This is a genomic window from Flavobacterium panici, from assembly GCF_024499525.1.
GTDB classification, from domain to species: domain Bacteria; phylum Bacteroidota; class Bacteroidia; order Flavobacteriales; family Flavobacteriaceae; genus Flavobacterium; species Flavobacterium panici.
This window is the reverse complement of sequence record NZ_CP100437.1, coordinates 3806318-3863988: the sequence shown is the minus strand read 5'-3', so window position 1 is coordinate 3863988 and position 57671 is coordinate 3806318. Positions and strand designations below refer to the sequence as shown.

53 protein-coding genes and 1 pseudogene (1 of these 54 cut by a window edge) are annotated in these 57671 nt (G+C 34.2%); 17 read left to right on the top strand and 37 right to left on the bottom strand.

Annotated elements, in window-relative coordinates:
- Positions 1 to 32: 32 nt before the first annotated feature.
- The 6 genes from NLJ00_RS16265 to NLJ00_RS16240 form a co-directional block, all read right to left on the bottom strand.
- Positions 33 to 749 carry a leucine-rich repeat domain-containing protein gene (locus NLJ00_RS16265; RefSeq protein WP_256634566.1) on the bottom strand — a complete coding sequence of 239 codons (717 nt, stop codon included), beginning with the start codon at positions 747 to 749 and terminating at the stop codon, positions 33 to 35.
- 104 nt (positions 750 to 853) lie between these two features.
- Positions 854 to 2851, bottom strand: coding sequence for a heavy metal translocating P-type ATPase (locus NLJ00_RS16260; protein WP_256634565.1), 1998 nt, complete (start codon positions 2849 to 2851; stop codon positions 854 to 856).
- A gap of 427 nt (positions 2852 to 3278) precedes the next feature.
- Complete coding sequence (locus NLJ00_RS16255; protein ID WP_256634564.1) at positions 3279 to 4508, bottom strand: efflux RND transporter periplasmic adaptor subunit; 1230 nt, start codon at positions 4506 to 4508, stop codon at positions 3279 to 3281.
- Positions 4509 to 4510: 2 nt separating this feature from the next.
- On the bottom strand, positions 4511 to 5749 hold the full coding sequence (locus NLJ00_RS16250; protein WP_256634563.1) for a TolC family protein: 1239 nt from the start codon (positions 5747 to 5749) through the stop codon (positions 4511 to 4513).
- A gap of 99 nt (positions 5750 to 5848) precedes the next feature.
- On the bottom strand, positions 5849 to 8968 hold the full coding sequence (locus tag NLJ00_RS16245) for an efflux RND transporter permease subunit (RefSeq protein ID WP_256634562.1): 3120 nt from the start codon (positions 8966 to 8968) through the stop codon (positions 5849 to 5851).
- Positions 8969 to 9063: 95 nt separating this feature from the next.
- Positions 9064 to 9387, bottom strand: a complete 324-nt coding sequence (locus NLJ00_RS16240; RefSeq protein ID WP_235992038.1) for a DUF6660 family protein — start codon at positions 9385 to 9387, stop codon at positions 9064 to 9066.
- A 277-nt stretch (positions 9388 to 9664) separates the two neighbouring features.
- Between NLJ00_RS16240 and NLJ00_RS16235 the strand changes: the two genes are divergently transcribed.
- Positions 9665 to 10786 (top strand): hypothetical protein, encoded by a 1122-nt coding sequence (locus NLJ00_RS16235; RefSeq protein WP_256634561.1) that lies wholly within the window; start codon positions 9665 to 9667, stop codon positions 10784 to 10786.
- 9 nt (positions 10787 to 10795) lie between these two features.
- Positions 10796 to 11563 (top strand): porin family protein, encoded by a 768-nt coding sequence (locus NLJ00_RS16230; RefSeq protein WP_256634560.1) that lies wholly within the window; start codon positions 10796 to 10798, stop codon positions 11561 to 11563.
- Here the strand turns inward: NLJ00_RS16230 and NLJ00_RS16225 are convergent, their stop codons facing one another.
- From NLJ00_RS16225 to NLJ00_RS16205, 5 genes are all read right to left on the bottom strand, one after another.
- The gene (locus tag NLJ00_RS16225; protein ID WP_256634559.1) at positions 11564 to 12148 is read right to left on the bottom strand and encodes a chemotaxis protein CheB; all 585 of its coding nucleotides are present in this window, start codon (positions 12146 to 12148) and stop codon (positions 11564 to 11566) included.
- On the bottom strand, positions 12130 to 12939 hold the full coding sequence (locus tag NLJ00_RS16220) for a CheR family methyltransferase (protein ID WP_053472250.1): 810 nt from the start codon (positions 12937 to 12939) through the stop codon (positions 12130 to 12132). The genes NLJ00_RS16225 and NLJ00_RS16220 overlap by 19 nt, the downstream gene beginning before the upstream one ends.
- A gap of 12 nt (positions 12940 to 12951) precedes the next feature.
- Positions 12952 to 13317 (bottom strand): response regulator, encoded by a 366-nt coding sequence (locus NLJ00_RS16215; protein WP_256634558.1) that lies wholly within the window; start codon positions 13315 to 13317, stop codon positions 12952 to 12954.
- A gap of 200 nt (positions 13318 to 13517) precedes the next feature.
- Positions 13518 to 17090, bottom strand: coding sequence for a response regulator (locus NLJ00_RS16210; protein WP_256634557.1), 3573 nt, complete (start codon positions 17088 to 17090; stop codon positions 13518 to 13520).
- Positions 17091 to 17106: 16 nt separating this feature from the next.
- A complete protein-coding gene (locus tag NLJ00_RS16205) occupies positions 17107 to 18321 on the bottom strand; it encodes a hybrid sensor histidine kinase/response regulator (protein WP_256634556.1) in 1215 nt (404 codons plus the stop codon).
- Positions 18322 to 18694: 373 nt separating this feature from the next.
- On the opposite strand from NLJ00_RS16205, the gene NLJ00_RS16200 reads away from it, so the two are divergent.
- Both NLJ00_RS16200 and NLJ00_RS16195 read left to right on the top strand, forming a co-directional pair.
- On the top strand, positions 18695 to 19543 hold the full coding sequence (locus NLJ00_RS16200; protein WP_256634555.1) for an SDR family oxidoreductase: 849 nt from the start codon (positions 18695 to 18697) through the stop codon (positions 19541 to 19543).
- A 220-nt stretch (positions 19544 to 19763) separates the two neighbouring features.
- The gene (locus tag NLJ00_RS16195) at positions 19764 to 20024 is read left to right on the top strand and encodes a SemiSWEET family sugar transporter (protein WP_053472245.1); all 261 of its coding nucleotides are present in this window, start codon (positions 19764 to 19766) and stop codon (positions 20022 to 20024) included.
- A 437-nt stretch (positions 20025 to 20461) separates the two neighbouring features.
- Here NLJ00_RS16195 and NLJ00_RS16190 read toward each other — a convergent pair whose 3' ends face one another.
- On the bottom strand, positions 20462 to 21256 hold the full coding sequence (locus NLJ00_RS16190; protein ID WP_053472244.1) for a hypothetical protein: 795 nt from the start codon (positions 21254 to 21256) through the stop codon (positions 20462 to 20464).
- Between the two features lie 382 nt (positions 21257 to 21638).
- On the bottom strand, positions 21639 to 21977 hold the full coding sequence (locus tag NLJ00_RS16185; protein ID WP_256634554.1) for a hypothetical protein: 339 nt from the start codon (positions 21975 to 21977) through the stop codon (positions 21639 to 21641).
- Between the two features lie 224 nt (positions 21978 to 22201).
- On the opposite strand from NLJ00_RS16185, the gene NLJ00_RS16180 reads away from it, so the two are divergent.
- Positions 22202 to 25408: a PAS domain-containing protein gene (locus NLJ00_RS16180; RefSeq protein ID WP_256634553.1), complete on the top strand. Its 3207-nt coding sequence runs from the start codon at positions 22202 to 22204 to the stop codon at positions 25406 to 25408.
- Positions 25409 to 25461: 53 nt separating this feature from the next.
- On the opposite strand, the gene NLJ00_RS16175 is transcribed toward NLJ00_RS16180, so the two are convergent.
- Positions 25462 to 25893 carry a response regulator gene (locus NLJ00_RS16175; protein WP_256634552.1) on the bottom strand — a complete coding sequence of 144 codons (432 nt, stop codon included), beginning with the start codon at positions 25891 to 25893 and terminating at the stop codon, positions 25462 to 25464.
- Positions 25894 to 26103: 210 nt separating this feature from the next.
- Between NLJ00_RS16175 and NLJ00_RS16170 the strand changes: the two genes are divergently transcribed.
- Entirely contained in the window at positions 26104 to 26604 is a 501-nt protein-coding gene (locus tag NLJ00_RS16170) for a pyridoxamine 5'-phosphate oxidase family protein (RefSeq protein WP_053472240.1), read from the top strand.
- Between the two features lie 185 nt (positions 26605 to 26789).
- Here the strand turns inward: NLJ00_RS16170 and NLJ00_RS16165 are convergent.
- From NLJ00_RS16165 to NLJ00_RS16150, 4 genes and pseudogenes are all read right to left on the bottom strand, one after another.
- Positions 26790 to 27060: pseudogene (locus NLJ00_RS16165) on the bottom strand (GIY-YIG nuclease family protein).
- Between the two features lie 217 nt (positions 27061 to 27277).
- Positions 27278 to 27994: a DUF72 domain-containing protein gene (locus tag NLJ00_RS16160; protein WP_256634551.1), complete on the bottom strand. Its 717-nt coding sequence runs from the start codon at positions 27992 to 27994 to the stop codon at positions 27278 to 27280.
- Positions 27991 to 28722 (bottom strand): DNA-formamidopyrimidine glycosylase family protein, encoded by a 732-nt coding sequence (locus tag NLJ00_RS16155; RefSeq protein ID WP_053472238.1) that lies wholly within the window; start codon positions 28720 to 28722, stop codon positions 27991 to 27993. The genes NLJ00_RS16160 and NLJ00_RS16155 overlap by 4 nt, the downstream gene beginning before the upstream one ends.
- 77 nt (positions 28723 to 28799) lie before the next feature.
- Positions 28800 to 29372: a YciE/YciF ferroxidase family protein gene (locus NLJ00_RS16150; protein WP_180857949.1), complete on the bottom strand. Its 573-nt coding sequence runs from the start codon at positions 29370 to 29372 to the stop codon at positions 28800 to 28802.
- 187 nt (positions 29373 to 29559) lie between these two features.
- On the opposite strand from NLJ00_RS16150, the gene NLJ00_RS16145 reads away from it, so the two are divergent.
- Positions 29560 to 30108: a hypothetical protein gene (locus tag NLJ00_RS16145; RefSeq protein WP_180857951.1), complete on the top strand. Its 549-nt coding sequence runs from the start codon at positions 29560 to 29562 to the stop codon at positions 30106 to 30108.
- 1185 nt (positions 30109 to 31293) lie between these two features.
- Here the strand turns inward: NLJ00_RS16145 and NLJ00_RS16140 are convergent.
- From NLJ00_RS16140 to NLJ00_RS16090, 11 genes are all read right to left on the bottom strand, one after another.
- Positions 31294 to 31704, bottom strand: a complete 411-nt coding sequence (locus NLJ00_RS16140; protein ID WP_256634550.1) for a helix-turn-helix transcriptional regulator — start codon at positions 31702 to 31704, stop codon at positions 31294 to 31296.
- Between the two features lie 204 nt (positions 31705 to 31908).
- Entirely contained in the window at positions 31909 to 32556 is a 648-nt protein-coding gene (locus tag NLJ00_RS16135; protein ID WP_256634549.1) for a DUF5661 family protein, read from the bottom strand.
- Between the two features lie 88 nt (positions 32557 to 32644).
- Positions 32645 to 32806: a DUF1328 family protein gene (locus tag NLJ00_RS16130; RefSeq protein WP_035644678.1), complete on the bottom strand. Its 162-nt coding sequence runs from the start codon at positions 32804 to 32806 to the stop codon at positions 32645 to 32647.
- Positions 32807 to 32892: 86 nt separating this feature from the next.
- Positions 32893 to 33948 (bottom strand): DNA topoisomerase IB, encoded by a 1056-nt coding sequence (locus NLJ00_RS16125; RefSeq protein ID WP_319800423.1) that lies wholly within the window; start codon positions 33946 to 33948, stop codon positions 32893 to 32895.
- 136 nt (positions 33949 to 34084) lie between these two features.
- On the bottom strand, positions 34085 to 34324 hold the full coding sequence (locus NLJ00_RS16120) for a DUF7218 family protein (RefSeq protein ID WP_256634547.1): 240 nt from the start codon (positions 34322 to 34324) through the stop codon (positions 34085 to 34087).
- A gap of 343 nt (positions 34325 to 34667) precedes the next feature.
- Complete coding sequence (locus NLJ00_RS16115) at positions 34668 to 35360, bottom strand: hypothetical protein (protein WP_256634546.1); 693 nt, start codon at positions 35358 to 35360, stop codon at positions 34668 to 34670.
- A gap of 46 nt (positions 35361 to 35406) precedes the next feature.
- Entirely contained in the window at positions 35407 to 35601 is a 195-nt protein-coding gene (locus NLJ00_RS16110) for a hypothetical protein (RefSeq protein WP_256634545.1), read from the bottom strand.
- A 3-nt stretch (positions 35602 to 35604) separates the two neighbouring features.
- The gene (locus NLJ00_RS16105; RefSeq protein WP_256634544.1) at positions 35605 to 36051 is read right to left on the bottom strand and encodes a hypothetical protein; all 447 of its coding nucleotides are present in this window, start codon (positions 36049 to 36051) and stop codon (positions 35605 to 35607) included.
- 50 nt (positions 36052 to 36101) lie between these two features.
- Positions 36102 to 36476, bottom strand: a complete 375-nt coding sequence (locus tag NLJ00_RS16100; RefSeq protein WP_256634543.1) for a hypothetical protein — start codon at positions 36474 to 36476, stop codon at positions 36102 to 36104.
- Between the two features lie 38 nt (positions 36477 to 36514).
- A complete protein-coding gene (locus NLJ00_RS16095) occupies positions 36515 to 36790 on the bottom strand; it encodes a hypothetical protein (protein WP_256634542.1) in 276 nt (91 codons plus the stop codon).
- A gap of 73 nt (positions 36791 to 36863) precedes the next feature.
- Positions 36864 to 37358 carry a hypothetical protein gene (locus NLJ00_RS16090; protein ID WP_256634541.1) on the bottom strand — a complete coding sequence of 165 codons (495 nt, stop codon included), beginning with the start codon at positions 37356 to 37358 and terminating at the stop codon, positions 36864 to 36866.
- Positions 37359 to 37604: 246 nt separating this feature from the next.
- Between NLJ00_RS16090 and NLJ00_RS16085 the strand changes: the two genes are divergently transcribed.
- Positions 37605 to 38192, top strand: coding sequence for a DUF4142 domain-containing protein (locus NLJ00_RS16085; RefSeq protein ID WP_256634540.1), 588 nt, complete (start codon positions 37605 to 37607; stop codon positions 38190 to 38192).
- Positions 38193 to 38344: 152 nt separating this feature from the next.
- Here NLJ00_RS16085 and NLJ00_RS16080 read toward each other — a convergent pair whose 3' ends face one another.
- From NLJ00_RS16080 to NLJ00_RS16070, 3 genes are all read right to left on the bottom strand, one after another.
- Positions 38345 to 39400 (bottom strand): NAD(P)-dependent alcohol dehydrogenase, encoded by a 1056-nt coding sequence (locus NLJ00_RS16080; RefSeq protein ID WP_256634539.1) that lies wholly within the window; start codon positions 39398 to 39400, stop codon positions 38345 to 38347.
- A 98-nt stretch (positions 39401 to 39498) separates the two neighbouring features.
- Positions 39499 to 39903: a cupin domain-containing protein gene (locus NLJ00_RS16075; protein WP_053472227.1), complete on the bottom strand. Its 405-nt coding sequence runs from the start codon at positions 39901 to 39903 to the stop codon at positions 39499 to 39501.
- A gap of 228 nt (positions 39904 to 40131) precedes the next feature.
- Positions 40132 to 41001, bottom strand: coding sequence for a helix-turn-helix domain-containing protein (locus NLJ00_RS16070; RefSeq protein WP_256634538.1), 870 nt, complete (start codon positions 40999 to 41001; stop codon positions 40132 to 40134).
- Between the two features lie 245 nt (positions 41002 to 41246).
- On the opposite strand from NLJ00_RS16070, the gene NLJ00_RS16065 reads away from it, so the two are divergent.
- Together NLJ00_RS16065 and NLJ00_RS16060 are read left to right on the top strand one after the other, a co-directional pair.
- A complete protein-coding gene (locus NLJ00_RS16065; protein WP_053472225.1) occupies positions 41247 to 41834 on the top strand; it encodes a Crp/Fnr family transcriptional regulator in 588 nt (195 codons plus the stop codon).
- A 101-nt stretch (positions 41835 to 41935) separates the two neighbouring features.
- On the top strand, positions 41936 to 42916 hold the full coding sequence (locus tag NLJ00_RS16060; RefSeq protein ID WP_256634537.1) for an SMP-30/gluconolactonase/LRE family protein: 981 nt from the start codon (positions 41936 to 41938) through the stop codon (positions 42914 to 42916).
- 152 nt (positions 42917 to 43068) lie between these two features.
- Here NLJ00_RS16060 and galA read toward each other — a convergent pair whose 3' ends face one another.
- The gene (gene galA / locus NLJ00_RS16055; protein WP_256634536.1) at positions 43069 to 45888 is read right to left on the bottom strand and encodes a beta-galactosidase GalA; all 2820 of its coding nucleotides are present in this window, start codon (positions 45886 to 45888) and stop codon (positions 43069 to 43071) included.
- Between the two features lie 210 nt (positions 45889 to 46098).
- Here galA and NLJ00_RS16050 point away from each other — a divergent pair, with 210 nt between their 5' ends.
- From NLJ00_RS16050 to lpdA, 4 genes are all read left to right on the top strand, one after another.
- Positions 46099 to 46482, top strand: a complete 384-nt coding sequence (locus tag NLJ00_RS16050; RefSeq protein ID WP_053472222.1) for a hypothetical protein — start codon at positions 46099 to 46101, stop codon at positions 46480 to 46482.
- 15 nt (positions 46483 to 46497) lie between these two features.
- Positions 46498 to 47364: a chromate resistance protein ChrB domain-containing protein gene (locus tag NLJ00_RS16045; protein ID WP_180859784.1), complete on the top strand. Its 867-nt coding sequence runs from the start codon at positions 46498 to 46500 to the stop codon at positions 47362 to 47364.
- Positions 47365 to 47423: 59 nt separating this feature from the next.
- Complete coding sequence (locus tag NLJ00_RS16040; RefSeq protein ID WP_256634535.1) at positions 47424 to 47924, top strand: hypothetical protein; 501 nt, start codon at positions 47424 to 47426, stop codon at positions 47922 to 47924.
- Between the two features lie 154 nt (positions 47925 to 48078).
- On the top strand, positions 48079 to 49485 hold the full coding sequence (lpdA, locus tag NLJ00_RS16035) for a dihydrolipoyl dehydrogenase (RefSeq protein ID WP_256634534.1): 1407 nt from the start codon (positions 48079 to 48081) through the stop codon (positions 49483 to 49485).
- Positions 49486 to 50061: 576 nt separating this feature from the next.
- On the opposite strand, the gene NLJ00_RS16030 is transcribed toward lpdA, so the two are convergent.
- Positions 50062 to 50556 (bottom strand): TlpA family protein disulfide reductase, encoded by a 495-nt coding sequence (locus NLJ00_RS16030; RefSeq protein WP_256634533.1) that lies wholly within the window; start codon positions 50554 to 50556, stop codon positions 50062 to 50064.
- Positions 50557 to 50949: 393 nt separating this feature from the next.
- Between NLJ00_RS16030 and NLJ00_RS16025 the strand changes: the two genes are divergently transcribed.
- The 3 genes from NLJ00_RS16025 to NLJ00_RS16015 all read left to right on the top strand — a co-directional run bounded on the left by NLJ00_RS16025 (position 50950) and on the right by NLJ00_RS16015 (position 53224).
- The gene (locus NLJ00_RS16025; RefSeq protein WP_256634532.1) at positions 50950 to 51552 is read left to right on the top strand and encodes a hypothetical protein; all 603 of its coding nucleotides are present in this window, start codon (positions 50950 to 50952) and stop codon (positions 51550 to 51552) included.
- A 255-nt stretch (positions 51553 to 51807) separates the two neighbouring features.
- Positions 51808 to 52110: an ArsR/SmtB family transcription factor gene (locus tag NLJ00_RS16020; RefSeq protein WP_035644774.1), complete on the top strand. Its 303-nt coding sequence runs from the start codon at positions 51808 to 51810 to the stop codon at positions 52108 to 52110.
- 7 nt (positions 52111 to 52117) lie between these two features.
- Entirely contained in the window at positions 52118 to 53224 is a 1107-nt protein-coding gene (locus tag NLJ00_RS16015; RefSeq protein WP_256634531.1) for an NADH:flavin oxidoreductase, read from the top strand.
- Positions 53225 to 53661: 437 nt separating this feature from the next.
- Here NLJ00_RS16015 and NLJ00_RS16010 read toward each other — a convergent pair whose 3' ends face one another.
- From NLJ00_RS16010 to NLJ00_RS16000, 3 genes are all read right to left on the bottom strand, one after another.
- A complete protein-coding gene (locus NLJ00_RS16010) occupies positions 53662 to 54789 on the bottom strand; it encodes an acyltransferase family protein (RefSeq protein ID WP_256634530.1) in 1128 nt (375 codons plus the stop codon).
- A gap of 106 nt (positions 54790 to 54895) precedes the next feature.
- Entirely contained in the window at positions 54896 to 55543 is a 648-nt protein-coding gene (locus NLJ00_RS16005) for a DUF1349 domain-containing protein (RefSeq protein ID WP_256634529.1), read from the bottom strand.
- 112 nt (positions 55544 to 55655) lie between these two features.
- Positions 55656 to 57671 carry the 3' portion of a glycoside hydrolase family 3 C-terminal domain-containing protein gene (locus NLJ00_RS16000; protein WP_256634528.1) on the bottom strand. Its footprint extends 201 nt past the window's final position, so the window shows 2016 of its 2217 coding nt (coding positions 202-2217); its start codon lies beyond the right edge, outside the window — the gene reads right to left on this strand; the stop codon is at positions 55656 to 55658.

The window sequence follows — 57671 nt, the reverse complement described above, 5'->3', positions numbered from 1 at the left end:
TTTATTTAATTTGGTGTAAATCATTTTAAAACCTATTTTATTAAAGGCAATTCATTTATTAAACTTTTCCATTTTTCAGTTTTTAAATATCTAGGAAGTATCGTAATTTTTTGAAGGTTTTTTAATCCATATAAAGATTTAAGATCAACACTTTCATCTTCTATTTTCACCGCCAATCTGAGATACTTTAATTGAGTTAATGATTTTAATGGACTTATGCTTTTTACAGCTTTTCCGGTACCATTCATCTTTCCATGCTCGATATCTAGTTCTTTTAAATTGATTAAAGTAGAAATTGGAGTTAAGTCATATAAATTATTCATTCCATAAATATAAAGGGTTTTTAAATTCTTCATATTTTTTAAGAAATCTAGATTTTGAATTTTTGTGACATTTGCAAGTATCAAAACCTCTACTGAATTTAAAGAATCTAAATTCGGAATTTCGTCCTGCTTGTTTGAACTTATTTGTAGATATTTTAAATTTGGTAATGCTGAAAAAACTGAAATACGTTCTTTATCAATGTCATTGACATAAATAGCTTCAATTTTTTCATTTACAATCAAAGAAGAAAAATTTGTATACGCTTTTTTAAATTTTTTAAGTGGAGTTGATAAGCTCAGAACTCGTGTATCATTATCTACTTTTGATAAATCATAGATTCCAGAAACATTTCCTTCTAAAACTCCTAAATGAGCTATTGCTCCATATGGTGCTTTTTCTTCTAATAAATAATTATCCCAATTCATAAATTATTAAATATATTTTCAGTTACAAAATCTCTCTATATAAAACAATTAGAATGTTCTATATCAGTTATTAATATATCAAAATAAGGCAGAATTTCATCAAACTAAAACCTCATCTTCTGAATTCGAACCGCATTTAAAATCGCCAACAACGCTACACCAACATCTGCAAAAACAGCTTCCCACATTGTGGCAAGTCCGCCTGCACCGAGAATAAGTACAAAAGCTTTTACAACGAAAGCTAAACCAATATTCTGCCAGACAATTTTTTTGGTTTGTTTTCCAATATTAATTGCCATTGCAATTTTACTCGGTTTATCATCCTGAATTACAACATCGGCGGTTTCGATAGCGGCATCGCTTCCTAAACCTCCCATTGCAATTCCTACGGTGCTTAATGCGATTACCGGAGCATCGTTTACGCCATCGCCCACAAAAGCTACCGTTTCGTTTTTGGCTTTGATTTCGTTTACTTTATTGACCTTATCTTCCGGAAGTAAATCTCCAAAAGCATTCTTTATTCCGAGTTTATCGGCCACAAACTCAACGACATTTGTTTTGTCTCCGCTTAACATCGTAACTTTTACGCCTAATGATTTTAGTTTTGAAACGGTTTCTTGCGCATCTGCTTTAATTTCATCGGCAATGGTTAAATAACCCGCAAACTTATTATTGTAAGCAATGGCAATTGTGGTGTAAACTACTGAACCTGGATCAATATCGTAAGAAATATTAAACTTATCCAGTAATTTGAAATTCCCAACATGCAGTTCTTTTCCGTTTACTTCAGCTTTTAATCCGTGTCCGGAAATTTCTTCAACGTTTTTTAATTCGATAGAAGAATCAATCACGCCAACATGATTATGAATTGCAGTCGCCACGGGATGTGTACTTTTACCTTCTAAAGCATTAACCACTTTCAGAATTTCTTCTTTATCAAAATCAGGTTTTATAATGACTTCCTGAACTTTAAAAACACCTTCGGTCATTGTTCCGGTTTTGTCCATAACCACATTCTGAATCTTCGAAATACTATCGAGATAATTACTTCCTTTAAACAGAATTCCGTTTTTACTCGCAGCGCCAATTCCGCCAAAATAACCAAGCGGAATACTGATAACCAAAGCACACGGACAAGAAATAACCAGAAAAACCAAAGCTCTGTACAACCAGTCGCTAAACACATAATTATCGACAAAAAGCATTGGCAGTAAACAAATTGCAATTGCTAAATACACTACAATTGGTGTATAAATTTTGGCAAACTTGCGGATAAATAATTCGGCAGGCGCTTTTTTTGTTGTCGCATTCTGCACCAATTCCAGAATTTTCGAAAGTTTACTATCGTTGTAAGCCGTTGTAACTCTTACTTGTGCAATTGTATTTCCGTTGATCATTCCGGCTAAAACCGTATCTCCTTTCTTTTTAGTATCTGGTTTACTTTCTCCCGTTAAAGCTGCGGTATTAAACGAAGCCGAATCTGATAATAATTCACCGTCTAAACCTAATTTTTCACCTGCTTTAAGCTGAATGGTATCGCCTATTTTAGCCTCTTTAGCTTTTATTTTTACGGCAATATTATTTTCTAAAATATTAACCTCATCCGGACGCTGATCCAGTAAACTTTTAATATTAGATTTTGCTTTACTGACCGCCATTCCCTGAAATGTTTCTCCAATGGTATAAAATAGCATAACGGCAACACCTTCGGGATATTCACCAATTGCAAAAGCTCCAATAGTGGCAATACACATTAGGAAAAACTCGGAAAAAACATCGCCTTTTACAATGCTTTCATAAGCTTCTTTCAAAACCGGAAGCCCAACCGGAAGATAAGCAATGACATACCAGGCGATTCGAACATATCCTGAAAACCAGTTTTGAGGAAAATAATGGTCAAATCCAATTCCTATAAGTAATAAAGCAAGAGATATAATAGATGGAAGGAATAATTTAAACAAACTGCCTTCGGCTCCATGTTGGTGATCGTGGCCGTGGTCATGTCCGTCATTATCTGAATGTACAGGTTCGTCGTGTGAACAACAGCAGGATGGTTTGGTTTTATTTTTAGTATTTTTTATTTCTTTATCTTGATGTATCATTTTTGGAGTTTCAAGTTTAATCCCGATAGCTATCGGGACAGGTTTTTTGTTCTGTAAACTTCGTTTAAATTATGCTCTAAATTTAGTCATTTTGTGGTAATTACTCTTAAGTGAAAATGTTTTTTAATCTCGCAAAGTCGCAGAGTCGCAAAGTTTTTGATTGGAGAATTAAGCGTACTATTTGTCATTTCGACGAAGGAGAAATCTTCGCGAGTAACTCCGTAACGAGAATCCAATCTTTGTCGAGCTTCTTGCGAAGATTTCTCCTTCGTCGAAATGACATAAAATGAGAAATAAACTTTGCGACTCTGCGACTTTGCGAGATTATTTCACACCTTCTTTAGAGAAACCTTCGCGACTTTGCGAGATTATTTTACACCAGCTTTAAAAAAAAACTTTGCGCCTTAGTGCCTTCGTGGCAAATAACCTAATGCTCATGCGCTCCCCCGCCCTTCATTGAAGAAAGCAAATAAAAAGCACCTTCTGTAACAATTTTAGCATCAGGCTCAATTCTGTCAACAAATTTAATTTCTGTAAAACCTAAATCTGTAGTACCGGGAATCACTTCAATTGCTTTAAAATGAATTTCTTTTTCTTTTGTTTTCTCGTTTTTATGCTCTTCTTCCTGCACAAAAACAAAATATTTATCGGCATTTCGAACAACGGCGTCTTTTGGTAAAGCCGGGACGGTGGCATTTACAATATTGATATTTGCCGAAACATACATTCCCGAAATCAAATCTTTAGCATCGGCGGGATCAATTTTGGCGTGAACTGCAACGGTTTTACTTTCGTTAGAAAATGATTTATTGATTCCGAAAATCTTTCCTTTAATTGATTTATTGGATTGATTTGTCAACACAAAATCGATTACCTGGCCAATTGAAATCGAGCCCAGATCTTTTTCATAAACATTTAAATCTAAATGCATCTGACTGTTATCTACAACCTCAAACAAAGAAACTCCGGTTTGTGCAAAAGCGCCTTTAGCAATACTGATTTTTCCAACATAACCGCTTATGGGCGCAACAATTGGCACTAAAGACGAACTTCCTTTTATACCAACATGCAAGGCTTCCAACTTATTTTTTGCAGCCTGCGCACGGGCTCTTTCTGCGGCTAATTTGGCTTTTACTTCCTGAAATGTTTTCCTCGGATTCACGTTTTCATCGCTTAATGTTTTCTGGCGGTTGTATTCTAATTGCAAATATTCAACATTGGCTGTAGCCGAATGATAATCTTCCTGCATTTCAATTACTTCCAGATTTTGAATGGTTGCCAAAACTTTCCCTTTGTTGACAAAAGTTCCTTCTAAAACATAAATATCTTTTACTGTTCCGCCAATTAAAGTCGAAACCTCAGCCGAATTTTGCGGTGGAACTGTGGTATAACCATTGGCTTTAATGATTTTATTCAGGTTTCTGTTTTCTACAAATCCGGTTTCAATGCCTACTGTTTTATATTGAGATTCTGTTAATGTGGCTTCTGTCTGCGATTTTTCTTCTTCATGGGTTTCTTCGGTCTTTTTTTCATTGCAGCTTAAGTTAACCGCAAAGAGCGCAAAGGATCCGCAAAGTACGCCAAGTTTTATTCCTTTGCGAAGTTCGCGTTTTTTCTTTGCGAACTTTGCGGTTAAATTTTTAGATATATCTTTCATGATTAATTGTTTTTGATGGTTGGGAATTGAAGTTCGATGGCACTTTGATTGAAACTGTGCGTTGCTTCGGCGAGTTGTTTTTTGATATCAATAGCCTGATTTAAAAAACTGATATACGACCAATAACTCATATCGCCGTTGGCATAACTTTTTTGTGCCGTATCAATAATCTGGTTGGCATATTGCAAACCTTCATTTTGATAATAATCCAGGTTTTTCTGCTGTTTTTGAAAGTTATTCTGCAATTCTTCTTTTTGCAGGTTCAGAATAATTTTGTTTTTATCGAATGCCAATTGCGACTGCGAAATGCTAATTTCTGCGACTTTGGCTTTAGCAGTATTTACGCCTCCAAAAATCGGAATTTGCAATCCCGCCGTGAAACCCTGAAACAACGATTCAGTATTAATAGTCTGTGCAAAATAGCCTAAACCTAATTTTGGTGTTCTGTTGGCTTTAAACGTTACTGCTTCTTTTTGGTAAACCGAAATCTGCTGCTGATAAAAATCTGTCAATAACGTTTCGGCTTTAGAATCTTTATTTTCAACAAAGGAATACTTTAATGAAGTCGTTTCATCTGGGATGATACTTTCATTCGTCTGCACAAAAAACTGAAGCTGTTTTTGGTAAATCGCCAAATCGTAATTTAATTGTTCTTTTTGGGTTTCGATTTCTTTCACTTTGGCTTTGGCACTGATCACTTCAATGTTTCCACTTTCTCCGGTTTTAAAACGGAGTTCGGCGTTCTTTAGGAATTTGGTGTAAATCTCGTTTAATTCTGAGTTTAACTTTTGAATCGAAATTCCGTATAAATATTGATAATAGGCCAAAGTGACGGCTTTTTCCAGTTCGTAAGAGGATAAAGCTTTTCGTTTTTCGGCCAGTTTTGCCAGTTCTTCCTGCAATTGTCTGTTTGCTTTTGTGACATTTCCTAATGGAAAGAATTGCTGTACCGAAACATTATGATCGAAATCTACGCTGTTAAATTGTCCGCCTTGATATTGAACCTGCAACGGATCTGGTTGAAAAGCAGTTTTCTTTAAAAGGGTTTGTTTTTCTATTTCTTTATCGGCGATTTTTAGGTCGATGTTGTTTGATTTGGCAAGTTCTATTGCTTTTTCTAAAGATATTTTGGCTTGCGCCGATGTTATTGTGCTTGCCAATAGGAATGCAATTAACCGCAATCCCGATAGCCATCGGTAGCAAAGTATTTTTGATTGATTTTTATATGTTGATTTTTTCATTTCATTTGTTTTTTTTTAACTCTCGCAGATTTTGGAGATTTAGCAGATTATTATAATCAAAAATTAAATCTGCCGAATCTGCAAAATCTGCGGGAGAAATCATTTTACTTTACGGTTAAACTTCTCTAACATTAAATACAAAATCGGTAACACGATTAACGTTAATAAGGTTGCCGAGATTAAGCCGCCAATAACTACCGTTGCTAAAGGTTTCTGTACTTCTGCCCCGCCGCTTGTGGATAATGCCATTGGTAAAAATCCTAAAGAAGCTACGGCTGCGGTCATTAAAACGGGACGTAATCTGGTTTTGGTTCCGATTATGACTCGTTGCAGCGGATCTAAAATTCCTTCTGATTTTAATTGATTGAAATACGAAATCAGAACAATTCCGTTTAGCACCGCAATTCCGAATAAGGCGATGAAACCAATTCCGGCAGAAATACTAAACGGCATTCCTCTCAGCGAAAGCGCAAATACCCCTCCAATAGCTGATAACGGAATGGCTGTAAAGATTAAAAGTGCTTGTTTATAGCTTTTAAACGTAAAATACAGCAAGATCAAAATCAAACCTAAAGCGATTGGCAATGCAACCGAAAGTCGTTTTGTGGCTTCGATTAAATTTTCAAATTGTCCGCCATACGTTACATAATAACCCGCAGGAAGTTTGAAATCTTTGTCGAGTTTCTGTTGAATTTCTTCTACAACGGTTTTAATATCTCTGCCACGAACATTTAAACCAACGGTAATTCTTCGTTTTCCGTCTTCGCGCGTAACCTGTACAGGACCTTGTTCATAATCTACACTCGCCACTTGCGAAAGCGGAACTTGCTGTCCGTTTGGTAACGGAATAAATAAATTACTCACATCGGTAATATCGGCGCGATTGTCCTGATCCATTCTTACTACAACATCAAAACGTTTACTTTCTTCGTAGATTTTTCCGGCACTTTCTCCCGCAAACGACGAACGAATAATTTGATTAATATCAGAAATATTCAATCCGTATAAAGCAATTTTATTGTAATCGTATTTTATTGTAATTTGAGGTAGTCCGGTTACTTTATCGGCTTTTAAGTCGCCAATTCCTTCAATGCTTTTTATTGTCGAAATTAATTCTGATGCTTTTGAATCTAAGATTTCCAGATCATCACCAAAAATTTTGATGGCGATATCGCTTCGGCTTCCGGTCATTAATTCGTTAAATCGCATTTGAATAGGCTGCGAAATTTCGATGTTAGCGCCCGGAATTACTTCCATTTCTTCTTTCATGGCGTTTGCCAGTTCTTCCCAATTATGGTATTTACCTTTCCATTCTTTTTTGTCTTTTAAAACAATAATCAAATCGCCGCTTTCAATGGGCATTGGATCGGTTGGGATTTCCCCGCTTCCTATTTTGGTTACGATGGTTTTGATTTCTGGGAATTTGGCTTTTAAAATTTGTTCGTATTTGGTTGTAGTTTCCACCATCTGCGTAAGCGAACTTCCTGTCATGATTGAAGCATTAATGGCTAAATCACCTTCTTCAATGGTTGGAATAAATTCACCGCCCATATTATTGAAAATGATTAATCCTAAAGAGAATAATCCGAGAGAGATTCCTAAAACTACTTTTTTGAATTTTAATGCTTTATTTAAAAATGGTGTGTATAAATTCTCAAACCAAAGCATCATTTTGTCGCTGAAGTTTTCTTTATGTTCGGTTTTCTTCGAAAGAAATAATGCACTCATCATTGGCACATAGGTCAGCGAAAGTATAAACGCGCCAATTACGGCAAAACCCACTGTCATGGCCATTGGTTTAAACATTTTTCCTTCGGTTCCTATTAAAGCGAGAATTGGCAGATACACGATTAGAATAATGATTTCTCCAAAAGCGGCACTATTCCTGATTTTTGATGCCGAATTGTAGATTTCAACATCCATTTCTTCCTGCGAAAGTTCTTTATTGCGTTTGAGTTTCTGCAGATGATGCATGGAAGCTTCTACAATAATAACAGCGCCGTCGACAATAATCCCAAAATCTATGGCACCTAAACTCATCAGGTTTCCGCTTACGCCAAAGGCATTCATTAAAATAATAGCAAATAACATCGCCAGCGGAATTACCGATGCAACGATCAATCCGGCACGAAGATTTCCTAAAAACAGGATCAGCACAAAAATGACAATTAAAGCTCCTTCGAGTAAGTTTTTGGTAACGGTTCCAATGGCGTTATCAACCAGTTTTCCTCTGTCAATAAAAGCTTCTGCAACGACACCTTCGGGCAGGCTTTTATTAATCTGGGCCATTCTTTCATGGATTCGGTTTACAACGGCGCTGGAGTTTTCGCCTTTCAGCATTAAAACTAAACCGGAAACTATTTCTCCTTTTCCATCTTTTGTTGAGGCGCCGTAACGTAATGCAACGCCTTCGCGAACCTGCGCTACATCGCGAACCAAAACTGGAGAACCGTTTCTGTTTTTAACAACGACGTTTCCAAGGTCTTTTACACCTTTTGCCATTCCTACACCGCGAATGAAATACGCGTATTGGTCTTTTTCAATATAAGCGCCTCCGGTGTTTTGATTGTTTTTTTCTAAGGCATCAAAAATTTCGGTAATCGTAACGCCCAGACTGTTTAGTGTATTTGGGTTTACGGCGATTTCGTATTGTTTTAGTTTTCCGCCCCAGGTACTTACATCGGCAACGCCTTTAATCCCCTGTAATTGCGGAATAATAATCCAATCCTGAATGGTTCTTAGTTTTACGGCGTCGTATTTGTTTTCGTAGCCTTTTTTGGCGTAAACATCATATTGGTAAATTTCTCCAAGACCTGTTGTAATTGGCGCTAATTCCGGTGAACCTGCATAAGCGGGAATATTTTCTTCGGCTTGTTTTAAGCGTTGAAATATTTGTTCGCGTGCCCAGTAAATATCAACATTGTCTTCAAAAACAACGGTTACGACAGATAACCCAAAACGGGAAATACTGCGGAGTTCTATAATATCGGGAACGGTTTTTACGGCTTGTTCCAGCGGATATGTTATTAACTGCTCGACTTCCTGACTTGCCAATGTGGGCGCAGTGGTAATAATCTGAACCTGATTATTGGTAACGTCCGGCAAGGCATCAAGCGGCAATTGTTTAAGCGAATAGCTTCCCCACACTATTAAAACGAGGGTAAATAATAGTATAACGAATTTGTTTCGTATACTAAACTGAATGATTTTATCTAGCATTTGAAATATATAATGACATGAGAATTGAGACAAAAGTTTGTCTGATACATTTGTGGAAAGTCCACAGTTCTCTAACCCGATTTATCGGGATATCATTATGCTATTTGAGGGGGCTGCCAAATACTTCCGTAGAAATTAGAAGTAAATACAGAATTGTAACTTGGTAAAGGAATTGAAATTTTTGTGTAAGCTGAAGGAAATTCGAAGTTTACAGCTATCTGGTAACTTAAAACCTGTGCTCCGCAGCAGTTGCAGGCACAAAATGGAGAACATAAATCGTTGTCTTTATCGTGGGAATGATTTTCTTCTGATGAAAACCGGGCTGTTTTATGCATAGCGCTGTTTACTTCCATATCTGCACAAGGCATATTTGAAAGTGCCATCAAATAAATTGACATAAGTATTGCTATCCATTTCATTACTGTAAAAATAATATAATATTCTGTTTGTAATTCTATCTGCTCTTAAAAAAGTCGTAATAGATTGATTTTTAAGCATATTTATTAAAAAATAGTTCTTCCTAAAAGAAATTTTAGTTAACTTTAACAATAATTAACTCATATTATTACATATAATCCCTCTCAATATCTCTATTTTACGCCTCTAAAAACAAAAGATAAGCCGAAATTCCCTCAGAATACATTAGTACATATTTATTTCAAGCAGTTTTATTTTAATCAACTAATACTCTAATCAATGAAATGTAAAAAACTAATATCAGCCGTTTTTTTATTATTTAGTGTTTCATTTTTCGGTCAGGTTTATACTGAGAAAATCGTAGGACAAAAAAACCAGGAGTTAAAAGACAGTCTTAAAGTTGCCGATTATCCTTATGCCCTTCCTATCTGGGGTGAAAAAGTAGCTCAAAAAGGATACAAACTTCCTTATTCAGCCGGGCTTTCCTTAAATTATTTCTGGCAGGATTCTGAAATTATCATCAGTAATCTTCAAGTGGGTTTTAATAACGGGCCTATGTATAATTTAGACGAAATTGTACGTTTTGATAAATCTTCTGTCGAAGCGGGAGCACTTACTATTCGTCCGGATATATGGCTGCTGCCTTTTTTAAATATCTATGGTATTTTTGGAAAATCAAATCCTTCAACAAAAATCAATGCGGGAATTTATATACCTGATGCTGATAATAATTGGACTGAAATTGCCAATTTTAGTACAAAAGCCAATTTTAGCGCTACCACATTTGGTTTTGGAATGACACCAACCATAGGAATTGGAGGCGGCTGGCTCGATCTTGATATGAATATGGCCTGGACAGATGTAAGTGCTTTAGATAAACCTGCTTTTTCGTATGTCTTTGGTCCTCGTTTAGGAAAAACATTTAAACTTCCTAAAGCAGATCAAAATATAGCGGTATGGGTTGGCGGCTTCAGGGTTCATATAGCCGGAAATACAAATGGAAATATTAATTTATCGGATGTAATCGATTTATCTACAGCCCAGGCAAAAGTCGACAATGGACTAACTAAGGTTTCTGAAAATCAGCAAAAGGTCGATACCTGGTGGGGCGGACTAACACCTGCCGAACAAAAAAATCCTGCTAATATTGCTAAACATAATACAGCAAACCGTGCGCTGGAAAGTGCCGGAAATCTTTTGTCAACTTTAGATGGTGCTTTAAGCACTGCCAGTTCTTCATCGGTTCAATATTCGCTTCAAAAAAGGCCAAAAGATATGTGGAATTTCATTGTAGGGACTCAATATCAATTTAATAAACATATTATGTTTAGGGTCGAAGCTGGTTTTCTGGGAACTCGTACGCAAGCTTTAGGAGGAATACAATATCGTTTTGGATTATAACCTATTTTTATGAAAAAAGGTTTATTATTACTCGTCACTTTTTTTTGTATGAATCAGGCGGAATCTCAGGTTTTGATTTCTCTGATTTTTGGTGATAAACTAAATTCTCCTTTTTTAGAGTTTGGTTTAGAAGGCGGTATCAATCTTTCAGATATTTCTAATATGGAGAGTTCTGGATTGAATCCCGGTTTTAATCTTGGTTTTTATTTTGATATAAAATCAAAGCAAAATCCGGCGTGGATGATTAACACGGGTGTGATTGTAAAATCTCCTATGGGCGCACGGCAGATTCCTCTTTATTCTTTAGAAGATGAAAATCTGGATAATACTTTTGCGGGCGGAACTGTTGATCGTGAGATTCGGTATTTTAATGTGCCTATTTTGATTAAATATCAGTTTAAAAATCAAATTTATCTTAAAACCGGGCCTCAGCTTGGGCTTTTGGCTTCGGCTTTTGATCAGTTTAAAAATAAGATTAATGATAATGATGTGGTTTACAAGAAAAAGATTCGGGATGAAATCAGGGTTATTGATGCCGGAATTGCTTTTGGTACGGGATATCACATGAATGTGGGCAATGGTTTAAATATCACGATTCAATACTATTATGGTTTAGTTCCTGTTATGAAAGGTGACGGACCTAATGTATATAACAGGTCTTTGTATTTTACTGCCGGAATACCTATTGGGAAAGGAAAAGCGGCTCAAAAACGTGCTGAAAAAGAAGCAGAACTGAACAAAGTTATTCTTCCGGAAGACGAAGCGCCTAAAAAATAATTAACTGTTTATGGAGTTGAGTAATGCTAATATTTCTTCGTTGTTTAAAACATAATCAGGTGTTGTAAACAATATCGCATTATTGGGCATAAAGGGCATATCTGCCGATAATGGATTTTGCACTACAATTTTTCCACCGTTTTCCTGAATGGCTTGTAATCCTAATGTTCCATCGGTATTGGATCCTGAAAACAGAATTCCAACCAAAGAACTTCCGTAGATTTCTGCTGCCGATTCAAAAGAAACATCGATACTTGGACGGCTGTAATTTATTTTTTCTGAGGTATCTAATGCGAGTGTATCGTCTTTTTCAAATAATAAATGATAATTAGACGGGGCTATATATATAAATCCGGGTATAAGAATTGTTTTGTCTTCGATTGGTTTTACGGGAACGCTTGATTTTAAAGTAATTAATTCTTCCAGAGTCTGATCGTCTGTACTTTTGCGATGTACAACAATTACGATCGCATAATTACGCAGTGCTGTTAATTCAGGTAAAATCTGCATTAAAGCATTTAAACTTCCTGCTGATCCTCCTATTATTACTAATCTGCAGTTTGATATTATTTTATTTTCCTCCATATTTTCTCTTTTTCAAACTGTTTGTATTTGCCGGGAGAAATAGAATATTTTATTGTTTCTTTTGTGCCTAAGGCCAGAAAACCTAAAACAGCTAAGCTTTCATCAAATAAATTAATGACTCTTTTTTGAAGGTCACTATCAAAATAAATTAAAACATTACGGCATAATATAATATCAAATTCATTGAATGAAGTGTCTGATACTAAATTGTGCTGTGAATATACCATTTTTTGAGACAGCTCTTCGTTGAATTTTGCAATGCCGTAATTAGCGGTATAATAACTCGAAAAGTCTTCCTGCCCGCCTGCATCACGATAGTTTTGCGAATACTCTTTCATCATTCTAAGCGGGAAAATTCCTTTTTTGGCCGTTTCTAAAACCGTGGCATTAATATCTGTAGCATAAATTAGGGATTTATGCAGTAAACCTGCTTCTTTAAGCATTATAGCCATAGAATAGACTTCTTCGCCTGTAGAACAGCCGGCGTGCCATAACCTGATAAAAGGTTTTGTGCCTAATAATGGTAAAATTTCTTTTCTTAAAATGCCGTAAAATGTTGGGTCACGAAACATTTCTGTAACATTGACCGTGATCTCGTCGATCATTTGTTTGTAATACTCAGGATCAGAGCGAACTTTTGAGAGAAATTCATGAAAATGACCAAATCCGCCTAACTGATATACCCGGTATACACGTCTTTTTAAGGATGCTCTTGAATAACTTCCAAAATCAAAACCGTAGTATTCGTAAACTTCGTTGATAAGTGTTTCTAATTCGATATCTTCAATCATAATTTACCCCATTCAAATTTTGCTTAATACAAGCAGTAACTTATCAACATCTACCGGTTTTGAGATGTAGCCATCTGCTCCGGCTTCTAAACATTTTTCTTTGTCGCCTGTCATAGCTTGCGCAGTAACCGCTACAACAAAAATAGATTTTCTTGACGGAATGGCTTTTATTAACGGAATGGCTTCATATCCATCCATTTCGGGCATCATCATATCCAGCAAAACTGCGTCGATATTTTCGTCAGATTTCAATAATTTTATTGCATCTTCGGCACTGTTGCAAGACAAACAATCGTATGATTTAACACGTAAGGTATGTGTTAATGCGAAAATGTTTCTAGGATCGTCATCTACAATTAAAAGTCGTTTTTTACTCATAAACTTTTATATTTTTTTTGCCACAGATTAAAAGGATTAAAAAGATTTTTTTTTATAATCTGTGAAAATTCCTTAATCTGTGGCTAAAATATTTTTTACTTTATTTTTTTGCCACGAATTTCACGAATTTCACGAATTTTTTAAATACTAAATCACCTATCTGATTTGTGTAAATTCGTGAAATTCGTGGCATTTTATTTTTATACTTTATCATACAGCCATACTCGCAATAACGATAATAACTGGTCAACATCTACTGGTTTTGTAATATAATCTGATGCTCCGGCTTTTATACATTTTTCTCTGTCGCCTGTCATTGCTTTTGCGGTTACGGCAATTACAGGTAAATTTAAAAACTTAGGATTGGCACGTATTTTCTCGGCTGCTTCGTAACCGTCCATATGCGGCATCATCATATCTAATAAAACGACATCTGTATCTGGATTTTCGCTTAGGACTTTAATGGCATCATTTCCATCAAAAGCCGTAATAATCGTCATTTTAAATACTTCTAAGGCTTTTGTAAGCGAATAAATATTACGAACATCATCATCAACAATCAGTACTTTTTTATCGTGCAGAATGTTGTTTAGTAAATTTAGCTTTTTATGCCCTTCTTTTTTGTCTTTTCCTTCCTTTTTATCTTCTACTAAATGAAGAAAAAGTGAAACCTCATCTAACATTCTTTGGTACGAATGTGCGGTTTTTACAATAATAGAATCAGCATATTTCTTAATTTTTACTTCTTCTTTTAGCGATAAACTTTTTCCTGTAAACACAATTACCGGAAGTTTCTCCAAGCCCGGATTTTTCTTAATGCCATCCAGAATTTGATACGCTTGTTTATCCGGAATTCCCATGTCCAGAATTACACAATCAACTTCTGTTTTATTTAAAGCCTGAATTCCATCTGAAACTTCGCTTTTTATCTCCGAATTGATATTATACGTTTCTAAGAAATAAGATAATGCTTTGGCATGTTTTGGGTTATCTTCAATAATTAAAACCTTTTGCGCTTCTTTATTAATAATATGTTCAATTCTTAAAAACACATCCGGAATTTTATCAAATGCCACCGGTTTGTCTAAAAAGTCAACTGCACCTTTTAATAAACTTTCCTGTTTCAATTTATGTGATGACATAATATGAACGGGAATATGTTTGGTTTCGGCATGATTTTTTAATTCTTCCAGTACTTCCCATCCGCTTTTTACCGGAAGTTCAATATCTAATAAAACACCAACAGGTTTATACAGTAAAGTAAAGTTTAAGGCATGATCGCCTCTTACAGCTACAATTCCTTTATAACCTTTGTTTCGTGAAAAAGCCAAAAGTGATTTTGCAAAATGAATATCGTCTTCAACAATTAAAATTACTTTATCTCCTTCTCTTATTTCGTTTCTGTCGTCGTCTATTTCGTCTGGAATAGTTGAGCTGATATATTTTTTTGCGGGCGTTCCTGCTTCGTTTTCAGGTTCCAGTTCTACAAACGCTGTTGGCGGTATTTTCTCCACATTTGTTTTGTAAGGAACAGAACCATAAACCGGAAGACATAATGTAAAGGTACTTCCTTCATTAACTCTACTATGAAGGATAATTTCTCCTTTAAGCAATTTTGCCAATTCCCTGCTGATTGATAATCCTAAACCAGTTCCGCCGTATTTACGTTTTGTTGAACCATCGGCTTGTTGGAAGGCTTCAAAAACAAGCGGCTGTTTCTCTAACGGAATTCCTATTCCGGTATCTTTTACAATAAAGCAGATAATTTTGTCATCGTCTGTATTTATCTTGATTTCGAGTGTTACTTTTCCTTTTTCTGTAAATTTAATAGCGTTCGAAATCAGGTTTTTTAGAATTTGTTCTAAACGCATTTTGTCTGTTTTGATAACAATTGGCGCTTCTTTCGAAATAATTTCAAATTCAATTCCTTTTTCTTTAGCTACAAGATTAAAGAGATTCCAAAGTGTGTCTGTGATTTCTTTAGTCGAAATATCTAAAAATTCTAATTCCATTTTACCGGCTTCGATTTTAGATAAATCAAGAATTTCATCAATTAAACCTAATAAACTGTTTCCAGAACTCTGAATAACTTTAGCAAACTCAATTTCTTCATTGTTCATGCTTTTGTTATTGTTCTCTGATAATAAACGGCTTAAAAGCAAAATTGAATTAAGAGGCGTTCTTAATTCGTGCGACATATTAGCCAAAAACTCTGATTTGTAACGTGTTGTTAATTCTAAAGCTTCTGATTTCTTTTGAATTTCATTGTTTTTTTCTTCCAATAAAACACTTCTTTCAGAAAGTTCTTCGTTCGTTTGTTCCAACTCTTCCTGCTGCACACGCAATTCTTCTTCAGAAGCCTGCAGTTTTTCAGTCTGTGCTTCTAATTCGGCATTAATCGCTTCCAGTTCGCTGTGCTGTGTCTGAAGTTCTTCTGACTGCGATTTGGTTTCTTCCAGCAGTTCTAATACTCTTTTTCTGTTTTGAGTTGATTTTAAGGCAATTCCAATGTTATTGGCAACTGTTCGTAAAAACTCTAAATGCAACTCCGAAAAACCGTAAATACTCGCTAATTCAACCGCACCTTCAATTTTGTTATCCTGCAGCGGAACCGCCACAATATGCGTAGGTTTTACTTGTCCTAAAGCATAATTAATTTGAATATCATCTGCAGATAATGTCTTTAATTCTAATATTTTTCCAGATGAAATAGCCTGACCTATCAAACCTTCGCCTTTTCGAATGCGTTCGCGGCTTTTACTCGGTATATAGCTATATCCACCAGAAGATACTAATTCGTTTTCTTCAATAACATACAAAACTCCTGCGCTGCTATTGGTATATTGGCATAAAAACTCAATAATATCTTTAGAAAGCTTTTGTAGTGTTTTTTCGCCCAGCATCGCATTATTCAACTCTGCGACTCCAGTTTGAAGCCATTCTTTTTGAGAAAGAAGTTCAAATGAGTTTTTAAGGGAAACTCCCATTGTGTTCAACGATTCCCCTACACTTCCCAGTGCATCGGCTTTTGTATCGTCTACACGAATATCGTAGTTTCCTTTTGAAATGTTGGTTGCAATGCTGCTGATTGCTTCAATCCTTTGCGCTGTTTCAATATCTTTTTTCTCCAGTTCTTTTTGTAATGCTGAACGTTCGTTATAATCTTTTAGGATTCTGATCAGGAAAACAATCGAAATAATGAAAGCGATGAAAAAGGCGACTATAATTAAAATTAAACTATAATTACCATAACGCTCAGAATTTGAATTTCGTTCTTCCAGAAGCTTTTGTTCTGTATTTTCTATTTTTTTGATAACCGCTCGTATGTCGTTCATCATTATCCTGCCTTCATTCAAGTCAAAGACAAGTGTTTCCTTGTTTAAACGCTTTTTTACGATTTGATTATTCAGGTATTTAAAGAACCCGGAACGTTTAGATGCTAAGTCGGTTAACAGTTTTTGCTGTGGAGGATTATCTGCTGTAAGCTCTTCCAGCTTTTCAAAATAAGCATTTGATTTGGATTCAGATTCATTAAACCGGTCTACAAACTGTTCGTCACCAGTTAATAAATAGCCACGCATACTTGTTTGGGCTTCCGTAATGATGGCCGAACCTTCGTTTAAGTTATAAATAACATCCTGGGTATGGTTTACCCAGAAATTACTGTTTAACAAACTTTTGATGCTGATAAAGGAAGCAACAGAACTAATTGTTAACACTAATAATGAAACTAATGAACTGATTAGCAGATTTCTTTTAAAGTTACCATTCATGGTTTTAAAGTGTATTTTATTCGTATTTTAGGGGAAGAACTATAATAAAGCTGGCGCCTTTGCCTACTTCACTTTTTGCCGTTATTAATCCGTTGTGTTTTTCTATGATTTTTTTTGCGATTGCCAGACCAATTCCGGTTCCTTCATAAGTCTGTCGGTCGTTTAAACTCTGGAAAATAATAAAAATTCGGTCCAGATAAATTTCATCAAAACCAATTCCGTTATCTTTTACCACAATTCTGCAATACTTTCCTTCTGGCGCAGTTGGACTGTCAAACGATTTATCGGCAATTAATTCAGCCGTAATTTCAATTAATGGAGGTTCATCACCGCCTGAGAATTTAAGGGCGTTTCCAATTAAATTTTGAAATACCTGCCTTAACTGGCTCGGAATACTGTCTATTGTGGGGAGTTCTGTAGCTTTTACAGTCGCATTTTTTCTTTCAATCAAATAATCAAAATCCGAAAGAACTTCCTGTAAAACCACATTAAGATCTGTAACTTCCGGTTTAACCTGTGCTGATAATCTGGAATAGGCAAGAAGATCTGTAATAAGGGTCTGCATTCTTTCGGCAGATTTTATGGTTCTGTCGACATAATCAATTCCTTTTTCATCTTCTTTTAAGTAAAGTTCCTTGATTATTTTAATAAAAATCTGGATTTTCCTTATAGGTTCATTTAAATCGTGCGATACTACCCAGGCAAACTGCTGTAATTCGTGGTTTTTCATCTCTAATTCTTCGTTTTTCAAAACCAGTTCTTTGGTTCTTTCCGCGATTTTGATTTCGAGATTATCCTGCGCTTCTTTTCTAATTTTGATTTCTTTCGAAAGAAGGTCTTTTATGCCTTTTAGTTCATTTTGCTGTTCATAGATTTTAATGAAAGTTTTTACCTTCAGCATCAATAAATCCGTATCAACAGGTTTTGTAATGTATTCTACCGCGCCGCTTTCATATCCTTTAAAGATGTATTTTTTTTCGATGTTTAATGCCGAAAGAAAAATTACGGGAATGTCTTTGGTTCGTTTATTTCCAGAAAGAATTTTAACTACTTCGAAGCCGTCAAGTCCAGGCATCTGAACGTCCATAATGATAAGACAGTAGTTTGTTTTTAAGATTTTCTTTAAGGCTTCTTCACCAGATTCGGCAGTATCTACGTCGATATTGTGCAGTTCTAATGTTTTCTTTAAGGCAATAATATTTGCCTTGATATCATCAACAATTAATACCATGCTGTTATGGGGAATAAAGCGTTACTAGTTAAAAAATATTGAATCATTGGTTTGAAAAGGTTCTTATTTAAAATATCTGATCCTATTTTAAATATGGTTAGTCAAAACTTTCAAATTTAGAAAAAAAACAAGCATTCAGTTTTACATCGGTATTTAATTCGTTACATAATTCCCATGTTTTTATTCCTAATTAAATTGAATTTATGAAAGTCAGCTTATTAAAAATTTACCCATTTGAAAAAAATTAAAACAATTATAGCTTTTTTCTTTCTTTTTTAATTTATAGAGGTAATCAAAATTTTATTAGAGCCCTATTTTCATTGGTTAATCTGCTAATTTTAATCAATAGAATTTGTTTTTAAAAGTACATGTTATGAAAAAGCCTAAAACATTTCCGGAGCAAAAACAAGAGCTTCCCGGAAACGAACATAAAATGAATCCCGAACCGGAAATTATAAGAGAGAACTACACGGGAAGCGGAAAACTTCTTGGTAAAACTGCTTTTATAACCGGCGGTGACAGCGGAATAGGCCGAAGCGCTGCCGTACATTTTGCGCGTGAAGGTGCCAATATTGCCATTGTATATTTAAAAGAAGATAAAGATGCGAAGGAAACAAAAGCAATTGTTGAAAAAGAAGGTCAGCAATGTCTGCTGATAAGCGGTGACTTAAAGGATGAGAAATTCTGTAAAGAAGCTATTAAAAAGTGCATTACAACTTTTAAAACCATAAATGTTTTAGTGAACAATGCGGCTATTCAATTTCCGCAAAATGAACTGGAAAAAATTACCGCTGCGCAATTGCATAAAACATTTGAAACTAATATTTATCCGTATTTCTATATTACTAAAGCGGCACTTCCCTATTTAAACGAAGGCGATACGATTATCAATACAAGTTCTGTAACTGCGTATCGCGGCAGCGAGCATTTAGTTGACTATTCGAGTACAAAAGGTGCTATTGTAAGTTTTACAAGATCATTATCGACCATGCTTGCCAAAAGAAAAATCAGGGTAAACGGCGTTGCGCCAGGACCAATATGGACGCCTTTGATCGTGGCAAGTTTCGACAAGATTTCAGATTTTGGAAAAGACAACCCAATGGAAAGAGCCGGACAGCCCTCTGAAGTGGGGCCTGCGTATGTGTTTTTAGCCTGCGAAGACAGCAGTTATATCACCGGACAGTTTATTCATATTAACGGCGGAGAATTAGTTGGTGGATGATAAGATTGCCCACAGATTTTACGGATTGAACAGGTTTACGCTGGTTATCTGTCATTTCGAGGAACGAGGAATCACACACGAGAGTCCGCAAAGTAAGGCTCTTCATCATTACTTCGCAGTATAACAAAAAAACAAATCTGTGTAAACCCGTTTAATCCGCAAAACCCGTAGGCAAAAACTTAGAATCTTAGCCTCTCAGCACCTTAGAACCTTAAAAAAAATGAACTACATAGACATCATAGGATTATTTGCCGGAGCCTGTATTACACTCTCCACAATTCCGCAGATTTTAAAGGTTTGGAAAACCAAGAAAGTAAAAGATATTTCCCTTAAAACTTTCAGCATTCTTACTTTCGGAATCGCAGTTTGGATTATTTACGGGATTCTAAAAGAGGATCTTCCCATAATAATCACAAACAGTGTTTCCTTATGTCTGAATCTCGTCATGGTTTATTTTATTATTTATTATGAGAAAGAGTAGTTTTTGAGATGCTAAGATTCTGAGATGCTAAGTTTTTGCCCACAGATTTCTACAGGTTGAACGGGTTTACGCTGAGTTATAATCTCGCAAAGTCGCAGAGTCGCAAAGTTTTTTTGTGTAGGCCACAGATTAAAAAGATTAAGAGGATTTTTTGAATTGCCTCCAGCTTTAGCTGGAGGTTTTAGAATAGAATTTCAAAAGGCTTTAGCCAAACTTTCCTAGTTTGGATAAAGCCTTTTATACATTAATTATTTTTTTTATCTAGCTAAAGCTGGACGCTATTAACTTAAAAAACTTTGCGTCTCTACGACTTTGCGAGATTAAAAACCTGCGCAACCTAGTTTAAATCAGTAAAACCCGTGGGCAAAAAAAATAAAAAAACAGCTTCTTTAGGAAAAGCTGTTTTTTTCGTAATAGTAGTTAATATATAATGCTTGTTAGCTAGCTAATTTTTGATTGTATGGTTTAAATGAAAAATGATATTTTGCTCTAAGATGTCTTGCCGCGGCCAGCATTTCAGAAAAATTCATGGTCGAAATTCGTTTAATTTCATTAATCGGTTTCATTGCCAGATTAACAACAGGATCAAATGTGCTCAGGTAGTTAAAACTGTGCTGCTCTACCTCTATTTCAACAATATTCTTTAAAATACTTTTTTTAAGCAGCGTTCCCACAAGTCCTTTTTGCGGCACTGTTTCGTATTCTTTTATTCTTTTTGAGATTCTTGAATTTTCTTTTCCTATGTAAATATAATTTCCAGAATCGTTTGTAAAATGCTGTTTAACCTGATTGGTCAATTCCACATTTTTGTTTTCAATTGTTGGCATTCCAAGTAATGTAAACTGAATACGTTTATGGCTTTCAAAATACAATACACTATTGATAACCGAAGAATTGCTTAAAACAGCCGATTGCTTTTTGCTTAAAACTTTCTTTTCTCCATTTGCGCCAAAACTATGGCTTACGTTTCCGTTTTCGCAGTAAACAAAAAACACAGGTGCGCTTTTAAAAGATTCGATACTCAAACTAACTTCTTCATTAAATTCAAGATCAAAATGCATAAACAGGACTTTATCATCAAATCTATTTCCTTTAATAGAGCCTTTTGTCCATTTTGATTTAATATCTAAATTATATTCATTGTTATTCGCTGTAAGCTGACCATTAAAACTATCTTTTAAGTCGTTAAAAACAGCATCAAATCCTCCGGTATTTATGTAAAGTTTTTTCATTTGCTTTGGTTTAAGAAAAGTAGTTTGTATTTATTTACGTACAAAAACAACTTTTGGTTTTTTACTCATTTTCTATAACCCAAATTTCGTACTTCTTGCAAATCAAATCCTTATACAATTTCAATCAGAAATTTCATAATTTTTAGCTGCGTAGCAACAAAGGTTCAAAGTGACAGAGAAACAAAGGTTTCCCTCTCAATACTTTAGAAAAGACGCACTGCAGTGCGTCTCTACAAAACCTCTGAACCTTTGAACCTCTGAACCTTTGAACCTCTGTCCCTTTGAACCTTTAGCGAAGCTTATAAAAAGAAAAAACAGCTGCTCCAGAATAAATCTGGAACAACTGCTCCTCAGCAAAATAAAAATACTTATCTATTTTATTTTATGTAAGTTCACTTATGTCTGCGTTTTTTGAATAATTTTTCTTCGGAATATCTTTAAAAAATTCGGCTTCTTCTAAATCTGCTGTTGGGCCGTATCCTAATAAATGAGTTCCTTTTTCCTGGTCTTTTGTTTCAATAATATATAAAATTGACATATCATCCGGATCGCTCATTCCTTCATAACGATGGTGCGCTACAATATATATTTCATCTGGCTTGTAAGCATATTTAGTTTCTGAATCGATTAAACAGCCATTGTCGAATAAATAATTCTTTGTATAGCCTTCATCCTGATATTTCTTTATATAGTCGGTTTCGTGTTTTTGTTCTCTTTTCATGATTTTGTAATTTAAGATTAGTTGATAATCTTTGTTAATTCAAATTTCATCATTAAAATCAATGAAAATTAACTCTATTAATTTTAATGTTAGCTCATTCAAAAAACGGAAAACAAATCAAAATTTATTTTTATAATTTTAGGTTTTAATCTGAAAAACTTTAGAAAACACTATATTAATTACACAAAATTTATTGTTTGAATCAAAACAAAAACAAATTTTTAATGAACAATACAAACCAAGATTTCATGGCAAAAGGAGGCGAAATGGGTGCATTAACCCGTGCCAAAGACTGGAGCAAAACTCCTGTTGGTGCTGTCGACACATGGCCGCAGAGTCTTCGTACTACTTTAGGAATTCTGCTGAACTCAAAATTCCCCATGTTTTTGTTTTGGGGACCGGAACATATTTGTTTTTATAATGATGCCTATCGTCCAAGTCTTGGAAACGATGGAAAGCATCCCGCTATATTAGGTCAAAAAGGTGCTGAATATTGGCCGGAAATCTGGGATTTTATTGGTCCGCTGATTGATCAGGTTTTAACAGAAGGCGAAGCAACATGGCATGAAGATTTATTACTGCCTATTTACCGAAACGGAAAAATGGAAGATGTTTACTGGACTTTCAGCTACAGTCCGGTTACAAATGATGATGGTAAAATTGACGGCGTTTTGGTGATCTGCAATGAAACTACAGATAAGGTAAACATTCACAAAAATTTAGAAGAAAGCAATAAACGCTACAGAAACAATATTCTTCAGGCACCAAATGCAATGTGCATTTTTAGAGGAAAAGATTATGTTGTTGAAATTGCAAATGAGCCTATGCTGGAATTTTGGGAACGTAAAGAAGATGAAGTTCTCAACAAGCCTATTTTTGAATCAATTCCTGAAGCTGCGGGACAGGGTTTAGAAGATATTCTTTTGAATGTTTATAATACCGGTGAAAGATTTACAGCTAATGAACTTCCGGTAAAACTAACCAGAAACGGCAAAATTGTAGATACTTTTGTAAATGTTGTTTACGAAGCTTTAAAAGAACCCGACGGATCGATCTCTGGAATTGTTGCCATTGCAAACGATGTAACACTTCAGGTTACGGCACGCAATACAATTGAAGAAAGTGAAAAACGGTTTAAGAATATTGTGAGACAAGTTCCGCTTGGAATCGCCATTCTGAAAGGCAAGGATTTACTGGTCGAAATGGCTAATGAAACATACTTGCAAATTGTAGATAAAACCGAAGAACAAACGCTTAATAAATCGGCATTTGAATATCTTCCGGAAGCTAAAGAAACCGTTCAGCCTTTGCTTTTGCAGGTTTATGAGACCGGAATCCCCTATTTTTCAAATGAATTACTGGTTACTTTAAACCGATACGGAAAACAGGAAGATTGTTATTTCAATTTGGTTTTTCATCCTTTAAGAGAAGAAAACAATGCTATAACAGGCGTTATTGTTGTGGGTTATGAAGTTACAGAATCAATAAAAGCACGTTATTATCTGGCTGAAAGTGAAAAAGCGTTTAGGAACCTGGTAATGCAGTCGCCTATTGCAATGACTATTTTTAAGGGAAAAGACCATATTATTGAGATGGCCAATACAACCCTGCATAATGATATTTGGCAGAAAGACCCAAGTGAAACTCTTGGTAAACCTTTATTAGAGGTGTTTCCTGAGCTCTTAGATCAAAAATATCCTCAATTACTTGACGAAGTACTATACGATGGAAAAACGATTCGTGAAAACGAATCTATTGCATATATTGATATTAAAGGCAAATTAGAGAAGTTTTATCTCGATTATCAATATACTCCTTTGTATGAAAAAAATGGAGAGATATCATCGATTATGGTTACCGTAAATGATGTTACAGAGAAAGTAGAAGCCAGGAAAAAGGTAGAAGACGCCGAAGAAAGAGCACGTTTAGCATCTGAAATTGCCGAAATCGTAACCTGGGATTTAAATATTCCAACGCAGGAATTGATTTATTCTGATAACCTGCCGGAGTTGTTTGGTATTCCAAAAAACTTAAAGATATCACGACCGCAAGTGCTCTCCCGAATTCTTCCGGAAGATTTTGACAACATTCAAAAAGCTTACGAAATTGCTTTGCAAACCAATATTTACAAATACGAAGCACGGGTTTTAAAACCAGATGACAGTATTGCCTGGATTCGTGTTCACGGAAAGATCTTTTTTGACGAATTAAAAAATCCTACCAAAATGCTGGGCACTGTAATGGACATTACGGAGGAAAAGAACAGACAGGAAATTTTAATGAAAAGTGAAAAAAAATTCCGTGTTCTTGCAGATTCTATGCCGCAGTTTGTCTGGACAAGTGACACAATGGGAAATCTGGATTATTTCAATCAGTCACTTTATGATTTTTGCGGCATCACAAAAGCCGATGTCGATCAAAATGGATGGCTGCAGGTGATACATCCTGATGATCGTGAAGAAAATATCAACATCTGGATGCAGTCTATAAAAACAGGAGAAGAATTTTTGTTTGAACATCGTTTTCGCCGTCATGATGGTATATACCGCTGGCAGTTTAGCCGCGCCATTCCGCAGAGAGATCCTGAAGGAAAGATTCAAATGTGGGTTGGTACCAGTTCTGATATTCAGGATCAAAAGGATTTTACAAATCAGCTTGAAAAGCAGGTTCACGATCGAACTGAAGAGCTGGAACTTAAAAACCGTGATCTGATTAACATGAATATTGAACTCCAGTCTTTTGCTTATATTTCAAGTCATGACTTACAGGAACCGCTTCGGAAAATCCAGACTTTTGCGAGTCGTTTAGCAGAGTTGGATGATCAGAATATTTCGGCGAAAGCCAAAACATATTTAGAGCGAATTGAGGTTTCGGCTAAAAGGATGCAGACATTAATTCAGGACCTTCTCACCTATTCCAGAACCAATTCTGCCGAAAGAATTTTTGTAAAAACTAATTTAGATGAAATCGTTGAAGAGGTTTTAATGGATTTTTCGGAACGTATTGAAGAAAAAAATGCTGTTATTGATCTACAGCCTTTGGGAGACGGAACTGTTATGCCTTTTCAGTTTCGACAGCTGCTGCATAATTTAATTGGAAACGCACTTAAATTTTCCCGAAAAGATATTCCACCGCATATTGAAATTAAAGCCCGCAGGGTTCCGGGAAGTGAACTAAATTTTAAAGTTAATTATCCTGAAAAAACATACTTCTGCCTGCGAATAAAAGATAACGGAATTGGCTTTGATAATGAATACAATGAACGAATTTTTGAAGTTTTCCAGCGATTAAATACTGAAAGCGAATTCTCAGGAACCGGAATTGGTCTGGCAATTGTAAAAAAAATTGTCGAAAACCATAAAGGAATTATAAAAGCAAAAAGCGAAAAAGGTCAAGGTGCAACTTTTAAAATTTTCCTGCCCGAGCTATAAAAAAACGCCAAACTCATTTTAAGTTTGGCGTTTTTTCTATGTTTTAAGTTTAACTACAATTTGTACACAAAAGTCTTTTTGTCCGGAACAAATTCTTTCCAGTTTATGGTAAGCGAATGTTCTATCGATTTTATGATATCTTTCATTAAAACCGGCTTTGTAATAAAATAATTTGCGCCCAGATTAAGACATTTTTCAATAATACCAGGTTCATTTGATGTTGAAAAGATAATCACAGGAATATCACTTTTTTCTTTAGAACCTTTCAGCTCGTTTAATACATCAAAACCGTTTTTTCCCGGCATATTCAAATCTAAGAAAATGACAGTGGGAGTTGGCGGCGGATTATAAACGGCATTTAAGAGCTTTTCTCCACCTGAGTAAGTCTGGAGGTTAATTTCTTGTGATAATGACTCTACAGCGTCTGTAAATATGCTTAAATCGTCTTCATCATCATCAGTGTAGAATATCGTCCATTCTTTCATATGTAATTTTGGGTAAATCTGTTTGTCCAAAGATAGTTAAAATTGGCGAAATAAAACAATTTGTTTAGAAATTCTCACAAAATCGGTTAATTGAAATATAATAATTTAAAAATATAATTCTGTAAGCCATTCCATGGCAAAAATCTCAATTTTGTTATACAGCGTTTTAACGCTTTGAATCAAAATATTAAATATAAAAATTATAGAGCCATGGGAGATCATAAAGACCTTACAGAAAATTTAGCTGCTGATAAAATCAAAGAATTAGCAGAAAACATAAAAACGTGCATGTTTTGCACTTACGACAGCTACAGACTGCAGTCACGACCAATGTCTGTTCAAAAAGTAGATGATTTGGGACGTCTTTGGTTTTTATCTGACCGAAACAGTACTCATAATGCAGAGATTACGATGAATCCGCAAGTTGAGTTATTCTTCTCTGAACCGCACGATAAATTCCTGACGATACATGGAACGGCAACTATTTCGTACGACAGGGAAACAATCAAAGAATTATACGATCCAATTGTGAAAGTATGGATGCCGGGCGGTGAAGATGATCCCAATTTAAGCGTGATTACCGTAACGCCGGAAGATGGTTATTACTGGAACAACAAAAACGGTAAAATTGTAGCTATTGCAAAAATGACCGCAGCTTTTGTTACCGGGAAAGTTATGGATGACGGTATTGAAGGGAATTTGAAGTTGTAAAAGAAATATTCTCATTTTATGTCATTTCGACGAAGGAGAAATCGCACTAGTACATCGACAAAGATTAAGACATAGTTTTGTCATTTCGACTGAAAGGAGAAATCGCACGAGTAATTCCTCATAGAAAGTCGCCAATCTTTACCGATACACTAGTGCGATTTCTCCTTTCAGTCGAAATGACAAACTTATACAAAATGATAATTAAGGAATTCAAAATTCGGATTAAACTCTTTAATCAATTCAAGTTTTTTATCTCTTCTCCATTTTTTCAATTCTTTCTCTCTTGCGATTGCTTCTTGAATCCAGGTAAATTTTTCGTAATAAACTAAGGATTCAATATAGTATTTTGCGGCAAAGGAATTCACTTTTGTTGGTTACTCCAATGTAGAAAGTCGAACGGTTTTGATTTGTAATTATATAAACATAATAGCAGTGAAAGCCAATTTTGGTATTCATTTTTTTTTAACGCGAATATACTTATTTTAATATTTAGTTTGTCATTTCGACGAAAGGAGAAATCGCACTAGTATATCCACATAGAAAGTCGCCAATCTTTGCCGATATACTAGTGCGATTTCTCCTTTCAGTCGAAATGACAAAACTATATCTAAATCTTTGTAGATATACTAGTGCGATTTCTCCTTTCAGTCGAAATGACAAAACTATGCGATTATCAAAACTGCATAATCCTCTTCATCTCTAAAGCATTCAAAATCCCTGCTTCGCTTGCTGTATTATTAAAATATATAAATCCTGATTTTAAATTATTTGCAGCTTTTATCTGAAGTAATTCTTCAACTGAATAACTGGAGTAAAACATATTAGGAACTCCGTGTAACCGAATGTAAACCAGCGGAAAATCTTTAAAAATAGTCTCTGGTAATTGCGGGTGACTTACACTGCAAAATGTGATATTATTTTCCATAAAAGCATCCCAAACCTCTTGATTCCACCAGGTTTTATGGCGAAATTCAATTACGTTTTTAAATTTTAAATCCAAATTACTGATAATTTGTTTCAATCTTTCTGAAGTAAAATAATAACTCGGCGGAAACTGAAAAAGCACACAAGCCAGCTTTTCTTTTAAACCATTTTCGCAGACATTATAAAATTCTGAAATTAGATTTTCACAATCTGAAAATTGTTTGATATGAGTAATTTCTTTGGGTGCTTTTACCGAAAAAAGAAAATTTTCCGGTGCTTTATTGTACCAGTTCGTGAGGATTCTAAGCGTTGGAAACTTATAAAAGCTTCCGTTGAACTCATACGTGCTAAAGTACTGGGAATAAAACTCAAACCATTTCGAGTATGTCAGATTGTCAGGGTAGAAAATTCCCTTCCAATAGCGATTATTGTAACTTGAGCATCCTATTAAAATTTCATTTTTCATTTGTGAAGCTGTTGGCAGTTATTGCAGTAAAAACTTCGACGGTTTTTCTTCCCTGTCGGTTCTTTTATGATGGGCAAATTGCATCTTTTGCATTCTTTTTGCGAATAAGCAAGCCAATGTTTTTTGAGTTCAAATTTCTTTTTCCAATACAAAAATTCAAAACTATAAATCGAACATTCGGCTATAAGTTCATCTAACTTTTCCGGCGGAATTTTTCCAACCAAAGATTCAGGATGAATAAAACATCGGTACAAAACTTCATTTTTGATAATATTCCCCACTCCCGAAAATATATTTTGATCTAAAACAGCATCGCAAATCATTTCATTTGGGATTTTATCCAGACTTCGTTTTGCTTTTTTTGGGTCCCAATTTTCATTTAAAACATCTGCGCTCCAATCGTAATATTGATTTATTTGTCCTTCTAAAATCTTTACTGAACAGGTATAAAAGTTGATTTCTCCGCTCGAAAAACCTAAATGCAACCTTGGTGCAGTATCTTTTTTTTCGTTGATTCTGTAGGTTCCAAACATCATTAAATGAATTTTAACGGTAAAATCTTCAAAACAAATCAGGAAATGTTTTCCCCAGGTTTTAAAAGATAATAGCGTTTTATCCCTTAAACGCTCCAGATCTATACTGGCGTTTCCAGAAACTTCAATTACTTTTTTTCCTGCAAATTGGTGCACTTCTTCTTTTAGAATCAATATTGACGGACCTTCGGGCATAACTTTAGTTTTAAATTTTTAATGAAAAAAAAGTGCAGTTTTTTAGAAACTGCACTTTTTATATACTATTTTAAACTTTATTCTGCTTCTGCAGCTTCAAGATTTACAGCATTTACAGCAACTTCTGTAAGTAGTTTATCAGCTCCTTTTTCTTCATCAAGTGTTTGCTCTAATAAAGCTGCGGCTTCTTCATAACCCAGCGTTTCGGCAAACTGTCTTAAAGTTCCGTAAGTGGCAATTTCATAATGTTCGATTTTTTGACTGGCAGCAATAATTCCGGCATCGCGAACCACACCAATTTCTGTTTCTTCAAGAATTCCTTTTCCTTCTTCGATTAAACCTTCCATTGCATCGCATTTTTTAGCAGTAGCTTTTTTACCAATTAGTTCAAAAACCTTTTCTAAACGCGTTACGTGTTCTTCTGTTTCGGTTAAATGGTTATTAATAGCGTCGATTAATTCTGCAGAAGTAGCATTTTTAGCCATTGTTGGCAATGCTTTGGTTAATGCTTTTTCTGCCCAGTAAATATCTTTTAAACTATCTTCAAATAATTCTGATAATCCTGCCGCAGCATTCGATTTTGGTTTTGTTACTCCTCTTTTTACTGTTTCTTTTGTTCCAGTACTTTTCTTATCATCCGTAGTTTTCATGGTAATAATTTTTATGATTAATAGTTTGATAAAATTACTTTCTTGATTACCAGTAAGGTTATATGATTCTTTAATTAAATTTCATTCTAAACATCTGTTAATTATGCAATTAGATTTAGTAATTCTATAAGAAAATCTTTATGATTGAGAATTAGATTTGTATATATAACTATTTAAAATTAACATCATGAACACTACAGATAATAGAAATGGTACTTTTCCGAAAGATCCGGGAAGTCCAGATTCAGATAGAAATACGGTTATGAATGAGGAACTTTATGATTTAAATACGAAAGAAACTCAAAACAGCCGCTCAGAAGACGCAGAACGTGGTTATACGGTTCGAAATGGCCATAACCCTAACAAACCTAATCCTGATGAGAGATCGGGCGTTTACGACGACGATTTGGATGATTTAGATGATGATTTCCATAAAGACAGAGATCTTGAAGACAACAATGATGATATTTATGAAGTTGTTTTAGAAGATGAAGATGATTTTGATGAGGAAGATGAGGATGAGTATATCGAAGAAGACTTAGATGAACAAGAACTTGATAAGGTCGAAAACGATGAATTTGATAATCCTGCTGATACTTTTGAAAACAACTTTAATGAAACCGAAGAGGATTTAGAGGACATTGACGACGATGAGGAAGAAGAAGACAGCGAATATATTGAAGACGATGTTCAGGAAGACGATGATTATACAGAAGAAGATAAAAGAAGATTGTAATTTTTTGGAAGATTGAAAGAAAAAAGAGCTGTTTCAAAAGTCGAAACAGCTCTTTTTGTATAAATTATTTTATTTGTTTTTAATGAAAATCATTTATTATTCCGTCCAGTTATCATTCCGTTAGGAATGTCTCATTTGGTAGAAAAAAATTGCAAAATCAAACGTTCCTACGGAACGTAAAAATGGATAACAAACTAATTTTCTACCAATGAAATGTTCCTACGGAACAAGTAATATATAAAAACAAAAATAGTTGCTTTTTCATATCCAGCTTTCATTCCGTTAGGAATGTCTCATTGGTAGAAAAAACATGAAATGAGTAGCATTTATGTTCCGTAGGAACATTTGAAATGTTAGATTATAAAAAAACGATGTCAAAATCAAACGTTCCTACGGAACGTAAACTATGATAACAATATTAATTTTTCTACCAACGAGATGTTCCTACGGAACAAAAAATATATAAAAACAAAAATTGTTGCTTTTTCATATCCAGCTATCATTCCGTTAGGAATGTTTCATCGGTAGAAAAAAAATAGAGTTCAGTAAGATTTACGTTCCGTAGGAACGTTGAAGCGTTGGATTATTAAAAATTATAGAAAATCAAACGTTCCTATGGAACGTAAACCATAATAAAATATAATTTTTCTACCGACGAAATGTTCCTTCGGAACAAGAAATATATAAAAACAAAAATTATTGCTTTTTGATATCCAGTTATCATTCCGTTAGGAATGTTTCATTGGTAGAAAAAAAATAGAGTTCTGCTATATTTACGTTCCGTAGGAACGTTTGAACCGCTGGATTATTAAAAATTATAGAAAAATCAAACGTTCCTACGGAACGTAAACTATGATAACAATATTAATTTTTCTACCAACGAGATGTTCCTACGGAACAAGAAATATAAAAACAAAAATTGTTGCTTTTTGATATCCAGCTATCATTCCGTTAGGAATGTTTCATTGGTAGAAGAAAAAGAGTTCTGCTATATTTACGTTCCGTAGGAACATTTGAAATGTTAGATTATAAAAAAACGATGTCAAAATCAAACGTTTCTACGGAACGTAAACTATGATAACAATATTAATTTTTCTACCAACGAGATGTTCCTACGGAACAAGAAATATATAAATAAAAAGGGCTGTTCAATTTTTGAAACAGCCCTTTTTTATGATTTAAATCTTATTTTGAATTCAATAATTTCTCTAAATAAGATATTTTTTCTCTTTCAGATTCTAATAAACGTTCATATAAACTTTTATTTTGTTCTACAGATTCCATTAATTTATCAAGCGGATTAAAATTGCACGTATTGTAATTTCCAACAGTTCCTTGACTATTATCGTAAAAAGTATTAAAATAAGTAAACACTGCTTCTTCAGAGAAATTTTTAATTGCTTCCACGCTCAAGCCCAAAACTTTTGCAATTTCAATCAATTTTTCTTCATCAACTGTTTCGCTGTTTTCAATTGCAGAAATCGTTTGCTGGCTGGTTCCTAAAGCTTGCGCAAGCGCTTCTTGTTTCATGTCTTTTAGTTCACGAAGACGGCTTATTTTTCGCCCTATATGGTTTGATCTTGTTTGTGTGCTCATAATTCAAAGATAATAATTTGAAGTAAAAAAATAAAAAATATGTATGATACTAGATTTTTCAAGTACGATACTGATAAAATGCTCCGTTTCCAGAATTGGGCAAATTTACATTATGAGCAAAAATACAATTTTTCAGACAAATTATTTTAAAATAAAAAAACCGTTAAGAATAAACTTAACGGCTTTTTTTATGTCTTTAAAATGCTAATCTCCTATTTTTTCCAGAACCGGAATATCATCCATTTTTTGTAAACGTTCTACAAGTCCTTCCTTTGCCTCTGCTAATTCCTGTTCGGCTTTGCCTAATTCTTTGTACCACTCTTCTTTTCCTGATTCTGAGCTTTCTATTTTACGCATAATCTCATAAATTTCGCCTTCGGCTTCCATCACCTTAAGGCGTTTATAATACGTCAGGCTTTCGGTCATGTGTGCCAATGCAATCATTGCCGTTAAAAAAGGATGATTGTTGGTTACGTTTACATCTCTGATTTTTCCGTGTTCGAGTTCGACTTTTAAAGCAAAAGCAAATTCTTCCATATTAAAATCAGCATGCTTGCTTTCTGGGTTCAAATAAGCCTTAATTGCTTCGACATTATCCATTGTCGAAAGATCAACATCGGTTTGTTTTCCGTCTAGTAAATCTTTGTAAACCACATTTGCCACGGCTCTTGCTTCGGCAATTGTTGGATCGTTTTCGGGATTTTCGAAATCACGTGTTGTCCAATCCCAGTTTTCCGGATGTACAGGTTTGATGTATTTTTCGCAAAAATCTGTTACATCGTTTTTCAAACTTACCATTTCGTCTTGTCGTTTAATGTAAACGTCCTGGTAAGCTCCGCTTTTAGTTCCCATAATTTGATATTTTTAAAAGATAAACGACACATTTACCGAGATATATGTGCCGTTTTTGATTTCGTTCTTATTTTACTGAATCCTAGTGTTAAACACTTCTTCTTCCGCTTATCAGCGAAATAATAAACAACACTAAGAATATGAAAAATAAAATTTTTGCTATACTAGCGGCTCCAGCGGCAATTCCACCAAAACCAAATATTCCCGCAATAATTGCCAGAATAATAAATATGACTGTCCATCGTAACATAATAATTGATTTTTAGTTAATACTGATTTTGTTTGTTTTTTAAACTTTATGCTTTTGAAAGAGGTGCATTAACTCTTAGATTTTAATTACAGTAAACTGACCTGATAATTCTCGATCAGTTCTGCAAAGGCACTTTCGCTTCTTGAAAAGTATTTTTTTGTGCTTCGGCTCTTTTTTACTTTATCAAAATAGGGCTGAATTGATCCGTCTTCGTAAGTTGTGACCAACAAGGGATGAACGTAATAATTCTTGCACACATTTCTTGTGTTTCCCAACGCTTCTGCTGTGGCATCATAAGCCTGAACAATGTTTTTTTTGATTTCTTTTTCGTCTGATGTAACGCCTAGTTCCATTAAACTTTCAAAGAATATAATTGAGGCGGCCCAGGTTCTAAAGTCTTTGGCACTGAAATATTCGCCCGAAATATTGTGCAGATATTCATTGACCATATGACTGTCTAAAACCTTTCTTTCGCCGTTTTTATCGTAATATTTAAAAACTTCCCAACCCGGAATTTCCTCACAGCGGCTTACCAATTTGATTAATTGTTTGTTTCTTGTGGTAATGGTGTGCTGTTTTCCTTTTTTTCCGATGAATTCAAATCGGAGGGAATTTTTATTGATGTTGATGTGTCTTTTTCGCAAAGTCGAAAGTCCGTACGATTTGTTGTCTTTCGCGTATTTTTCATTTCCAATTCGGATATGCGTTTCTTCCATTAACCGAATCACAAGTGCAATTACTTTTTCTTTCGACCATTCTTTTTGTTCTAAATCGATATCCACTTGTTTTCGTATAGAAGGAAGCTTTTGTCCGAATTCTGCAATTTTGTAAAACTTGGTTTGATTGCGAATTAAATTCCATTTTGGATGATATCGATATTGTTTTCTGTTTTTAACATCTAAGCCTACCGCTTGTAAATGCCCGTTTGATAAGTCGGATATTTTTACATTTACCCACGCCGGCGGTAAAACCAAGCTGTTAAAACGCTTTATTTCGCTTTTTTGCTTAATACAGCGTCCGTTTTTTTTATAAATAAAACCATCATCTCCCTGGCATCTTTCAATTGGTAAATTTTGATTGTTTACATAAACTAATTCTAATTTTTCTAACACCAAATGCGGTGTTTTAATTAGTTGTGTCATTAGTTTTTGGGTTCTGGCGGTATTCATGGTCGTTTTTCTTTTTTTGCCGCAGATTTCACAGATTCAAAGATTTTTCCTTTTTCATTCTTTTCATCTCCATAATCTGAGAGAATCTGCGAAATCTGCGGTATTTATTTTAATTAGTTCTGAGTGATTTAATCAAACTTTTTTTATTCATGTAAGAACGTCCGGAAACGCCTACTTTTCTGGCTTGTTGATAAAGTTCATCTTTTGTCCATTCTTCATAAGGCCTTGCTTTTCCGCCTTTTTCTCCTGCATCTGGCGTATTTGCTATACGCGCCGATTTCTCTTTACTGTATCCCTTATTTAAAAGAGCCTCGTATTGTGCTTCATTTTTAATTCTTGGATCTGGCATAACTTAAAAAATTAGGTTAGTAATTGTTGTATGGTTATATCAAAGTTCCCAAAAAGAAAGATTTTTCTGTTATACAATTATCGTTATAACTTTCATAATTAAGATTGTAGACTTTAGATTATTTTAGATTTTAGATTGCAGATTTTAGATTATTCGCAATCTTATGGTTTAGACGGAGGAGAATTCACACTATCCCGAAGTCTTGGGACGCAAAGAAAAAGCGCCAATCTTTGTCGATATACGAGTGCGATTTCTCCTCCGTCGAAATGACAAATAGTGTTGCGCTAAAAACAAAAAATCCCATTCTTTCGAATGGGATTTTGTTATTTAATATTCTTGTTGACTATATATCTTTCTCAACTATATATTTTTTCTTATTGCTTTTTGGATCCATGTAAGAAATACCAAAACCTTCTTTATCTGCATTTAAAGTTAATTTTGAGAGAATTTCTTTTTTAATCTTCTTTCCTTTAATATTAATATCAGTTGTAAAACTTCCTTTAAAGACAATTTCTAAGTTTGTCTTATCAATTTTGTATTCAATATCTGAGATTAAAAACTCTGCTTTAAAGTCTTTTAGAGTGGTCTTTTTTTGAAAATCAAATACTTTTACATCCGTTTCACTAAATAATATAGAAAGTCCTTTATTGTATAAATCGATTCTTCCGTTTCCGCTTTCTTTATCTTCATTTACAAATTCATTGAAAATAACATCAAATGATGGATATTTTTCTTTAGTATTTACATTGAATTTTAAAAATACACCACTATTTAAAAAATCATACTCCAAATCAGATCTGGGGATAACTTGAAAACTATAAAATGCGGCAGATCTCGAGGAAGATGTTTGCAAATCTTTAATGAATAACAATTTACTTGTTACTTTTAATCCATCTCTAAAATAATTGAGTTCTGGACTAAAAAGTGATTCATCTGTATTATTACCCAAAAATAAATCATCAAAACCCGGAAAATACGCTTGCGCGGAAACTGTAAGATTTACAAGGAATAATAAGGAAACGAGGAGTTTTTTCATTTTGTTCTAAGGTGATTTTTAGTAAGATTACAATAATGTTGATTCATTATTGTACCACTTCTTCATAAGAAATTTGAATTGAATCATCCTTTTTTGCTGCATCCCAATAAACAAATGGTTCTGCTTTTTTAATTCCGGCAAGATCTTTTTCAAAATTATTTTGATACTTAATAATTTCTTTAATGTCTTTAACATCATTTTTCAAAGCAACTTCATCAAATTGAATATTCCCAACATACAAAATCTATCCTTTGGTTACTTTAAAAGGAATTGAAAAACCATTGATGTTACCGTTTCTCTGAAGAACTGCAAAACCACTATTTGTAAAAAGCCTAATATTTGTAATTACATACTCTCCTTCAGGCTTTTCAACTGCAAAAAGATATGTCAATCCGCCATCTAAATCTCCTTTGTGTCTCATTCTTGTAATCTGTGCAGGAATAAAATGCTCTTCTTTTGAATATTTTCTGGATAACTTAGGATCAGTAGACTTGTAACTTATTAACATAAAATATCCATGAAATTTAGCTTTTTCAGCAGGAAAAGTAAGGGAACCGAAAATTAAGCCATTGTCTGTTTTCCTTGGATTAAAAGTCAAATTTTGTGCCGTTGAAGTTGACACAGCACAACAAAAAATAAAAGTGGATAAGAATAAAATACGAGCTAAAGATGTAATAGATTTAGTTTTCATTTAGGTATAATTTAAAAAATGTTTGTTTTTGATGATGTGAAAATATAAAATTAACTCCAACTCATATTAATATATACTGTATTTCCTTTTATTTTCACTCGGCCTCCATATGATTCCAGATCCTTTGGATGAATTTCATATATCTTAGTTCCATCTTTTATTTCTGGCTCAACACCTTTAAATCCTTTACTTTTTAAAATCCAGTTTTTTATTTCAGATTCAGAACTCGTAAATTCAATAATGAATTGTCTGGTAAAAATACTTCCTCGTTTTTCCATATGAGTGATATCTGCATCTTTAGGAAGCTTATCTAATTTTCCCCAGCTTAAAGCAGCCTCAATGGCTTCCTCTCTATCCCAAGGCATAACAAACGATGAAAAATAATTTAGGTAAATAAAAGAAAATCCTAAAAATAGTAAGATCAAAAATATTTTGATTATTCTCATATTAGTAAAGGCTTATATTATTTGGTTAAACCAATGTCATCAATAGTATCTTGCGGTAAAGCTTTTGTTTTTAAAAACTTAAAACCGTACTTGAAAATAAAGTAAATTATAATACCAAATATTACCATCATAATGAAAGTTCCGAAAAGAAATCCTATTCCTTCATAAGTAGATTTCCCCAATACTCCGATACTTTGCATTAATGCTTTTAATATACCCACAATCAAGGAAAGTGAAAGTAGTGCTCCTATTATAATTAAAAGAATACCGAGAATCTTTTTTACTGCTGTCATAAATATAATTTTCTATGTTTTTATTAGGCGAAAATACAATAGTTCAAACTTAATTTAATTTAAAAATTCGCTTTTATTCTGTTTCTACCTTTATATATGCATAAGAAATTTTGCCTGACCCATCATTAAAAATATTAATTTCATTTATGCCCTCTATATCTTTCCATCTTATTAGATCTTGTGGATTACTAAATTCTGGTGTAGTAACAGGAAGTCCGAATATCTCAATGTTATCTTCGGTCAAATCATATTCTGATAAATTATGAATTGTTATCCAATCAGCTTTTTCGTTGATAAATATAATTTCATATTTATCTTTTTTATAATAAGCCTTCTCACATGGAATATTTTTACAAGGTGTACTTCTTTCAGAAAATGGTTCCACCCTATCAAGTTTCCCAAGAACCTTGTCTACTTCTGTTTTCTTTTTTCCAGCGATTTGTTTAAGATTAACTACAATTTGTTTTTCTTGAACAGTGTCTTTTTCAACTATAGTCACATTATCACTTTTTTTGCTATTACAAGAAATGAACATTATGATAATTAGAGGGAATAAAATTTTCTTCATATTAATGTTTTAAAGTTTATAATAATTTAAAAGACAAATATTCAACTTTATAATTAACCTTATTTATGGAAATCCATAATAGCAAAATTAATGTAGCAAGTATACCAATAAATTAAAATCAAATAATACGTATAAATACTGGTTTATCATTCAGCATCCAAATCATATAACAATCTCTAAAAATCCTGTAAGACATTCCTGTAACTTCTCAATAATTTTACATCATAACATTTAAACTATTAAATCATGAAAAAGATATTATTAGCCAGTAAAGCAATTTTAGGAGCAGGACTTATTATTTTATTCCTTAACTCTTGTAAAAATGAAGTAAAACAAGAAGATCCAAAAGAAGTTGCAGAAGATGCTAATGAAGCCAAATTTGACTCTATTGACAGTAAAGAAGATGATTCTGAATTTTTAGTAGATCAGGCTGAAATTAACCTGGCTGAAATCGAAATAGGAAAATTGGCACAGCAAAAAAGTACCAATGCCGAAGTGAAAAAATTTGGTAAAATGCTTGTTGATGAGCATACTAAATCAGCATCTGAAGTAAGTGCTTTAGCAAAAGCTAAAAACTTTACACTGCCAAGTTCACTTACTGAAGAAGGACAAGAAGAATACAACAAACTAAACGAAAAATCAGGTCTTGATTTTGATAAAAAATTCGCCGATATGATGATCGACGGTCACCAAAAAGCAATTGACAAACTTCAAAAAGCAGCAAAAGATGCACACGATGAAGATGTTAAACTTTGGGCCTCAAATAATATCGCAGGATTAACAGCACATTTAGAACATGCCAAATTGCTGAAACAAAATCTGGACAAAAAGTAAAATAAATTTAATTGGTTATTATTTATTTTTAAGAAACCCCTCAAGAGTTGAATTGCTTGAGGGGTTTTGTTTTTTTAAAGGTGCTAAGATACTAAGGTTCTAAGATGCTAAGAAAAAAACTTAGAGTCTTAGCATCTTAGAACCTTAGCAACTTATTTTAAAGAAGCCATATCAATTACAAAACGATATTTGATATCTCCTTTTAATAATCTTTCGTAAGCGTTGTTTACGTCATTTACGCCAATTACTTCAATATCAGCTGTAATATTGTGTTCTGCGCAAAAGTCTAACATTTCCTGAGTTTCGGCAATTCCGCCAATAGCAGAACCTGCAAAACTTCTTCTTCCTAATATAAGACTGAATGATGTTACAGGAAGTGGATCCATTGGTGCTCCAACTAAAGTCAATGTTCCGTCTACTTTTAATAAATTTAGATATGAATCGATGCTATGTTCAGCAGAAACGCAGTCTAAAATAAAATTCAGGCTTTTTGCATGTTTAGCCATTTGTTCAGCATCTGTAGATAAAACTACCTCATCTGCACCTAAACGCTTTGCATCTTCTGTTTTAGATAAATTAGTTGTAAATACAACAACATGAGCGCCCATAGCTTTTGCTAATTTGATTCCCATGTGGCCTAAACCACCAATTCCAACAATTCCAACTTTTTGACCAGGGCCAACATTCCAGTGTTTTAGTGGAGAATAAGTTGTGATTCCGGCACATAATAAAGGTGCAACTCCGGCAAGATCTAATTTATCTGAAATATGCAATACAAAACTTTCATCAACTACAATACTTTGAGAATAACCTCCAAAAGTCTGGATTCCGCCTAAATGTTTGTCTGGAGAATTGAAAGTTAAAATACTTCCTTCATCACAATATTGTTCTAAATCGTTTTTGCAATTGTCACATTCTCTGCATGAATCAACCATACAACCTACTCCTGCAAGTTCGCCAACTGTGAAATTTTTCACGTGATCACCTACTTTTACAATTCGGCCTACAATTTCATGTCCGGGAACAATTGGATAAATCGTTCCGTGCCATTCGTTTCTGGCTGAGTGTAAATCAGAGTGGCAGATTCCGCAATACAAAATTTCAATTTCAACATCGTGTGCCTGTACCGCACGACGCTGAATGTCTAAGGTTTTTAATGGCGCTTCCGCAGCTTCAGTACCAAAGGCTTTTATGTTTTTTGTTTCCATATAGTTTGTTTTTTTGTTTCAGGTTTTGGTTTGTTTCAGGTTTTCTTTGTTTCAAGTTTCAAGTTTTAGAAAACTTAGTCCCTTAGCATCTTAGAAACTTAGTGACTCAAAACGAAATACTCTCCATCGGTTACTTTTTCTAACCATGTTCCGTGGCCTTTATCAATTTCTGTGATAATGGCAACATAAGAGAACTTGTCAAACGGAGTTGCTCCATACCAGTGTTCTACACCCGGCAGAATCGTAACTACTTCATCTTTAAGAAGTATACGAACTGCGCTTCCTCTTTCCTGGTAATAACCTACTCCATTCTTTGCAATAAGCATGTGCAGACTTGCATTGCTATGCCAGTTGCTTCTTGCGCAAGGTTCAAAAGTAACTTCCTTAATAACAGTATTTTCAGGATGAATATCACTGCTTTGCTTCTTGTACGAAACGTCGCCCGTCATATATGCACTAGGGACTTTTCCTTCTTCGATAACGGCTGAATAATTTGTTGACATAAATTTAGTTATTTTTTTGAGATTGACTTTATTTAAAACTACTTATATTATTCATTATCAGAATTATAAACTAAATTTAGAAAGCTAGGATCCGCTTTATGAAGTATTTATTTAGTTTGCTGAAAACTGATAACTTATTTAGTATCGTAATTTCAAAGGCAAAATTAGGAAAGGAATGCTTTCCGGAAATAACAATATTCAAACAAAAAATTATGAAATTGAAACAATTTACATTCTTAACGATTTTGGAACCGTTCCTGTAAGTCTTTTAAAATAATTATTAAAATAACTCGGATATTCAAATCCAAGCGAATAACCAATATCCGAAATACTCCAGTCAGTATGCTGTAACAAAGCTTTTGCTTCATTGATAACTCTTTCTGTAATATGCGCCGTTGTTGGTTTTCCTGTAACTTCTTTTACAGAACGGTTTAAATGGTTTACATGTACAGCAAGACTTTGTGCATAATCCTGCGGCGTTTTTAAAGCCAGCGGTTCGTTTTTAGTTTCGATTGGAAACTGTCTTTCTAATAATTCTAAAAATAAAGAGGTAATTCTCGCAGATGCATTTCTATGTTTAAAGAAATTATCTGACGGCTGCATTTTCATCGATTCATGAATAATCAAGTTGACATAACTACGCATTAAGTCATCTTTAAAAACATAATCGGTTTCATATTCCTGGATCATCTTTTGAAACAATGAATCTATAAAAACCTTTTGTTCAGCATTTAAAGAAAAAATTGGCGTTCCTCCTATTTTAAACAAAGGTGATTCGTGAAGTGTTTCTGAACGGTCTTTTGCTCTCAGAAATTCTTCTGTAAAAACGCAGGCATAACCTTCATAACCTTCAGAAACGGTTTCCCAAGAATATGGAATAATTGGATTACCAAAAAACAAAATAGTTCCGTCGGTTTCTATTCCGCGGTCGGCATATTGTATGATACTTTTACTCGTATTGATGCAGATTTTGTAAAAATCCCTGCGGCTGTAAACCGGAATTTTACTTAAATCTCCGTTGATCTGATATACCTTAAAGCCCTTCAGTTTTAAATCTGAAGTAAAATCGCAATTCTGAGTTTCTGATTGATTATTCATTTTGCAAAGTTATGAAAATCAAATATTAGTTTTTTGTTTTTTTTGTTTCAGGTTTCAAGTTTTAAGTTTTAACCGCAAAGGTCGCAAGGTTTTTTATTGGAATGAATAAATCTCGCAAAGTCGCAAGGTCGCAAAGTTTTATTTTCTTTGTGTGCTTCGCGCAACCTTAGCGCTCTTTGCGGTTAGATAAACTTGAAACAAAGAAAACGTCAAATCTGAAACAAAAACTCTTTATCTTTGTTTACATGAAGGATTTACTGCCCGTTATAGACTACGTTTCAAGATATGTTGATTTGACAGATGATGAAAAAAAGCATCTGGCTACTTTTTTGAAAATTACCAAAGTAAAGAAAAGGCAATTTATTGTACAGCCGGGATTTGTATGCAAACATAAAAGCTATGTTGTAAAAGGTGCTTTTAGAGGTTATTTAGTCGATAATGAAGGAAAAGAACACACCTTATCATTTGCCATTGAAGATTGGTGGATTTCTGATTACAGCAGTTTAATTTATCAGGAACCTGCTACTTTGTTTGTGGAAGCATTAGAAGATTCCGTTTTGATTCAGATTGAATATGAAGATGAGCAGAAATTTCTACGCGAAATCCCAAAACTTGAAAAATTCGAGCGTATTATAACACAGCGTTCGCTTGCTTTTCAGCAAAAAAGACTTTTATCCAATTTTACAAAAACTGCAGAAGAACGTTATGATGAATTTATGAGCAAATATGCTGAAATCGCTAAACGTGTTCCGCAATATGCTTTGGCTTCTTATCTTGGTTTTAGCACCGAGTATTTGAGTAAAATACGCAATCGAAAAACCTCAAAAAGTTAAACTAGTTTAACCGAATTTCCTAAACCAGTTCATTTTTATTTTTCTTGTTCTGTCCCAGATTTGCATTGTCAATAAGGACAAATAATTTCAATTCAATAAAAATGAAAAATACAATTTTAATTACCGCTTTTTCTATTCTTTTTGCTGCTTGCGACAGTGAAAAAAAGCCTGCCTCAGTTTCTGTTTCTCTTCAAAGCAAATATACCGTAACAGATATTGGTCTTTATCCTGAAGGAATTGATTATGATTCTAAAAATGAAAAATTCTTATTCAGTTCGTTGTATAAAGGTGCCGTTTATGCAATGAACCCAAAAGGTGAAACGACAGTTTTTGCTACAAGCAATAAATTGGTTCTGCCAACAGGAATTTATACGGATGAAACCAGAAACCGATTAATTGTGGCTAATGCCGATTTGGGAATTTCACAAAAAAGTACTGCCACAAGCGCCGGAACAATTGCTACAGTAAGTATTTTTAACCTTACTTCGGGCGCATTGATTAAGGAAATCAATTTGAAAAATTTCACTCCAAATGCCGGATCGTGTCTAAATGATATTGCGGTAGATACTGAGGGAAATATTTATATTACCGATTCTTTTTCTCCGAACATCTATAAAATTGATACGAGTTTTACAGCATCTTTATTTGTTACGAATGAATTATTCAAACCCGCGCCAAATCAATTTGGTTTAAACGGAATTGTTTTTCATCCTGATGGTTATTTACTGGCTGTAAAAACAGATGATTTTAAATTGTTTAAAATTTCAATTTCTAATCCTTCCATTATTACTGAAGTTACAGGAGCAGCTTTCAGCGCGCCTGACGGAATTGAATTAGACAAAAACAATAATTTAGTTGTTGTTGAAAACGGATTGGCTTTAGGTAAAACTTATACTTTTTCAAGTAGCAATAACTGGAAAAGCGCTTCAAAAATTAGTGAAACTACTATTGGTAAAGAAGATTTTCCAACAACTGCAGCTTTGGCTTCTGACGGAAATGTTTATGTAATAAGTTCTAAATTGGGGAAATTATTGGGCGGAGATAAAACGCAGTCTTCTTACGATATTCAGAGAATAAAATAGTTTTTTATAACCGCAAAGAGCGCAAAGATTTACGCAAAGCACGCAAAGAAAATAAAACTTTGCGTCCTTGCGGCTTTGCGAGATTCTTTCACTCCAGCTAAAAAAAACTTAGCGAACTTTGCGTAAATCTTTGCGCTCTTTGCGGTTAAATCTTAATTCTTCAAACTTGCAGCTCGTAATCCTTTCGCGGAAGCGGATAAAATAACTTCTTTAGCGCTTTCCTCTTTTTGGATAATTATTTGAGCGTATCCATTAAAAAGTTTTCTTTTCCAAGGCTCAGATGGCGTTATTACCTGAATAATTCCGGGATCTGTATTCATTACATCCCAGTCTTTTATTTTTTGAAGCGGAGTTGCTACGACATGAATTGTGTTTTTACCTTCTTTCAAAATTGCCGAATCCAAAATATACTTTTGAGAATCTTCAGCACTTGCATTTACTTTATTTCCGTTGATAAAAACCACTGTTTCTAATCCAATTTTCTTGTAAAAGAAACTCACAATACTTGATGCCAAATTGTTTTTTAATTCAAATTCACCTCTGTAAATATAAGATGGCGCTTGATTTTTGTAATACCGATCTTTAAAAGCGGTTTTCCAATCGCTTTCGGGATAATTTTGTAATTCCTGAGGCAAAGTAGCCGTTACCCCTTTTTGTTCCTGAAAATTAGTTATTTGAACCAGCGAAATAGCATCAAGAAACTGATCTTTTTCTAAAGAAGTTGGATCCCCGTTTCCTACTCCCAAAATTTTTCCGCCTTTTATAGAAAAGGTAATTTCATCATTTGAAGTTGGAACATGCAGACCATTTTTGTCTGTAACCTCAACTGTGACAACCGTATTTTTTGAATTTGGTACATTTTCTTTATCAACCGAAAGTTTAATATTTTCAGCTTTTCCGGTTGTTTTTTGAATTTCGCTTAATACTTTTTTTCCGTTTTTAAATCCAATTGCTTCCAGAGTTCCCGGCGCATAATTTACTTTCCATTCTAAATGGCTGTTTTGCTGCATTTTCTTTTTGCCGAGACTTTTTTTGTTTAATAAAAGTTCTACTTCATCACAATTAGAATTTACCCAGACATCAATTTCTTTACCTTCCATTCCACTCCAGTTCCAATGCGGCATAATGTGCAGAATAGGCTCGGTTCTCCACCACGATTTTAAATAAAACACATTGTCTTTCGGGAAACCGCAAACATCCATCATTCCGAAATACGAAGTTACCGACGGCCATCCATATGGCGTAGGTTCGCCGCGATAATCAAAACCTGTCCAGATGAACATTCCGGCTAGATAAGATCTTTCGGCATAAAACTTCCAGCCTTCTTCAATGCTGTAAAAACTTGGGCGAGGTTTTCTATCGTAAGCGCTTTGATAATGTTTGGCATCATCTGTAAAATAAATTCCACGCGTTGCAAAAGTCGAACCTTCCTCCGTTCCCATTCCGGGTTGGCTTTTAAACTGATTTCGGTGTGTATCGATATCTCCGTTTCCAAGATAATTATAACCCATAATTTCCACTACAGACGAAATTCCGCTTTTAAATCCACTGCTAATTCCTACTGTTACAGGTCTTGTTGGGTCGATGCTTTTAGCAAAATTCTGCATCACATTCGTAATACGTTCGCCCACAATATTGCCTTCAACATTCCACTCTTCATTTCCTACCGACCAGCAAAAAATACTCGGATGATTTCGGTCACGTTCCATCATTCGCTTTAAATCATTCAAATGATAATCGTTAATTCCCATTAAACGCGTTTCATCAATTACAAGCATTCCCAGTTCATCACAAGCTTTCAGCAATTCAGGAGTTGGCGGATGATGCGAACAGCGATACGCATTCGAACCCATTTCTTTCAGTTTTTTAATTCTATAATACTGAATTTCATCTGAAAGCGCCGTTCCAATTCCCGCATGATCCTGATGATTATTGGTTCCTTTTAATTTTAAAGGTTTTCCGTTAAGAAAAAAACCATTTTCCGGATCAAACTCAATCGTTCGAATTCCAAAAGTGGTTTCATAATCGTCAATTACTTTTCCATTTTGCTTAATCTGCGTCACTAAATGATATAAATTCGGCGATTCAATACTCCACAAAAGCGGATTTTCAACATATAATTTGGAGCTATGCTTAATTGTCTGATAAAATTCAGGAGCTACTATATTTTCAGAAAAATTGGCGACTTGTTTATTTTGAGGATCCAAAACAGTCTGAACAATTTCAATTGATCCTTTATAATTTCCTTTGTTTTCAATCGTAACATCTGCAATAACATTAGTACTGTTATTTTTAAGTTGAGAAGTTACATAAGTTCCGTTTGCTGCAACATGAACCGGATTTGTTTTCTGTAAATAAACATGTCTGTAAATCCCCGCACCTTCATAAAACCAACCTTCTTCCATTGATGCATCGGCACGAACAACAATTGTATTTTCTCCGCCATAATTGACGTAAGCCGTTACATCATATTCAAATCCGTTATAACCGCTTTGTTCAGTTCCGAGATAATATCCGTTAAAAAAAACTTTTGAATTTCTAAAAACACCGTCAAATTTTAGACTGATAATTTTGCCATTATCGGTTTCCGTAATATTGATTTTTTTTCGGTACCAGCCAATGCTTTTCTCCGGAAAACCTTTTCCTGCGGTTTTAAATCCGTGGCTGAAACTTCCTTTTTCACTAAATTCTTGTTCAACAGCCCAATCGTGAGGTAAATCTAATTTTCTCCAGGCGCGGTCATCAAAATCTTTTGCCGCCGGGCCATCGCCAAATCCGGTTTTGGTTAAGTATGAAAAATATCCCGTTGCGTGTCCAAAATCCTTTTCTGTATCGTATAAATGACCAAACGAAAAACGCCAGTCTTTATCCATTAAAATCAATTCTCTTTCTGATTTATTTTGGGCGAAAGCCAAACAGGAAAGCAAAAAACTGACAGACAGAAAAATTCTTTGAACGGAAACAATTTTCATAAACGTGGTTTGGTAAAGTTAGAACGATAAAATTAGGGTATAAAAAGGACTTTACTTAATAGTATTTTATCAAAAGATATACAATAAGTTCTAATAATCTGTTTGAAAATGGTGATTAAAAAATTTAGAATCATTCTATTGGCTATACTTTTTTAAATGATTCTGATTTGATGTAATTTTATATAAAAATTTAAAAAAACAGAGATAATTATGAGTGTTATTAAAGATGAAAAAAAGCTTCTTAGCACCATTAAACGTATCGATGAAAAGATCGATAAGAATAATGATCAAAAGATATTGGCCTTTTTTGAATCTCTTGGATTAACTGAAAGAGATGATGTTCCCCAAAATTTTCTGGATTGGGATACGATTCTTATTGTCGTACCCGACCGCCACATTTCGCATGAATTAAAATATTATAAATATTCCATATCAAGACTTTTCTTTGTAACTAATCCTTATGCTGATCAAATTCATATTTATGATTTTGACCAATGGAAAAGTGTAACCCGAAACAAAACACAATTTCAAATTAGAGAATTGATGAAAACGAGTTTTGGAGGTGTAAAGAAAACTTCGAATGAAAACGATTAATTTTAAGCTTGCCAAATGAAATGGATCACCCGTGAAAGGCCTAAAATTGATAGAATTGCCTGTCCGTGGCTGATCAAAAATTTTGTTGATGCCGATGCCGAATTTATTTATGTTCCGTTTAGTGAAGTTGCAGCGAAAGCGAAAGAATTAGATGCGATTCCGTTTGATATTCCAGATGTAGAATTTACGCATTATAATGAAGAATGTACGTTTGATTACATTATAAAAAAATATCAAATTGCTGATCCAGCGGTTTTAATTATGGCAAAAATTGTTCGCGGCGCCGATACGGACCGCCACGATCTTGCTAAAGAAGCCGCCGGACTCTGGGCAATTTCTGCCGGACTTTCGCATAATATTACAAACGATACCGAATTATTAGAAACCGGATTAAAGCTCTACGATGCATTGTACAGCTGGGCAAAACATTTGTACAAACAAAATCATTTGCAAAACAGCCCGTTCGAAAATTTACTTCACGAGGTATATAACAAGTTTTTAATTGAGAAAAAAAGCAGTCAAAAAACGCCTTTATGGGTTAAAGAATTAAAGAACATCATTCAGGATCAAATTGATGCGCAGTTTACTTTTGATTTAAAAAAAATCTCTAATGATTTAGAATTAAACCCTTCTTATTTATCAAGGGAATTTTCTAAATATTTTGAAGATTTAAATTTTGGTGAATATGTTCGAAAACTGCGAATTGAAAAAGCTATCAACTTGATTCAGAATTCGACTTATACTCTAACCGAAATTGCTTATATGACGGGATTTTCAGATCAAAGTCATTTTACCCGAATTTTTAAACTTCAAACAGGAAAAAATCCTTCTTCTTATAGAAAAAATGCCTTGAAAAGTAATTCAGATACAAAAGGTAAATAGCATTCTATTTATAAATTTACATTGTCGATAGTTTTGTTTTTTAATTAACAAAACTAATCATGATTTCATTTAAACACATTTTCGTAATCGCTTTATTTACTTTCAGTTTCAATTCATTTTCTCAAACTGTTTATCCAAAAATTACAGGATATTTTGGAATCATGCATCCTATTGCCACTTTTAGCAGCGAACAAACTACTGTAAATTTTAGAGATTATTATGCTGTTGGTTTCCCTACCGGAATCAATATCTGGAAGAGTCAAAAGATAGGTTTTTCATTTGAAGTTGTTCCCAACATTAGAGTGCAGGGAGACAGCGATAAAGTAACCAATTTACTATTTCATCCCGGTGTTTTAGTGGCTCTTGGAAACGGTTATACTTTTGCCGGAAGAGCAGCTTTTGAAAGCAGCGGTAGATACGGCATAACTCCTGTACTTAATAAAACGGTTATAAAAAGTGACAACTGCAGTTATTTTGTAGCTGTTCCGCTGCCTGTTCGTTTTGGTAATGATCATCCAGCTTCTTTTACGGTTGGTTTTCAGTTTGGAATTGCTTTTTAAATATCACGAATTCAACTTTTAAGATAGCGAAATACAATAAATTAACTTCCAGAATACATTTTAAATCCTTAAATTTCATCGACTTAAAATAAGGCATATAGATTGCTTAAAGTTTCAAGTCTAATGTTCTTTTAACTATTTAAAAAAATCAATTATGGAAACAAAATTTGATATCGTTGTTATTGGTTCTGGTCCCGGCGGTTATGCATCAGCAATTCGTTGTTCACAGCTTGGATATAAAACTGCCCTTGTAGAAAAATATAAAGCTTTGGGTGGTACGTGTACAAATGTGGGCTGCATCCCTACAAAAGCATTACTGGACAGCACAGAACATTATCATACAGCAGAAACCAAATTTGCAACACACGGAATCCTAACCGGAAAATTGAGTTTAGATTTCAAACAATTAATCAAAAGAAAAAGCGAAGTTGTCGAGCAGAATATTGCCGGACTTAATTTTTTAATGAAGAAAAACAAAATCGAAGTTTTTGAGGGAATTGGTTCTTTTTTAAGTAATTCTGAAATCAGCGTAAAACACAACGATGGCAATTCAACTAAAATTACTTCGACATATTTTATTATTGCAACAGGTTCAAAACCAGCTACAATTCCCGGCGTTGAAATCGACAAACAACGAATCATAACTTCAACAGAAGCACTTTCACTGCCTGAAAAGCCAAAAAGCATTGTCATTATTGGCGGAGGCGTAATTGGTGTAGAAATGGCTTCTATTTATGCCAGAATTGGCGTTGAGATTACGATAATAGAATATTTTGACAGCCTGATTCCAACAATGGATAAAGATCTTGGAAAAGAACTTAAAAAGATATTTACCAAACAGAATATCAAGATTTTATTGAGTCATAAAGTACAATCGGCTAAAAATAACGGCAAAAATGCAACGGTCAGCTTTTTGGATGCTTCCAATAATCCACAGGAAATTACCGCTGATTATTGTCTGGTTGCTGTAGGAAGAAAGCCGTATACAGAAGGTTTAGGTTTAGAAAACACCAATATCGAAGTCGACTCAAAAGGCCGAATCGTTACCAACGAAAAACTGCAAACCAAAGCCGAAAATATTTATGCGATTGGCGATGTTGTTGCCGGAGCAATGCTGGCGCACAAAGCCGAAGAGGAAGGGATTTTTGTTGCCGAAACTATTAACGGACAAAAACCTCATATCAATTACAAGTTAATTCCGGGCGTTGTTTATACTTGGCCTGAAGTAGCTTCTGTTGGTTATACCGAAGAAGAACTGAAAGAAAAAGGAGTTGAATATCGCGTTGGAAAATTTCCTTTTTCAGCCAGTGCAAGAGCGAGAGCCGCCATGGAAAAAGATGGTTTTTCTAAAATCTTATCTGATCCAAAATACGGTGAACTTTTAGGAATGCATGTCATCGGCCCGCGAGCCGCAGATTTAATTGCTCAAGGCGTCATCGGAATGGAATATGAAGTTACAGACGAAGATATGTTCAGAATTTCATACGCTCACCCAACTTATTCTGAAACTTTAAAAGAAGCCTATATGATTGCTTCCGGACAGGGAGCTATTAATATTTAAGTTTTTTGTTTCAGGTTTTCTTTGTTTCAGGTTTCAAGTTTTTACAGTACTTAATCTTTGTCAAAGTTTGAAACTTTGACAAAGATCTGTATTGTATTTTTTATCTCATTTAATTTCAAAAATTCTGATAAACTTTTGTTCTAGTTTTTTCCTCTTTCTTTCTTCTTTCCATCTTGAATAGAAAATAACAATAAGAAGAAACAAACTCACAATTGTAGTGGCTCGCCTAAGACCTCTTCCAAAAAAAAGAAAAAATACATTAATGAATATTAGAAAAACTACTGGAGAGAATTTCGTCCAAAGCAACTGAAATTTGCTGTTTTCTTCAACGACGTAATTCACATTAACCCTATTATCAATATTCTTGTAATTTCCTCTCACAATAAAAATTGTGGGTGATGTCGCTGAATTTATAGTTAACCGAAAACTTTTATCATCAAAAAGTCCATAAAATGGTTTTGCGCCGCCAAATATGGGAAATAGTCTAAAGTTACTTAAATTCACTTTTAAAGAACCAATTTCGATATTATTTTGCAATCTTGTACGGAAGTCTGATAAGAAAGGTTTGATTCCATTTTATTGAGCTGTCAACAAACTATTAACCATATCTTCTAAAGCTTTTCCGTGGATGTTTTTAGCTATGATAATTCCGTTTTTATCGATTAAAAAGTTCAAGGGAACAGACTGAAGCATATAATCTCCAATAACCGGAGATTTCCAATATTTTAAATCGCTTACTTGTATCCAAGGCAGTTTTCCTTTTGCAATTGCTCCTAACCATAAAGGTTTTTTAGTATCCATAGAAACACTGTAAATTGAAAATTTATCTGGATAGGCGTTGTATAATTTTAATAAAGTCGGCTGTTCTTTAATACATGGCCCGCACCAGGAAGCCCAAAAGTCAACTAAAGTTAATGAACCTCGCAAAGAAGAAAGTACCACATTGTTTCCTTTTGTATCAGGAAGATCAATTTCTGGCGCTATATCGCCAATATCTGTACCTACAACCTGCGCTTTTGAACTGGTTATTACACAACATAAGAATCCTAAAATAAGTAGAGTTTTTTTCATAGTTTATTAAGTTTATTTGTTTTGGGGAACGTTTTTTAATCTCATTATTGTCATATGATTTGTCATTTCGACGAAGGAGAAATCGCACTCGTGAATCTACAAAGAGAATCGCCAATCTTTGTCGAATTTCTAATGCGATTTCTCCTTCGTCGAAATGACATAAAATGAGAACAAAAGTTCTATATCTTTCTTAAATGAAATTAAAAACAAATATAAATTTTCTTTGATAAAACTTATTGCGTTATTTTAAAAAAGGTCATTTTTTTGATAGTTCTTACTTTTTCCTTTAAACAGAAATTTAATTAATATAATTTTACTTTAATATTAATTACTTTAATATTAATTACTTTAATATTAATTACTTTAATATTAATTACTTTAATTTAAAAAAGAATGAAAATCGAATACACCGATTTATACGGAGCGAATCTAACTGAACAAGAAGTTGGATTAAACAGCATTTTTATTAAAATATTTAAAGAGAATAACAGACTCAGAAAAAAAGAATATTATGAAAACAATATATTATTCAATGAGCTTAATTATATTGAATTAGGTACTTCTCACGAAAATCTTCTGTTAAAAAATAATGATTTAATTGGAATTATTGAAATCGAAGAAATTGATCTCAATTATAATAAATTATATTGTTTTACTTATTTCAATAGAATACTTGAAAGTAAAGGAATAGAAATTGAATTAAATGGACGAACAATTATGTCACAAGATTTAGATACCCAGACAAATACTCCTATCTATAATAAAACCTATAAATATTACGAGAACTTAAAAACAAATTATGAATTTAAATTTGAATATTATACTTCTGGAGAACTTATAAGAGTCATAGTATCAAACAAAACAACACAATTCTTTGAAGAATATAGGGTAAGTGAATTAAATTTAATCCCAGATTTCGAATGGTGGGATCAATATTCATCTTATTATTTAAATGCAGAGCCAGCAATACCAGAACTTATTATTGAAATTAAATAATAAATAAAAAGCCAATATAAAATTTGACTAAAGCCCTTTTCTTACCTTTCTTGCTACCTCCAGCTAAAGCTGGAGGCAATTGAAAAAAATTTTGCGACTTCGCTCCCGATAGCTATCGGGATTGCGAGATTAATACGCAAGCAAATATAATTTTTCTTTCCTAAATTCTTCATCATTTCTCCTCCTCCATCATAAAATTTTCCTAAAAATATTTCTTTAAATTGATATATCGGGAAAAGTCGATATATTTGCATCATGGAAAATATAGAACTTTTTAAGGCACTCTCTAACAAGTCCAGACTACAAATGCTGGAATGGCTTAAGGAACCCGAAATAAACTTTCCCAGTCAGCTGGAACATGGCGGATTTGAACACGGAGTCTGCGTGGGACAAATTCAGGCCAAAGCCGGTTTGACACAATCTACAGTATCTGAATACTTGTCTATTTTACAACGCGCCGGTTTCATCGAAGCCAAACGTGTTGGACAATGGACTTACTATAAACGCAACGAAGGTGCCTTTGAAGCACTCAGTAAATTAATTCAATCTAATTTGTAAATTACTTATGAGTACAAACAACCTGTTTTCGCCGTTTAACTTAAAATCGTTAAACCTTAAAAACCGAATCGTAATGGCGCCAATGACGCGCTCTTTTTCTCCAAACGGAGTTCCAACTGATGATGTAGCTGCTTACTACCAAAAAAGAGCTGAAGGCGAAGTTGGTTTAATATTATCTGAAGGAACTGTAATCAACAGACCTTCATCATCAAATGATGCTAATGTACCGCATTTTCACGGTGAAGCTTCTTTAAACGGATGGAAAAAAATTATTGATGGAGTTCACGCTGCAGGCGGAAAAATGGGCCCGCAGATTTGGCATATGGGAATTATGGATAACCACCACTCAGGATGGGTTCCGCCAGTTCCTTTTGAAGGTCCTTCTGGATTAAATCGTCCTGATTTTAGAAATGGTGTTACCATGACTGAAAAAGATATTGAAGATACAATTCTTGCTTTTGGTCAAGCTGCGGCTGATGCTAAAAGGTTAGGTTTTGATACTATCGAAATTCACGGTGCACACGGTTATTTAATTGACCAGTTCTTTAGAGCTGAAACAAATTTACGTGAAGACATTTACGGCGGAAAAACTTTACCGGAACGTAATCGTTTTGCTATTGAAGTGATTAAAGAAGTTAGAAAACAAGTAGGTAACGATTTTGCTGTAATCATGCGTTTTTCTCAATTTAAACCTTCTGATTACAATTATAAACTGGCAAAAAATCCGCAGGAATTAGAAGCTTGGCTTACTCCTCTTGTTGACGCTGGAGTGGATATTATACACGCTTCGCAACGCAGATTCTGGGAACCAGAGTTTGAAGATTCTGATTTAAACTTTGCAGGCTGGGCTAAAAAAGTTACCGGAGCTCCAACTATTACAGTTGGTTCTGTTGGTCTTTCTGGAGATTTCTTTGGTGCTTTTGCTGGTGAAAGCTCTCAGCCAACTTCTTTAGAAGAATTAAACAGACGTTTCGACAGAGGTGATTTTGATTTGGTTGCCGTTGGAAGACCTTTACTATCTGACCCAAATTGGACTGCTAAAATTAAAGCCGGAAAAACGGATGAATTAAAAGGGTTTAGTAAAGAAGCTTTGGGAGCATTGGTTTTAGAATAATTTTTTTTAAAGGTTCAGAGTTACAAAGGTTCAAAGGAACAAAGGTTTTCCTTTTGGATGAAATATATAAAAAGGATGAAACTATAAAGTTTCATCCTTTTTTATTTTATTTTGCCACAACAATTATCCGTTATCAATATCCGTAGAGGCGCACAGCAGTGCGTCTACGCAAAGTATTGACACAAGATTTAAACGCTTTTTTGCAAATTCATACAAAATAAAATCATTTTTAATCTTTTTAATCTGTGGCAAAAAAAAGACGCACTGTGCGTCTCTATAAAAACAAAAAAATAAAGGGATGAAAACATGAAATTTCATCCCTTTTTTGAATATCTATAACTAACAAAATTAGAAATTCAAGATTTTTATTTAGGTACAGAGTGGTAAAGGTTTAAAGGAACAGAGTTTTTTTCCTTTGAACCTTTGTCCCTTTGAGCCTATGTAACTTTTTTAACTCTTTGAAATTTATTCTGAAGCCAATTTCTAACCGGTTCGTCGTATAATTTTAAACATACAAAAGCTAAAACAATACTTGCTACCAGAAGTGCAATTCCAGGGATGAATCCATCTTTTAGCGACACTTTATTATCAACAACCCAAGCGGTATACCAATAAATTAAAGGATAATGTGTAATGTAAATTGGATATGAAATATCACCTAAAAGTTTGCATATTTTTGCCGAGAAAGCGTTTTTAATTTGTCCGCCCGCTCCTATTGCAACAATAATTGGGAAGATTAAAATGATAACGAAAGATTCGTATAAACCATTCATCCATAACGTATCTTCATCACCAAATCTTGGCAATGCCAAAACAATTGTGATTAAAATACTGCAAACCCAAAATGCTCCTTTTATGTGAATTAGTTTTCCTAAACGTGAAAGTAAAATTCCGGCAAAAAACGGATACAATAATCTGGTGAAACCAACATTTATTTGTTCCAGGTTTAATGACCAGCCGCCAATTACATCACCTTTTGGACCAAAAACAGTATAGTTAATTAACAGTCCGGCAAATATCAGTACAAAAACTGATAGTACTTTATTCGAAAATCTGCGGAAAATTAGGGCGTACAAGATGTTTGCGATGTATTCGAAAAAAAGTGACCATGCCGGACCATTTAAAGGATGCATTTCACCCCAGCCTCTGATTTCCATTGAAGGCGGAATTGGCAATAAAGTGAAACCAATAATCATGGTTAAAATTACTTTCCACACTTCCATTCCTGCAATTTGTGGAAACAATATATCTGAGGCCTGAAAATAATAAAATATAGCGCCAATGATCATTCCCATAATCACCATAGGCTGTAAGCGTATTAATCGGCGTTTGTAGAATTCCCATTGCGTCATTTTCCCCCAGCGATCGTCATACGCATAAGCGACAACAAACCCTGATAAAAGAAAAAAGAAATCAACGGCTAAATAACCGTGATTGATTATCTGTATAAAACGATTTCCGCCGCTAAAGGTTTCAAAAATGTGAAAAATAACAACTAAAATAGCCGCAACTCCACGCAAACCATCGAGAATCTCGTAATGTTTTTTTGGTTTTATATCATTCATAATAATGGTGAGTTATTAATGGTTAATGGTGAATGGTGAATTGTAAATTGTTAATGATTAGCTGTGAATTAATAATTTATAATTCACAATTAACCATTAACAATTATTATTGATGATTTTTCAGCCATTCTAATCTTCTTTGATCTGCTAAATGTTTTACAGAGAAGTTTTCGAATTTAGCTTCAAAACCTTTTCCGTCAGGCGAAGCGGCCATTAATCCAACCATTACAGGCGTATTATCTTGTAAAGGCGCGTTTCTGGTCATGATGTAATTTTTATCATCAAAAGAATAAAATACCTCAACGGCATCTAATCTTCTAACGGCTTTGATCCAGATAAACGGCGGCGCTTTTTCAAGAGTAGTTACGCTCCAGTCGCTTTTATCATGTGTTACAACAGTGCTGATATTGAATTTCCCGTCAACAAATTCTACTCCGGTTTTAATGTAGTTTTTTTCGTCAACGCGAATCATTAATCCCATTTGGTCAAAACGAGCGATATAATTTCCGGTGATTTTTACTTTGGCTTCAAATTCACCGCCGTAAGTTGCATAGTAAAAAGGCGCATCATCAACCGTGAATCCGTAATGAGAAATTCTCCAGTAATCGCTGTTAGCCGTTACGTTCATGATTAAGGCATTGTTTTTAATTTCCCATTTTTCAGGTTCATTAAACCATTGCATTTTTTCCAGACTTTGCGCCGAAAGTTTTTGGAATAAAATAAAAGCTGTGGCAAATAGTAGTATTCGTTTCATTTTATGATTTTATAAGATTAAAAAAACGTCTTACTTCTAACTAAAATATAAAGCAAAGCTGCAACTTTTTACACTTGCAGCTTTACAACCAACCAATTTAGAAATAATGAAATTATTGAAGTGAGAAGCCCACTTTAGATTTTATATCAGTTGAAGATGCTCCTACGATAGCTTCAAAAGCTCCCGGTTCAGCAACCCAGTCGTGTTTTTTATCATCGAAGAAACTTAAAGCCGTTTTATCGATTGTAAACGTTACTGTTTTTTCTTCTCCCGCTTTTAGCGAAACTTTCTCAAATCCTTTTAATTCTTTAATCGGACGAGGTAATGAAGATTTTAAATCGCTGATATAAAGCTGTACCACTTCAGAACCTTCTCTGCTGCCTGTATTTTTTACCGTAACAGAAAACGTGATTTTATCACTGCTTGAAATTTGTTTTTTATCAGCTGTTACTTTTCCGTATGCAAAAGTCGTGTAGCTTAATCCGTGTCCGAAAGAGAACAAAGGTTTTATTTTTTGTTTGTCTGCCCAACGGTATCCAACAAAAATTCCTTCGTTGTATTTTACTTCATCTTTACCTGGAAATTCTCCTAAAGCGTGTGCTCCGTTATCTGATAATTTTACCGGGAAAGTGAAAGATAATTTTCCAGAAGGGTTTACATCTCCAACTAAAACCGATGCCAAAGCATTTCCAGCTTCAGTTCCTAAAAACCATCCCTGAACAATTCCCGGAACTTCTTTTACCCACGGCATTGCAACCGCATTTCCAGAAATATTTATGTAAACAATATTCTTATTTACTTTTGCCAATTCGCTGATTAATTTATCCTGACCATAAGAAAGCTCTAATCCGTTACGATCGTGTCCTTCATCATCCTGATTTGGGGCTTTATTCAAACCTCCAATAAACAATACAATATCAGCATCTTTAGCCACTTTTAAAGCCTCAGCAGTTAATTCAGCAGGAGAACGTTTTTCTTCTAAACTTACTTTTGCTACAACTCCGTTATAATTACTTGTTGGATCTCCAACATAACCACGAGCATAAACGATTTCAGCCTGATTACCAATTCTTTTCTTTAAACCTTCAAGAGGTGTAATTTCGTAACGTGCTTTTAGAGAAGAACTTCCTCCTCCTACAGTCATCATTTTAATAGCATTTTCACCAATAACGGCAATCTTTTTAGTTTTAGAAAGATCGATTGGTAAAATATTATTGTTGTTTTGTAATAAAACAATTCCTTCCTGAGCAATTTTTAAACCTGCTTTAGCATGTTCTTCTGTTCCAAAAGATCCAAAAGGACGATTTCTATCCATTGTAGTTAAGAAAGCCAAACGTAAAACGCGACGTACTTTTTCGTCTAATTCTTTTGTTCCTATCTCCCCTTTTCTGATCATTTCAGAATATGGTTTTGCTAAGTAATAATTATCATAAGCATTACTAGTTCCCCAAGAAAGTCCGTTTGTCCAAGAACCAAATTCCATATCCAAACCATTATGGATAGCTTGTTTCGTATCGTTTACGCCTCCCCAGTCAGAAACTACAACACCTTTAAAGCCCCATTCTCCGCGAAGAATATCGTTTAATAAATATTCGTTGTGGCAGCATTGCTGTCCTTTGTATTTATTGTAAGCTCCCATAATTGCCCAAACTTCACCTTCTTGTACAGCTGCTTTAAAAGCCGGAAGATAAATTTCGTACAACGCACGGTCGTCAACTACTACGTTAACAGAATTACGGTTTGTTTCCTGATTGTTTAAAGCGAAATGTTTTACACAGGCAGCAACTCCATTAGACTGTACTCCTTTAATATAAGGAACTACCATTTTTGAAGTTAAGAAAGGATCTTCTCCCATGTATTCGAAGTTACGACCGTTTAAAGGGCTTCTGTAAATGTTAACTCCAGGGCCTAATAGTACGTTTTTGTTTCGGTAACGCGCTTCTTCTCCAATTGATTTTCCGTATAAAGAAGCTAATTCTTTATTCCATGTTGAAGAAAGTGCGGTTAAAGCCGGAAATGCAATACAAGAATCATTTGTCCAACCTGCTTGGTCCCATTCGTCCCATTTTACTTCAGTACGAATTCCGTGTGGTCCGTCAGTCATCCAGTTTTCCGGAATTCCAAGGCG

What these genes read in the sequence shown, in the direction of transcription:
- NLJ00_RS16265 (WP_256634566.1), bottom strand. Translation starts at nt 749, where the DNA reads ATGAATTGGGATAATTATTTATTAGAAGAAAAAGCACCATATGGAGCA.
- NLJ00_RS16260 (WP_256634565.1), bottom strand. Translation starts at nt 2,851, where the DNA reads ATGATACATCAAGATAAAGAAATAAAAAATACTAAAAATAAAACCAAA.
- NLJ00_RS16255 (WP_256634564.1), bottom strand. Translation starts at nt 4,508, where the DNA reads ATGAAAGATATATCTAAAAATTTAACCGCAAAGTTCGCAAAGAAAAAA.
- NLJ00_RS16250 (WP_256634563.1), bottom strand. Translation starts at nt 5,749, where the DNA reads ATGAAAAAATCAACATATAAAAATCAATCAAAAATACTTTGCTACCGA.
- NLJ00_RS16245 (WP_256634562.1), bottom strand. Translation starts at nt 8,968, where the DNA reads ATGCTAGATAAAATCATTCAGTTTAGTATACGAAACAAATTCGTTATA.
- NLJ00_RS16240 (WP_235992038.1), bottom strand. Translation starts at nt 9,387, where the DNA reads ATGAAATGGATAGCAATACTTATGTCAATTTATTTGATGGCACTTTCA.
- NLJ00_RS16235 (WP_256634561.1), top strand. Translation starts at nt 9,665, where the DNA reads ATGAAATGTAAAAAACTAATATCAGCCGTTTTTTTATTATTTAGTGTT.
- NLJ00_RS16230 (WP_256634560.1), top strand. Translation starts at nt 10,796, where the DNA reads ATGAAAAAAGGTTTATTATTACTCGTCACTTTTTTTTGTATGAATCAG.
- NLJ00_RS16225 (WP_256634559.1), bottom strand. Translation starts at nt 12,148, where the DNA reads ATGGAGGAAAATAAAATAATATCAAACTGCAGATTAGTAATAATAGGA.
- NLJ00_RS16220 (WP_053472250.1), bottom strand. Translation starts at nt 12,939, where the DNA reads ATGATTGAAGATATCGAATTAGAAACACTTATCAACGAAGTTTACGAA.
- NLJ00_RS16215 (WP_256634558.1), bottom strand. Translation starts at nt 13,317, where the DNA reads ATGAGTAAAAAACGACTTTTAATTGTAGATGACGATCCTAGAAACATT.
- NLJ00_RS16210 (WP_256634557.1), bottom strand. Translation starts at nt 17,090, where the DNA reads ATGAATGGTAACTTTAAAAGAAATCTGCTAATCAGTTCATTAGTTTCA.
- NLJ00_RS16205 (WP_256634556.1), bottom strand. Translation starts at nt 18,321, where the DNA reads ATGGTATTAATTGTTGATGATATCAAGGCAAATATTATTGCCTTAAAG.
- NLJ00_RS16200 (WP_256634555.1), top strand. Translation starts at nt 18,695, where the DNA reads ATGAAAAAGCCTAAAACATTTCCGGAGCAAAAACAAGAGCTTCCCGGA.
- NLJ00_RS16195 (WP_053472245.1), top strand. Translation starts at nt 19,764, where the DNA reads ATGAACTACATAGACATCATAGGATTATTTGCCGGAGCCTGTATTACA.
- NLJ00_RS16190 (WP_053472244.1), bottom strand. Translation starts at nt 21,256, where the DNA reads ATGAAAAAACTTTACATAAATACCGGAGGATTTGATGCTGTTTTTAAC.
- NLJ00_RS16185 (WP_256634554.1), bottom strand. Translation starts at nt 21,977, where the DNA reads ATGAAAAGAGAACAAAAACACGAAACCGACTATATAAAGAAATATCAG.
- NLJ00_RS16180 (WP_256634553.1), top strand. Translation starts at nt 22,202, where the DNA reads ATGAACAATACAAACCAAGATTTCATGGCAAAAGGAGGCGAAATGGGT.
- NLJ00_RS16175 (WP_256634552.1), bottom strand. Translation starts at nt 25,893, where the DNA reads ATGAAAGAATGGACGATATTCTACACTGATGATGATGAAGACGATTTA.
- NLJ00_RS16170 (WP_053472240.1), top strand. Translation starts at nt 26,104, where the DNA reads ATGGGAGATCATAAAGACCTTACAGAAAATTTAGCTGCTGATAAAATC.
- NLJ00_RS16160 (WP_256634551.1), bottom strand. Translation starts at nt 27,994, where the DNA reads ATGAAAAATGAAATTTTAATAGGATGCTCAAGTTACAATAATCGCTAT.
- NLJ00_RS16155 (WP_053472238.1), bottom strand. Translation starts at nt 28,722, where the DNA reads ATGCCCGAAGGTCCGTCAATATTGATTCTAAAAGAAGAAGTGCACCAA.
- NLJ00_RS16150 (WP_180857949.1), bottom strand. Translation starts at nt 29,372, where the DNA reads ATGAAAACTACGGATGATAAGAAAAGTACTGGAACAAAAGAAACAGTA.
- NLJ00_RS16145 (WP_180857951.1), top strand. Translation starts at nt 29,560, where the DNA reads ATGAACACTACAGATAATAGAAATGGTACTTTTCCGAAAGATCCGGGA.
- NLJ00_RS16140 (WP_256634550.1), bottom strand. Translation starts at nt 31,704, where the DNA reads ATGAGCACACAAACAAGATCAAACCATATAGGGCGAAAAATAAGCCGT.
- NLJ00_RS16135 (WP_256634549.1), bottom strand. Translation starts at nt 32,556, where the DNA reads ATGGGAACTAAAAGCGGAGCTTACCAGGACGTTTACATTAAACGACAA.
- NLJ00_RS16130 (WP_035644678.1), bottom strand. Translation starts at nt 32,806, where the DNA reads ATGTTACGATGGACAGTCATATTTATTATTCTGGCAATTATTGCGGGA.
- NLJ00_RS16125 (WP_319800423.1), bottom strand. Translation starts at nt 33,948, where the DNA reads ATGACACAACTAATTAAAACACCGCATTTGGTGTTAGAAAAATTAGAA.
- NLJ00_RS16120 (WP_256634547.1), bottom strand. Translation starts at nt 34,324, where the DNA reads ATGCCAGATCCAAGAATTAAAAATGAAGCACAATACGAGGCTCTTTTA.
- NLJ00_RS16115 (WP_256634546.1), bottom strand. Translation starts at nt 35,360, where the DNA reads ATGAAAAAACTCCTCGTTTCCTTATTATTCCTTGTAAATCTTACAGTT.
- NLJ00_RS16105 (WP_256634544.1), bottom strand. Translation starts at nt 36,051, where the DNA reads ATGAAAACTAAATCTATTACATCTTTAGCTCGTATTTTATTCTTATCC.
- NLJ00_RS16095 (WP_256634542.1), bottom strand. Translation starts at nt 36,790, where the DNA reads ATGACAGCAGTAAAAAAGATTCTCGGTATTCTTTTAATTATAATAGGA.
- NLJ00_RS16090 (WP_256634541.1), bottom strand. Translation starts at nt 37,358, where the DNA reads ATGAAGAAAATTTTATTCCCTCTAATTATCATAATGTTCATTTCTTGT.
- NLJ00_RS16085 (WP_256634540.1), top strand. Translation starts at nt 37,605, where the DNA reads ATGAAAAAGATATTATTAGCCAGTAAAGCAATTTTAGGAGCAGGACTT.
- NLJ00_RS16080 (WP_256634539.1), bottom strand. Translation starts at nt 39,400, where the DNA reads ATGGAAACAAAAAACATAAAAGCCTTTGGTACTGAAGCTGCGGAAGCG.
- NLJ00_RS16075 (WP_053472227.1), bottom strand. Translation starts at nt 39,903, where the DNA reads ATGTCAACAAATTATTCAGCCGTTATCGAAGAAGGAAAAGTCCCTAGT.
- NLJ00_RS16070 (WP_256634538.1), bottom strand. Translation starts at nt 41,001, where the DNA reads ATGAATAATCAATCAGAAACTCAGAATTGCGATTTTACTTCAGATTTA.
- NLJ00_RS16065 (WP_053472225.1), top strand. Translation starts at nt 41,247, where the DNA reads ATGAAGGATTTACTGCCCGTTATAGACTACGTTTCAAGATATGTTGAT.
- NLJ00_RS16060 (WP_256634537.1), top strand. Translation starts at nt 41,936, where the DNA reads ATGAAAAATACAATTTTAATTACCGCTTTTTCTATTCTTTTTGCTGCT.
- galA (WP_256634536.1), bottom strand. Translation starts at nt 45,888, where the DNA reads ATGAAAATTGTTTCCGTTCAAAGAATTTTTCTGTCTGTCAGTTTTTTG.
- NLJ00_RS16050 (WP_053472222.1), top strand. Translation starts at nt 46,099, where the DNA reads ATGAGTGTTATTAAAGATGAAAAAAAGCTTCTTAGCACCATTAAACGT.
- NLJ00_RS16045 (WP_180859784.1), top strand. Translation starts at nt 46,498, where the DNA reads ATGAAATGGATCACCCGTGAAAGGCCTAAAATTGATAGAATTGCCTGT.
- NLJ00_RS16040 (WP_256634535.1), top strand. Translation starts at nt 47,424, where the DNA reads ATGATTTCATTTAAACACATTTTCGTAATCGCTTTATTTACTTTCAGT.
- lpdA (WP_256634534.1), top strand. Translation starts at nt 48,079, where the DNA reads ATGGAAACAAAATTTGATATCGTTGTTATTGGTTCTGGTCCCGGCGGT.
- NLJ00_RS16030 (WP_256634533.1), bottom strand. Translation starts at nt 50,556, where the DNA reads ATGAAAAAAACTCTACTTATTTTAGGATTCTTATGTTGTGTAATAACC.
- NLJ00_RS16025 (WP_256634532.1), top strand. Translation starts at nt 50,950, where the DNA reads ATGAAAATCGAATACACCGATTTATACGGAGCGAATCTAACTGAACAA.
- NLJ00_RS16020 (WP_035644774.1), top strand. Translation starts at nt 51,808, where the DNA reads ATGGAAAATATAGAACTTTTTAAGGCACTCTCTAACAAGTCCAGACTA.
- NLJ00_RS16015 (WP_256634531.1), top strand. Translation starts at nt 52,118, where the DNA reads ATGAGTACAAACAACCTGTTTTCGCCGTTTAACTTAAAATCGTTAAAC.
- NLJ00_RS16010 (WP_256634530.1), bottom strand. Translation starts at nt 54,789, where the DNA reads ATGAATGATATAAAACCAAAAAAACATTACGAGATTCTCGATGGTTTG.
- NLJ00_RS16005 (WP_256634529.1), bottom strand. Translation starts at nt 55,543, where the DNA reads ATGAAACGAATACTACTATTTGCCACAGCTTTTATTTTATTCCAAAAA.